Raw genomic sequence first — 57,671 nt, forward strand, 5'->3', positions numbered from 1 at the left:
CAGGTGAGGTTTATGAAGATCATTACGGGAAAATGTACGATGACTACATGCAAGGTAAAGCACCTCACTAGAATAATCGTAATGACATTCGCTTTATTCTCCTCATTTAATTCATTGGCAGAAGAAAATAATATGAAAGTGCAATCATTATGGCACTTTGCTACACAGCTTAAAAATACAGTAGGGCAAGATGTAGAGAAACTCGATGCAATTATCCCCGGCAGATTTGTGCGTGAAGATCCCAGTATTGCGGAGAGATTAAAAGCAGAACCCTTCACGATTGACGGCGGTATTGAAATCAGAAATATGAAAGTCCGTCTTGATCTGCACAATCCGGGAAAGGTTTATATCATTTCTTATGATGTTGCGAATGCAAATATTTTGTTAGAGGACGTCCGGAAAACCTACCCGCAATTAAAGTTAATTGATGTGCCGCGCGGGCATTCAGAGGATGAAACTTTCTCCTGGATCACCCCACTTGATGAACGGGGTAACGCCATCGGATTTGGTTTTCCTTATGCCCAACCCTCTTATTTAAAAAATATGACCCTCAGGAATTTTCAGGATTAACTTATGCAATACACCCTCCAGGAAGGTTCCTTTTCATTATTTCCTGCCGGTTGGCAGGACACCAGTATGACCATGCTTCGCGATGAAGAGAGTGGCTTATCGCTGATCGTCAGCCGCGGTGCGATCCCGGACGGCAGCGATTTTGAGAAAGAGTTTTATCGCCAGTGGGACGTACTGCGTACGCAAATGGGTGACATCGCACAGAGCGAATTCGCACGTATCCTTGTTGGCCGCGACAACAAAACCCGCGCGGTGGAAGTAGAAACGGTGTTTGCACGTAACGGTCAGCAAGTCTGGCAAAAACAGTTTGCTGTTCAGGCGCCGGGCGCGGCGGTAGTGATGATCTTTACCCTTTCGGCACTGCGCGCCTTTACCGGTGAAGACGGCGAGCGCTGGGATGCCATTAAACACAGTCTGACGCTGCACGAATAACGGAATCGGTAGCATGAGCGACAAACACGCGGCCCGTCAGGGCGATGAAATCATTCACTCGAGCGTTTTCGCCGATATCACCAGTATCGTTGCTGAAGGTGTTGCCTATGCGGCGATTGGTTCGGCGGTGGCGTTTGCGGCGGCGACTGCCGCGCCTTTACTGGGTGCCGGTGCGGCCGCTGCGAGTGTGGCGGCGATTGGTTCCAGTTGCCTGCTGAGTGGAATTGTTGGCGGTATTCTCGCTAACGTCGCCGGGATCACCGACGACATCAGCAATATGGCCAATAGCCTTGGCGACGCGCTTTTCCCGCCGTCGCCTGCGGGTAAAATCGTTACCGGTTCGTCCAACGTGTTGACCAATAACAAGCTGGCAGCGCGAGCCGCCGGAACGTTAACCCCTGCGGATACACCACCTGCCGAGCCGCAATCTCCCGCCAGTTTCGCCGATTACGCCGGAATGTTACTTGCCGGAGCAAAACATTTTGGCAGCGAAATGTGGCAGCCGACTGTCGGGTCAGCGGACGCTGGAACCTCGCCGCTGGAGCAGGACAAAGTGGCCTGCGAGAAGCATTCCGGGCCGCAATACCTGGCACAGGGTTCGAAAAGCGTGTTTATCAATGGTCAGCCTGCGGTACGCGCGAAAGATAAAACCACCTGTGAAGCGACAGTTTCGGATGATGTCTCGCCAAATGTGATCATTGGCGGCGAGACCCTGACGGTGCGCGATATCAAAAGTGGCAAATTACCCGGTTTAGCGGTGGCGATGATCGCGTTGTCGCTTATTCGCGGACGTCCCGGCAAAATTTTAAAAAATATGCCCTGTGCGCTGGCATCCGCAGGCGGCGGTATGCTAGCGGACATGGCGGTGAATGCGATCTTTGGCTCATCGCACCCGGTGCATGCTGCCACCGGTGTGAAAGTCCTCAATGACTCTCAGGAACTCGATTTCTCACTGCCGGGGCGCTTTCCGCTACGGTTGCAGCGCAGCTATAACAGCCTGACGTCACGCGCCGGGCTGTTTGGTCTGGGCTGGTCGACCGTTTTTGATAGCTATCTGACGCTGACGGGCGATGAAGCCTGTTGGTTTGACGAAACCGGGCGTGAATTGCGCTTCACTTTGCCGTCGGTTGATCACGCGATGTACAGCATCAGTGAAGGGGTGATCATCCGGCGTAATGATAATGGCGATGTGGCTATTGCTGATGATGACGGCGCGGTATGGCGTTTATTCAAACCCACGCGCGCCAACCCGGCGATCCTGCGCCTTGCGTCACTCAGCGATGAATATGGCAACGCGCTGGAAACCGGCTGGGATGAGCACGGGCGTCTGGTGCGCCTTCACGATGCGCCCTGCGCGATAGATGTGACGTTCGCTTATGACGACGCGCGTTTTGCGCAGCGTGTAACCTCCGCCAGTCATTTTGATGGCGAACACCACTGGCCGCTGATGCGCTGGCATTACGACGCGCGCGGTCAGTTGGCGACGGTGACGGATGCCAGCGGGATCGTGACGCGCGAGTATCGTTATAACGATGACGGGCTGATGGTCTGGCACCGCGCCGCGGGCGGGCTGGAAAGCGAATACCGCTGGGCGATGTTTGATCACTGGCGCGTGGTTGAAAACCGCACCAATACCGGAGACGGCTGCCGCTTTGCCTACGATCTTGATGCCGGGTTAACCACCGTTACGCACTATGACGGCCAGACGCGTCAGCACTTCTGGAATGCGCAGGGGTTGATTGTACGTTTCGTTGATGAGCGCGGTGAGAACTGGCGTTTCGAATGGGATGACAACGAACAATTAACCCGCCGTATCGATCCGCTCGGCAATGCCATGACCTTCGTTTATGACGAGATGGGCAACCGGGTTCAGGAGATTGACGCCGACGGCAATGAACGCGCCACCCGGTGGCTGGAAAACCGCGCGTTGCCAGCGGTGATAACTGAACCTGGCGGCAGTACAACACGCTTTTTTTACGAGCCACATTTTGGTCTGGCGCGCACTGTGGATGCGCTGGGGCAAACCACGCTCTGGCATCGCGACGAGTTTGGTCAGGTTATCGAAGAGGTGGATGCGGCAGGTAACAGCCGTCGCATGGAGTACAACGATGCCGGCCAGATTATCCGCGAAACGGATTGTTCCGGGCATCTCACTCGTTATCATTACCATCCTCTCGGCTGGCTGGTGGCGGTGCAGGCGGCGGACGGGGAAGAAACCCGCTATCACTATGATGCCGCAGGTCGCCCGGTGCAGCTTGAGCGGGCAGAAGGCTGGCTGGAAACGCTGCGCTGGAACGAACAAGGGCTGCCAACAGAACATGAAGCGGCGGATGGCAGTCGCAGCGCGTTTCGTTATGACAACACCGGGCGACTGGTGGCGACGCGTAACCATCTTGGGGAAGAGATCCGTCGCAGTTGGGATAGCCGTGGCCGCCTGGTCGCCCTGCATAACGAGAACGGGGAAGCCTACCAGTTCCGTTGGGGGGCGGATTCCCTGTTGCTGGAAGAGCAGGTGCTGGATGGCGTTGTCAGCCGCTATACCTACGATGCCTGCGGACGCACGTTGTCCCGCACTTTTGCCGCCGGGCACCCAGAGGCGATTACCCACCGTTTTAGCTGGAGCGCGGCTGGGCAGTTGCTCGCGCGATCCACACCGGAAGGACAGACACGCTGGCGCTGGTCTGCTGCGGGATTTCCTGAACGCATTAGCCTGCATCCCGCGCTTGATGAAAACAGCTGGAGCGCCGAAGCGGAGCAGGAGCTGAACTTTACTTTCGATGCGCTGGGACGCGTGACCAGTGAGCAGGGGGAAAACGGTACGCTCGGCTGGGGCTACGATGCGCTGGGTAATCGCACCTCGTTACAGTTGCCGGATGGCCGTGAGCTGAAACAGTTCTATTACGGCAGCGGGCATTTGTTGAGTATTGCGCTGGATAACCTGCCGATCAGTGATTTTGGCCGCGACACCTTGCACCGGGAAATTAGCCGCACGCAAGGGCTGCTCACCACCCGAAGTGATTACGATCGCCTTGGACGCCTGCATCGGCGCGACATCTTTAGCGGCAACGCGCAGCGTCCGGCACCACGGCGCTGGTCCCGCCGCTGGGATTATGATCACCGCAACAACCTGGTGCGCGAAGAGCGGGACGATAATCCGTTTAACTGGTATCGCTGGAAATACGACGATGCCGGGCGTTTGCTGACCCAGGACGGTACCCTGCCGGGGCAGGAGCAGTGGCGCTGGGATGCGGCGAGCAACCCTGTCGATACAACGGTGCAGCACGCCGTGCGTCACAACCGCGTCACGCAGTTGCATGGTATCCGCTGGCAATATGACATCCACGGTCGCACCGTGGAGAAAGATAACGGTCAGATACGCTGGCGCTATCGCTATGATGGCGAGCACCGGCTGACGGAGGTCATCAGCCAGCCGCGTGACCGCAATAAGCCGCAGGTACAGGTCAGTTTTCGTTATGACCCGCTGGGACGACGTATCAGCAAAACACGCCGCCAGATGCGCGCTGGCCAGCCGGTTGGGCAAAGCGTTACCACGCGTTTCGTCTGGGACGGTTTCAGGTTATTACAGGAAATTCAGGACGATGTGCCGCTGACTTATGTTTACAGCGATCAGGGCAGTTTCGACCCGCTGGCGCGCATCGACGGTATTACCAACCCGGACGTTTACTGGTTCCACAATCAGCCAAATGGCACGCCGGAGCGTCTCACCGACGCGGAAGGTGAGTTGCGTTGGGAAGGGCAGAATAGCGCGTGGGGTAAACTGCTGCATGAAACACCGCTGCATGCGCCGGAATATGCCCAGAACCTGCGTATGCAGGGACAGTACCTGGATCGCGAAACCGGCTTACACTACAATCTGTTCCGCTATTATGACCCCGACTGCGGGCGCTTTACCCAGCAGGACCCGATAGGGCTGGCGGGGGGGCTCAATCTTTACCAGTATGCGCCGAATGCGCAGGGATGGGTGGATCCGTGGGGGTTGAGAAGGTCTTGCAAACCGAGTAAGCCGACAAAAGCAAATGACCATAATCAGGCCGCATTTGGTCGACAATGGCAAGGGCATGGAGCGTATAAAGGTCGTGATTCATGGTCAAATACCATGCTGAAAGAAGGTGAGATAATTTATGGTGGTACACCGGGGCAGTCGGGGTTCTATTTCGATAAGGCAACTCTTGATGCTGCGGGTGGAAGCAGGAGTAAATTGTGGCAAAGTTTACAAGTTTTACCACATCGTGACTTTGGCTATCGTGGTCAGATCCAGGCCTACCGTGTTAAACGTGTTGCGATTGCTGGAACAGGAAAAGCTTTAGCTCAGGATAAGACTATCTTTGGTCAAGGAAACGGGACGCAATATTTTATATCAAACTATAAAACCGTGCTTGAACCAATTGGCCTTCCGTTTAAATTAGGAATGTGAAATGAACTTTGATAGTGATACTGGAATATTAGAAGTTAATGAAAATTTAACTCTTTCACCTCAGATGACAAAGAAAGACATTCTATCGCAAAATGTTTTATGGGATGAATGGTTTCCCAAAGTGGATGATATGATTTTTAACTATCGAACAACTATAGATATTAACCAGAAAAATAAAAAAGAAAAAGTTACTGTTATTATTTATTTCGATGGGTTTTCCGTTGAAACCGCTGCTCTGAAAGGTTGGTTACTAGCTCCAACTCAAAAATTTTATGGCGTACAAAAAAAAGTTGATGGGAAATTGACTAAAAATCTAAGAGCCTGGTTTCAGGAGCAAACAAATCATTTATTACCGCTCCAAAAAAAATGGGGTGATATAGATGTGTCATATGATCCACATAACCAGACTGCTGAGATTGTATGCCATTACCGTCGCTAATTAAGTAAAGGAACTATGCCAATGTGGATATTTTTTTCACTAATTGTGTAGTTGCATGAAGTTGACTATTTAGCAGAGCGAATGTTTGGTATCCTTACTCTACTGCTAAGTACATACCACGGACTCTATAATAGAGGGATGAAGTGAATAGCGACGAACTCACTTATCTTCAAGAATTAAAAAATGATGATTCTGCTTTTGAATTTGAAGATGAAACCTATGGTGTGATTCGCCTTAAAACAATTTATCGTGGTGAAGGGTTATACTTTCAGCTAAATGACAGAGCACTAATTTGCGCAATCTCAGCACGAGATGCAATGTTAAGTAAAAAAAGCATTAAACGCTGGGATAACGGAAAAGTAATTGAAGAGCAAGAGCGAGATACGATCCTGGAAATCATTAAATGTTATTATCCAAAAGCTTATTTAAGTGAGTTGACCGTTATTTGAACAGATTGCGATTTCAATAAGTTGCCAATTGCCGATCCCATGTTGTGCCACAATACTTTTTGAGTGTTCATGCCAGATTTTTTTTCCTGATCAATAAATGAATTGTATATTATTGATGCGTTTATCATGGGGTCGTCTACTGGGCTAAAAGTAAATTTTGGCTTTAGTATTTATCATTCAAATATCAATCAAATCATAATTAAATTATTTGAATCAAAAAGTGTCACTCGGAAGGTTTTGTAGTGGAAGTGTGCCAAAAATACAGTAGATTGGTAGACGGTTTTATTATGATTAATGAAGTCAAATTACATGTAAACGCTATTTGTTATTTGTTGCAAAATAATGGAGAGAATATCTTGGCTCAAAACCTGAACCTACTCATTTCGACTGCCGATGAGGATCCTGATAGGTTTATCGATAATATTAAAAGACTATTTGGCGGGATGGGAAGTTTAAATGATGTGGTTTTTAGTCTAAATGGTAAGCCACTGATAGAGGAAAATAATCAACTTGATGAATTGCGGCGGAAGTTATATGAAGCTTGCTTTTATTATAAATAGAAATCTTAAAAAAACCATGCAAACTTATCTAGCATGCCTCATATGCGTAAAGGATTATGTGGCATGACTTTGAATTCGCTAATATTGTTCGCAGGTTTTTAAGAAATGCAAAAATTAGAGGATTTTTATTCTGGTGATGACCGTTGGCAACGTTATGTTGCGTTTTACAATAAAGATTATCTCGATGATAATGCTAAGTTTTTAGCTAATAGACTTAATGGGTCTCTGGATTTAGCTGTAATTATTTACGGTAAAAGAGGAATTAAGGAAGGTCTCTGGTGGATTGAGCAGCACGTTCCGATGCTTAATAATCTTAGGCCTGTAGATTGTCTCGATGAGAAGCAAATGATTTATCGTTTGAGGGAATGCCTAATGAGAATGCCATAGCGTAAGTTTGATTTGGTGGTTGCCTGTAATTCTTGTAAATAAATTCTTTTTGTCCCATGTGTTTTTGAGAGCAAGGGCAGATAATATTTCACACGACCTGCTCTGACATTCGATTATGCAGCGATTTTAGGGCGTTCAGAGCTATATTTTGACCCTCTGCGTCAAATAATTAAGATTACATGGGGTGAGAGAATTAACTGGTCGAATCAATTTTTGCTGTCATGTATCTAATGTACGCTGGAGTGTGATTTTGACAGATTTACTGAGTCGCTTCCCGTCGTAATTTTCAATCCTTGCTTTCGGCTTATCGACATGCTTGTAACGAAAAAAATGATAATTAATACGTTATTTAGCGGGTGCAGCTTTGCTGTTTTATATAATAATCAGGGGTGTTTATGGCTGGAGTGAACGTTATTCATAAAGAAAAGGGCGATTTCTTTATTTTGCAAAGCGATGATAAATATCTTATCTGCATGATTTGGCCCTATAACAGTATGTGGGATGTGCAAAAATGTTTTATTCTCGAAAATGCCGAGTTAAGTCGATATAGAGATTTTCATGAGATGGTCGCATTAGCCAAAGATATGCGCGACAATTATGATAAATACAAGCATCGTGAAGTTCCGGTTCCTGAGTTTAAAGTGCGCTAAAACGGATGTGAATTAACTTTATGCGAATTTTTTTTACTGGCAACGTGCGTTTGTCGATCCTTTTCGTTTACTTGTTCTCTTTTTTCTCATTTGGCGCTGCTGCGGTTATTGATATTAACCATTTTGACACGCTCGAAACGGTCGAAAATATCACCGCAGATAAGCAGGTGCAGGCGTCGTTAAATAATGTCTTGGGGCCAGATTACGCTGCGTTTATGGGGAATTTCGATGTGTATGGCGAACCGCGACACACTGCGGATAGCGGGTTGTTCGTTGAAGGCTGGCTGAAAGATCTCTATCTGGAAAATGCCTCCGCATTTGTGATTTACCCGGATGGCAGGCTTTCTGCCGCATGGGTATTACCAACGGCATCGGTTGCACACTATAAAAGCAACACAGGCGAAAAACGCATTCCTGACGCGCTGCAACAATGGGTTAGCCGCTTTCAGGACGTGTCGTTTAACACGCCCGCGGTTAATCAAACGGCTGAGACCTTCGTTGATTTTTTTGAAACCCCGAAATTTAAGATAAAAGTGGTCACGGTGTGTGGTAACGGCGCGAATTGTGACGAAGCAACGTACTACGGCGTGCGTAAAAATGATCGGGCCGACGTCAATCTGCACGGCTTTGCGGTGCGGAAATCTTGTGAACAGTCAATCTGTCCTGTTATTACCTACACCTTTAAAAACGGCACCACCACTTATCTGCTGAGTAAAATTGATAACAGCTTAACCGTGATACAAAACAATAAAATTCTCCTTGATGAAAAAGGTATTTGGAAAGCACATGAGTAGATTCGCATTCCATGTCACCGTACGTTCCAGCGGAGCAGGTAATAGTGCTGCAAAACGGAGAAGCGTTGAGGGCGTTATTGAGGGGAATTATTTCAGCCATCACCTTTTCGCTGCTGAATTAACCGTATGAGAAAATGCGCATGGATCTGTTAACCCGTGAAGAGGGCGAAGCGTTACTGCTCAAATTTCTCACCAGAGCGCTCAAAAATCCGTCGGATATTGAAACATTAATAGCAATGGCCAGAGAACATCCATCGACTATTCCCATGAAAGGGATTATCTACCAGTACGATCGCATGGAAAAAAATGCGTTATCGAAAGCGGATCTTGACGACCTGTCGACCTTGATGTTTTTTTACGGGCCTTAAGAATCAACTCATTTTCTGTGATGCTGAAAAGGAACGGACGCACGTTATGCACGCTATTCATCCAACTCATCAGCGGCTTTATTTTGTCGTGGCGAGCTTTTTGCTCTCCTGTTGCGCCAGCGCCGCGTCGGCAGCTGATTTTTCCGGGCAGTGGCACGGCAGTGAAAACAACGAATCCACATTAACACTGAAATTATCCCAGCAGAATAACACGCTTACTGGCTCGTATTGCTTTATTACTCAGCGCGGTAACCGCATCGATTGCCCGGATGAACAGCAGGATAACCTGCGCGGCGAGGTTAAAAATAATACCGCCATCGTTACGTTTGATTCGAGCTTTGGCGGTAAAAACGGTAAAGCCAGGCTGGTTATTAATGATGACAAACTGGCGTGGCATCTGACGCAACCGCCTGAACACGGTGATTATTACGCCCCGGAAAATTACGCGCTGGTTAAAGAGACCGTTCACGCTGGCGCGACCACGAAAATTATCCGCACGGATAATTTTATGATTGCGATCCGCAATAATTGTGGCGCGTTTACCACGCCTTGCGATGATCTGCTTTATACCGGTGCGCGAAACCGCGATAGCCAGCAGATTAGTCTGCACGGTAAAACGCGGGTGGATGATGCAAACCGCGTAATTGGCGCAGAATTCCGCAATGGGAATGTGCTTTATCTTGTCGATTACAACCCGCCGAAACTGGTGGTGACTCAGGCGGGTAAAACGCTTGTCAACCAGGCGGGTAGCTGGCTTAAATAGCGCTTCTTCTGACTGGCTATGGAAAGGTTAATGCGTCGAATATTCCCTGTTTTTGCGCTACTGCTTGGTTTTGCTGCCCAGGCGGCGCAAACGTCGCTGACGGAAAACGACTTCAGCGTGGAAATCAATAACCAGGCTATCGCCCTGGGGCAGGACTGGGATCGCAATCTGATGGCGGCACTCGGGAAACAAACCAGCGAGGATTTCGTCGGTGAAGTGCCATTTGGCGAGGAAAACTATAAGTTTTACCGCCACATTTTTCCGGGCTTTGATATCTACAGCGCCAATATCGACTGGCAGCAACGCGGCAAAAGCGTCGACAGTTACGTCATTGGGCAGATAACGCTGCATTCTCCCACATTGCATACCGCGCGTGGTGTAGCGCCCGGCGATGCAAAACAGCGCGTGATTGAGCAGTATGGCGCGGGTGAAACCGATACCAGTGATGGCGAAGAATGGATTATGTATTCACTGGCGCACAAAAATATCGCTTTCGATGTCACCGGTGGCAAAGTGCAGGTCATTAATATCAGCACTGGAAATGACTGAACGGGCGACCTGAATAGTGAATTGCCAGGCCGGGTGACGACAATGAAAATCGACAAGCTCATTAAGAAACGCGTGATGCTGCACGATGGCCTGGAAACGCGCTTTTTCAATCAGCATGTCGAATTGATTTGCCCGCGTTGCCAGACGCCAATTGAGCCGGATCTCTACCAGAGCGGGGATTTTGCCCGGCTGCCAGAGCACATCCAGGCCGCGGTGGCAGCAAGAATCAAAGCCATTACCTTCAATCCTGAGGCTTATACGCGTTACTCTGCGCCAGAGGGGTCGCTTTTATGTTCTGTGCATAGCTGTGAAGACGGGCAGGGGAAAACGCTGGTTATCTTCAGTTATAAAGAGCAGCAGCCTGCCCGTTACATTGCCACGCTTTATGCGCTGCTGGTGGTTAGCGATTATGAATAACGCGCGGCGGAAAGCATTGCAGTATCTAAAACTCGTAACCACCCGCTGATATTCGCGCAATAAAAACCCCCGGTCGGACACTCCGCCGGGGGTTTTTCACATCTTACTTAACGCTGGTTACAGCCAGCGCACTGTTTGTTCTGGATCTGCTGGAAGAAGTCGTTACCTTTGTCGTCCACCAGAATGAACGCCGGGAAGTTCTCCACTTCAATTTTCCAGATCGCTTCCATACCCAGTTCCGGGTAAGCCACGCATTCAAGACTCTTAATGCTCTGCTGCGCCAGTACGGCAGCCGGGCCGCCAATACTTCCCAGATAGAAACCGCCGTGTTTGGCACAGGCATCGGTCACCTGCTGGCTGCGGTTGCCTTTTGCCAGCATGATCATGCTCGCGCCGTGCGATTGCAGCAGATCCACGTAGGAGTCCATACGCCCGGCGGTGGTTGGGCCAAGCGAACCGGAAGCATAACCTTCTGGCGTTTTTGCCGGGCCGGCGTAGTAGATCGGATGATCTTTCACGTACTGCGGCAGCTCTTCACCATTATCAATCAGCTCTTTCAGCTTCGCGTGGGCAATATCGCGCGCCACGATAATCGTGCCGTTCAGCGAAACGCGGGTTGATACCGGGAACGCAGAAAGCTGCGCGAGGATTGCTTTCATCGGCTGGTTGAGGTCGATTTTCGCCACATCGCCTTCACCCTGCTGGCGCAGCTCTTCCGGAATATACTGCCCCGGATTGTGCTCCATCTTCTCGATCCAGATGCCTTCGCGGTTGATCTTCGCTTTGATATTACGGTCGGCGGAGCAGGAGACGCCCATGCCGATAGGGCAGGAGGCACCGTGGCGCGGCAGGCGGATCACGCGGATATCGTGAGCGAAATATTTACCGCCGAACTGCGCACCAAGGCCAAGGTTCTGCGCTTCTTGCATTAATTCCTGTTCCAGTTGAACATCGCGGAACGCCTGACCATGCTCGTTACCTTCAGTCGGCAGACCATCGTAGTAGCGGGTGGAGGCCAGTTTCACCGTTTTCAGCGTTGATTCAGCCGACGTACCGCCAATCACAAACGCGATATGGTAAGGCGGGCAGGCTGCCGTGCCGAGGGTACGCATTTTCTCAACCAGGTAGTTTTTCAGCTTCGCCGGGGTAATCAGTGCTTTAGTTTCCTGGTAGAGATAGGTCTTGTTCGCTGAACCGCCGCCTTTGGCGATGCACAGGAATTTATACTCGTCACCGTCCACGCTGTAGAGATCGATCTGTGCCGGCAGGTTAGTGCCGGTGTTGACCTCTTTATACATATCCAGCGGCGCATTCTGCGAATAACGCAGGTTGTCTTCGGTGTAGGTGTTGTACACGCCACGCGCCAGTGCGGCTTCATCGCCGCCGCCGGTCCACACGCGCTGACCTTTTTTACCCATGATAATTGCCGTGCCGGTGTCCTGGCAGGTCGGCAACACGCCTTTGGCGGCGATTTCGGAGTTACGCAGGAATTGCAGAGCAACGTATTTGTCGTTTTCGCTCGCTTGCGGGTCATGCAGAATGGCGGCAACCTGCTGCTGGTGGGAAGGACGCAGCATAAAGGAGGCGTCATGGAACGCGCGTTGCGCCAGCAGCGTCAGCGCCTCCGGCTCGACTTTCAATACTTGCTGGCCGTCGAAGTCGGCAACAGAGACATATTCACGGCTCAGCAGATAATATTCCGTATCGTCTTTCGCCAGCGGGAACGGGTCCTGATAAACAAAGGGTTTGTTCGACATAGCTCTTTACTCCATAAAAATAAAACCGCCGGGAATGCCCGGCGGTTACGAATCAGAACATCATGGTGATCCACGGATAACCAATCAACAGCAGGGCGGCCAGGAAGATTGCACCGAAGATGGTGCCCAGACGCCAGTAATCTTTGGTCGGCAGGTAGCCGCTACCGTAGTAAATCGGGCTTGGGCCAGTACCGTACGGGGTGATGATGCCCATCACGCCGAGCGAAGTACACAGCACCAGAACCACCACTTCCATATTGATGCCAGGAATTGTCGCGGCGATGGTCAGCATTGCAGGCAGCAGCGCCGTGGTGTGCGCGGTGGTGCTGGCGAACAGATAGTGCAGCAGGTAGAACGCCAGTAGCAGAGCGATGGTCGCCATCCCCGGAGAGATACCGCTCATCAGCAGGCCACCTTCTTTACCCAACCAGGCGATAAAGCCGGTGGTGGAGAGGCCATCGGCCAGCGCAACCAACGTGGCGAACCAGACGAAGGTGTTCCATGCCGGTTTGTTGCTGGTAATGTCGTTCCAGGTTAACACGCCGGTCCACAGCATCAGCACGACCACCAGCAGAGCGGCAAGCGCAGGTTCGATAAAGTCGGCGGCGAAGATCCACATCAGCAGCGCACAGCAGACAAACACCAGCAACAGGATTTCATTGCGTGACATTCTGCCCAGTTTTTCCAGCTCCCGGCTGGCCCACAGCGGCACCTCGTCATTGATTTTCACTTCTGGCGGATAGAACCAGTAAGCCAGTAGCGGCATGGTCAGAATCAACAGCACGCCCAGCGGCAGGAAGGCGATAAACCAGCTGCCCCAGGAGATGTTAATGCCAACGGTGCTTTTCACCAGCGCCAGCGCCAGCAGGTTCGGTGCCAGTGCGGAAAGGAACATAGAACTGGTGATACAGGCTGCGGTAATCGCTACCCACATCAGATAAGAACCGATACGGCGCGCGCTTGGATCGTTCGGTTTGGAACCGTACAGCGGCGGCAGGTTGGCGATAATCGGGTAGATTGTCCCGCCGCTGCGCGCGGTGTTTGACGGTGTGAACGGGGCCAGCAGCAGGTCGGCGAACGTAATGGCGTAACCGAGCGTCAGGCTGCGGCGGCCAAGATACTTCACCAGAATCAGCGCCAGGCGGCGACCAAACTGGGTTTTATCGTAACCGGCGGCAAACATAAACGCGCCGAAGATAAGCCACACGGTGGAGTTACCGAAACCGCTCACCGCCCATTTAAAGGACTGTCCGGCAAGTTTGAATTTCGGGTCGGCCAGTTGTTCCGGGCTGAATAACAGCCACTGGCTACACAGCGCGATAACTACTACGCCGGTCATGCCGATAACCGCACCCGGCAGGGGTTCGAAAATCAGGCCGACAATCACGCCAACGAAGATAGCAAAGTAGTGCCAGGCAAACGGCGGTAAACCTTCCGGCACCGGGACAAACAGCAGAAGCACTGCCACGATAATCGGCAACGCCATCATTATCAGGCGGTTTTTATTTCCGGCTTTTGCACTGGCTGCAGGAGCAGACGGTGGGGTTGTTGTTTTCTCTGTCATAGTGAGCATCTACAAGTAGTTAAAAATTCGGTCATGCGCGGAAAGTGAATCTCTGATTATTTTAGTTTCAAAAGTTACTTTAATTTTTTATTGAGACTTTTCACATTCTGGCATGTGTTGTTTAACGCAAATTCAATCGCATTAAATAAAAATCTGAGCGTATTTATATATTGCTCTTCCATTGGTGAATACTCTTGATTGAGATCAAGAAAACGAAACGAACGGCACTTTTTTTAATAGAATGAATACCCACAGAGTATTATGTGGTTAATTTCACAAAATTGCCGCAAATGTTAAAAAATGGTGCTGATAATAACTCTCATTAACGAGGTTTTTTCTTTTAACTATATAATATTTATCTTTTTTATTATTCGAATAAAGCTGGAAAGGAAAAGTGTGAAGTAATCGCAATGTTACCGGTAATTAAAGCCATGTGAATGCGATATTTAAAAATGATAATACACTGGAGGTAGCTCTGTTATTAGGGTGGTTAAATAGTTTTATAACTAACGTAATTAATTTGGTAATTAAAATTCACGGTATATTAAATACACGACATCAGGATTAAAAAACAGAACGAAAAATAAATCCGTCACCGAATTCAAAGTTTTTAATTTTTAGATTTGGAGTTTAATTATGACCAGCAACGAACGCATCCTCAGCCCGTTTACCTTGCCGAATGGCGCAGAACTGAAAAACCGTTTGTTAATGGCGCCAATGACCACCTGCACAGGTTATTTTGACGGCACTGTCAGCAGTGAACTGGTGGAATATTATCGCGCCCGCGCCGGAAGTATCGGCACCATTATTGTTGAATGCTGTTTTGTCGATGATCTCGGCCTGGCATTTCCGGGTGCTATCGGTATTGATAACGACGAGAAAATCGCCGGTCTGGCAAAAATTGCCGCAGCGATTAAAGCCGAAGGTTCAAAAGCGATTTTGCAGATTTACCATGGCGGTCGCATGGTCGAACCGAAACTGATTGGTGGTCGTACGCCGGTTGGCCCGAGCGCTATTGCCGCACCGCGTGATGGCGCGGCCACCCCGGTTGCGCTGACTACCGCTGAAGTGGAAGGGATGATCGGTAAATTTGGTGAAGCCGTGCGTCGCGCCATTCAGGCCGGGTTCGACGGTGTCGAAATTCACGGTGCTAATACTTATCTGATTCAGCAATTCTTCTCGCCAAACTCCAACCAGCGTGACGATGAGTGGGGCGGCAGCCGCGACAACCGCGCGAAGTTCCCGCTGGCTGTACTGGACATCACCCATAAAATGGCGCGCCAGTATGCCGACGATGCCTTTATTATCGGCTACCGTTTCTCGCCGGAAGAGCTGGAAGTGCCTGGTATCCGTTTTGATGACACCCTGTTCCTGCTGGAAAAACTGGCGGCGCGGGGGCTTGATTACCTGCACTTCTCTCTCGGGGCGGCGCTGCGTCCTTCCATAAACGACACCAGCGATCCGACGCCACTGATTGATAAATATTGTGCCATGCGTTCTGCAACGCTGGCGCAGGTGCCGGTGATGGGTGTTGGCGGTATCGTTAATGCCGCCGACGCTGAACAGGGGCTGGATCACGGCTATGACCTGATTGCGGTAGGCCGCGCGTGCATTGCGTACCCGGACTGGACGGCGCGTATCGCCAACGGTGAAAACCTGGAGCTGTTCATTGATAGTACCCAGCGTGAAGCGCTGAATATCCCGGAACCGCTGTGGCGCTTCTCGCTGGTTGAAGCGATGATCCGCGACATGAGCATGGGCGCATCGAAGTTTAAGCCAGGTCTTTTTGCTGAAACGGTTCAGGACGATGCCAACGAGCTGGTTATCAATGTCAGCCTCGACACTGACCGCATCGTCGACATTGAACTCGCTTCAAGTACCATTGATAGCGTTGAATTCACCAGCAGCTTTGAAGAGATCCGTGGCCGCATCCTGACGGCGAACAGCCCGCACGTTGACGCGATTTCTGGCGCCACCAGCCAGAGCGAAGCGGTGAAAAAAGCGGTATCAAAAGCGATGGTGAAATCCAGCAAAGCGCTGGCGGCAGAAGAGGGCAGTGACACTCAGGAAGCCAAACGCTATGACGTTGTGGTTGTCGGTAGCGGCGGCGCGGGTCTGGCGGCGGCAATTCAGGCGCACGACGAAGGGGCGAGCGTGCTGATTGTCGAAAAAATGCCAACCATCGGCGGTAACACCATTAAAGCCTCTGCGGGGATGAACGCCGCGGAAACCCGCTTCCAGCGCGTGAAAGGCATTCAGGACAGCAAAGAGCTGTTCTACGCGGAAACGCTGAAAGGCGGCGGTAACAAAAACAACCCGGCGTTGCTGCGCCGCTTTGTGGAAAATGCGCCAGAAGCCATCGAATGGCTAGCCCGCCGCGGCATTATGCTTAACGACATTACCACCACTGGCGGGATGAGCATTGACCGTACGCACCGCCCACGCGACGGATCGGCAGTCGGTGGCTATCTGATTAGCGGCCTGGTGCGTAATGTCACCAAGCGCGGCATCGATGTGATGCTTGATACTTCAGTCGACGACATTCTGTTCGAGCACGGTGAAGTGCGTGGTGTGCGTCTGCTGACCGAAGAGCAGGAAAGCATGATCGTTGAAGCGAAAAGCGTGATTGTGGCGACCGGTGGTTTCAGCGCCAACAGCGCCATGGTAGTGAAATACCGCCCGGATCTGGACGGTTTTGTCACCACCAACCATAAAGGCGCGACCGGCGGCGGTATTGCACTGCTGGAACGTATTGGCGCGGGCACCGTGGATATGGGTGAAATTCAGATCCACCCGACCGTTGAGCAGAACACCTCATACCTGATTTCCGAATCGATTCGCGGCGGCGGTGCGATTCTCGTTAGCCAGCAGGGCAAGCGCTTCTTTAACGAAATGTCGACCCGCGATAAAGTCTCGGCGGCAATCATTGCTCTGCCGGAACATTACGCTTACATCGTGTTTGATGAGCATGTCAGAGCGAAAAACAAAGCGGCAGACGAGTATATCGCGCGTGGTCTGGTCACCAGCGCCAGCTCACCGCGCGAACTGGCGGAAAAACTGGGTATCGATTACCACACTTTCCTGGCGACGCTTGAGGGCTACAACGGCTTTGTGGAAAAACAGCACGATGAAGACTTCGGTCGCACCACCGCGCTGCGTGCACCGATCAACGAAGGCCCGTTCCACGCCATCCAGATTGCGCCGGGTGTGCACCACACCATGGGCGGCGTGACCATCAACACTGAAACCGAAGTGTTGAACACGCAAAACCAGGTTATCCCAGGCGCTTACGCCGCTGGTGAAGTGGTTGGTGGTCTGCATGGCGGCAACCGTATCGGCGGCAACGCGGTGGCCGATATTATTATCTTCGGCTCACTGGCGGGACACCAGGCTGCAATGCGCGCCAAACGCGCTTAACCACGTGCTACACTTCAGGCCTGCCACTGCGCAGGCCTGTTCAATTTAGCCCCTAAGGAGAGTGTGATGTCCGATAACCGTGTCTGGAGCTACTCTGCAACCCTTATGGGTTCTCCCATTCTGCTGAAACTCTTTGCCGATAACGAAGCGCTTGCTTCCCGTGTTTTCGGCCTCATCAAACGTTACGAAGATCTGCTGACGGTCAACCGCGCCCATTCGCAGGTGATGGATATCAATCACGCGGCGGGGCAGCATCCGGTGGTGGTCAGCCGCCCGGTGTATAAACTGATTAAATGTGCCAAAGCCGCGAGCATGGTGCAGGACAGCGCCTTTAATCTGGCGATTGGTCCGCTGGTGAAGCTGTGGCGTATCGGTTTTAAAGGCGACCGCGTACCGCCAGCCGACGAGATCACCGCGCGGCTGCACATTACCCATCCGCAGGATGTGGTGCTGAATGATGCCGACAGCAGCGTTTTTCTCACCCAACCGGGGATGGAGATCGATCTTGGCGCAATCGCTAAAGGTTTTATCGCCGATCGGGTGCGCGATTACCTGCATCAGCAGGATGTGCGCGACGGGCTGATTAACCTGGGGGGGAATGTTCAAACGCTGGGTACACCGCAAGGTAGCTGGACAATCGGGCTGAAAAAGCCTTTCTCGTCCAGCGATGCGCTGGTGGGTTCGATGGATGTGATGAATCAATCGGTGGTGACATCCGGCACGTACGAACGCTATTTCGAACAGGATGGCAAACGCTGGCACCATATTCTTGATCCGCGCAGTGGTTACCCGCTGGATAACGAACTCGACAGCGTGACGATCATTTCCCGCGATTCACTCGATGGCGATATCTGGACCACGCTTATCTTCGGTCTCGGTGTGGAAAAAGGCTGTGCGTTACTGAAGCAGCGCGAGGATATTGAAGCGATTTTCGTCACCAAAAACCGCGACATTATCCTCTCTTCACAGCGTCAGTTCCGCTTTACGCCGTGCGATGACAGTTACCGGGTCACTGACTGTACTGCTTAAGCAAGCTGTATTGATCGGCAATTAACTGGTAGCGATATACCGGGCGACCGGTCGCGCCGTAGTGAATGGTGGTGTAGAGAATATTGATTTGGGCAAGCCAAATCAGATATTTACGGCACGATACGCGCGATATGTTCACGGCATTCGCCAGTTCATCGGTGGAAAACTCAATGCCCGGATGGGCGTCAATCCACTGGCAAATGGTGCGCAATGTCTGCGCGGTTAACCCTTTTGGCAGACGGCGCGTGTCTGCGGCTTCCGGCGCGCCACCGTGTAAAAGGCGATCGACATCAGACTGCTCATAATAAGGGTGTGCGCTCATCAGCTTGCGCTTTTCGCGCCAGCCAGTCAGCGCCTCTTCAAAGCGCGGGAACTGGAAGGGCTTGATCAGATAATCCACCACGCCATAGTGCAGCGACGTCTGAATGGTTGCCGCATCGGCGGAGGAGGTGATCATAATGACATCAATCGCCCGCCCGCTGGCACGAATGGTCGGCAGCAGATCCAGCCCGCTGTCCTGCTGCATATAGACATCCAGCAGCACCAGATCGATATCCCGCTGCGGATCGTTAATCATCTCCTCGGCCTGGCGCAGCGTCGATGCCGTGCCGCAGCACTGAAAGCCGGCGATCTGCGCCACATACATGCGGTTCAGCTCGGCGACCATGGCATCATCGTCAACAATTAATACATTTATCACGCGTTCTTCCTTTCACTATCCCAAGGGAGATGGACAAAAAATTGGGTAAAGACACCGGGTTCAGACTCGACGGTGATCGTGCCGCCAAGTTCGGTGAGCTGCTGGCTGGCAAGAAACAGCCCAACGCCCCGGTTATCACCTTTGGTTGAGAATCCTTTTCGGAAAATGGCGTCGATATTACCTGGCGCAATGCCCGGACCATCGTCGCTCACTTCACCCGTCAGCCAGCCATCCTGATAATGCAGCAGGATACCCACTTCGCCTTCCGGCTGACTACTCATGGCATCAAGCGCGTTTTCGATGAGATTTCCCAGTACCGTCACCAGCACGGTCACTTGCTTCTCATTGGGGTTATCCGGCACCAGGCTCTCATCTGCCAGCGTCAGCGTAAAACCGCGCTCTTTCGCCCGGTTGATTTTACCTAACAGAAAACCCACCACCACCGGCGATTTAACCCGGTGCTGAATCGCGCCAATATCGGTTTGATAATTCTGCGCGGTTTGCAGCACATACTCTTCAAGCTTGTCATAACTTTTCATGTTTAACAGGCCGAGAATAACATGCAGCTTGTTCATAAATTCGTGAGACGTGGTGCGCAACGCATCAACATAATTCACCATCCCGTCCAGCCGCTGGAGCAGCTGGCTCACTTCGGTTTTATCGCGAAACGTGCTGATAGCGCCAATCACCACGCCCTGGCTGCGCACCGGCACGGTGTTGCTGAGCAGCAGCAGACCGTTACAACCGAGCTCGCGGTCATGGGTTGGCTCGCCGGTTTCCAGCACTTCCAGTAGGTCGGCGAGCAGAGGCCCGTGCCCGGCGGCACCGTCCGGCGCGTTGGTCAGCAGCATCTGCCGCGCGGCATGGTTAAGCAGCGTTACGCGCCCGTCAGCATCGACGGCAATCACCCCTTCTTTGAGCGACTGTAACATTGCCTGGCGCTGCTTGAATTGCGCCGAAATCTCATGCGGCTCAAGGCCAAGCAGAATACGTTTCAGCACACGCACCAGTTGCCAGGTGCCGAGTGAGCCGACCAGCGCGCTGAACAGCAGCGTCCACATCACCGCCCAGCGGCTGCGGCTGACTTGCTGATCAACTTTGCTCAACGAAATACCGACAACGACCACGCCAATTTGCTGGTTGGCGTCGTTGTAGACCGGCGTAAAAACGCGTAATGCGGGTGCCAGCACGCCGCGATTCACCGCGACATTCTCTTTGCCTTTCAGCGCCGGGTTAAGATCCTCGCCAATAAAGTGTTGCCCGATGATCCCGGCGTTCGGGTGTGAATAACGGATGCCGTGCATATTGGTGACGATGGCATACAGCAGATCGTTACGGGCAGCGACCGCTTCCGTCAGCGGCTGGATCACGTTGCTGTCAGGCGGCAACAATAATCCACGCTTGATTTCAGGCGAATCAGCCAGCGTGCGCGCAACGGCCAGCGCCGTCTCTTTGACACCATCACGCGTGGCATTGCTGATTTGCCAGAACCACAGGGCAAAGGCCAGCAGCAACACCGAACCAATAACGCTGCATATCATTAGCGTCACGGTGGTGCTGAGCTTCATGGGGCGTTTGCGTGGTTTTATCCGCTGCGCTAACTCTTTCATGCCAAACCCAATTATTCACATCAATATATTTATTATCACCGAAGGCGTAAAAATCTTAAAGCGGCGTGAGACGCACAAAATGCGCGGTGTAGCCGTGAAGCGTGACCCCATTCGCAGGTAAGGCAGATAAATAACCTTATAGTGAGTGTGGAACCATTCAGAAGGAGCAGGGTATGAGCAGTAAGCCAAACGGTTCACTAGTGGAACGTCGCAACCGCCGCACGACCGACATCGACCGGCTCGCCACGCTGGATATGCTGACGCTCATCAATGAGGAAGATAAACAAGTTACCGACGCGGTAAGCGCCTGTTTGCCGGCGATCGCCCGGCTGGTGGATAACGCCAGCGCGACACTGAACCGCGCTGGCCGGGTGGTGATTATCGGCGCGGGCGCGTCCGGGCAGGCGGCGATACAAACCGCACAAGGTTTTGCCCCGGATACGCGTCACGGCGTTATCGGCGTGGTGGCCGGTGGTATCAATGCTAACGCGCAAGCGCGTGACGCGGCGGCGGCAAATTATGAACGCGGTGTCGCCGATTTACAGGCCATCAACTTTAGCCATGACGACATGCTGGTGGCGCTGTCGGTCAGTGGTAAAACGCCGTGGACATGGGGCGCGTTGCGCCATGCCTGGTCGCTCGGCGCACGTATCGCGCTGGTTTGTCGCGGCCACGATAGCGAAGCCGCCCAGTTAGCGGATATTGTGCTGGCACCGGACAGCGGCGCGGAGGTAGTGAGTGGGTTTAGCGAACCGAAAGCGCGTCTTGCCCAGCAGCAGATCCTCAACATGCTGGCAACCGGTCTTGCTATCCGTACCGGGCGTGTTTATAGCAACCTGCGGGTGGATGTGCAGGCGACTAATGTGTACTGGTCAGAGCGGCAAATCACGCTGGTGATGGCGGCTACGCAGTGCTCGCGCGAGCAAGCGAAAAGCGCGCTGGAAAGCTGCGATCACCACTGTCGCACGGCGATTTTAATGTTGCTGACCGGCCTGGATGCCTGGCGCGCGCGCGATCTGCTAACGGAGAATAACGATCATTTGCGACTCGCCTTGCAGGAGGCGAAAACGCATCTTGCTAATGTCTGAATAACAAAAATGCCCGCAGGCACTCATCTTGCGGGCTTTTTTATTTAATTTTCCAGGAGCCGTTTGATATTTCTCTGCTTTAAAATAAATCCCGACGATATTAATTCCACACAAAAGATGCCACTGCTTTTTTTAATTTAAAAAAGCAGTGAAATAATATTTACCGATATGAGCTGATTTGTGAATGATATTTTAAATTAACGTAAAAGTGCGTTAATATCTGTTTTCACAAATCACACCTGCTATGTAACTTTATAATTATGCCTGCAATGAAAAAGACAATTATCTCGCTGAGCGCCGTCGCGTTACTCGTCAGTTCAGTGACCAGCGCGTACGCAGAAGAGACGCAAAAAACGGACTTCCTGCTGATTGGCGGCGGCATCATGAGCGCCTCTCTGGGCACCTGGCTGCAAGAGTTGCAGCCGGAGTGGAAACAAGTGATGGTGGAAAAACTCGATGGCGTAGCGCTCGAGTCTTCTAACGGCTGGAATAATGCCGGCACCGGTCACTCGGCAAATATGGAACTTAACTACACGCCGCAGCGTGCGGATGGTTCTATTGATGTCAGCAAAGCGCTGGAAATTAATGAGCAGTTTATGATTTCCCGCCAGTTCTGGTCGGCACAGGTGAAGCGCGGTATTTTGAATAACCCGCACGCTTTTATTAATTCCACGCCGCACATGAGTTTCGTCTGGGGCGATAATGTGGATTATCTGGCAAAACGTTATGCTGCGTTGCAGCAAACGACTTTATTCCAGGGCATGAAATTCTCCACCGACCATCAGCAAATTAAACAGTGGGCACCGCTGGTGATGGAAGGGCGCGACCCGAACCAGAAAGTCGCCGCCACCTGGACGCCGGTCGGCACCGATGTTAACTACGGTGAAATTACCCGTCAGTTGGTCGGTAGCCTGAAAAAAAGCAGCAACTTCTCGCTGCAAACCTCTTCCGAAGTGACCGATTTCAAACGCAATGCCGATAACTCCTGGCATGTCACCATCAAAGACGTGAACAGCGGCAACGAGCACGCCATCGACGCGAAATACGTCTTTATCGGTGCCGGTGGCGGGGCGCTGAAGCTGCTGCAAAAAACCGGCATCCCGGAAGCGGATAACTACGCGGGCTTCCCGGTTGGCGGTTCCTTCCTGATGACGGAAAACCCGGCGATCACCAGCCAGCACCAGCAAAAAGTCTACGGTCAGGCGTCCGTTGGCGCGCCGCCGATGTCGGTGCCGCATATCGATGCCCGCTTTATTGATGGCAAACGCGTGGTGCTGTTTGGGCCGTTCGCGACCTTCTCTACCAAGTTCCTGAAAAACGGCTCCTTCTTCGACCTGCTGAGCACCACCACCACCAGCAACTTTATGCCGATGACCCACGTAGGGCTCGACAACTTCGACCTGGTGAAATACCTGATTGGTCAGGTCATGCTGAGCGATGAAGACCGCTTTGAAGCGCTGAAAGAGTACTATCCGCAGGCGCGTAAAGAGGACTGGAAACTGATCCAGGCCGGTCAGCGTGTACAGATCATCAAGAAAGATGAAGACAAAGGTGGCGTGCTGAAGCTGGGTACCGAAGTGGTGGTCGATCAGCAGAAAACCATCTCTGCGCTGCTTGGCGCATCGCCGGGCGCATCGACGGCTGCGCCAATCACTCTGAATGTGCTGAAGAAGATGTTCCCGGAGCAGTTCAACTCGCCGCAGTGGCAGAGCAAAATCCGCGACATCGTTCCGAGCTACGGTCAGGAGATGAACGGTAATGTGGCGCTGACCCAGAAAGTGTGGGATGACACGGCCGCCACACTGCAACTGACGAAACCGCCGGTGATTCAGATGAACGATCAGAGCAACGCGCCTGCCGACAAACCGGCAGAAGCGAAAAGCGAAGCCTCCCCGCAGCACGATATGGCGCTGTAAAGAGAAAAGGGCGCACCGCGGTGCGCCCTTATTTTTTCCGGTGCTTACTGCGCTTTTTTCAGTTCGATACGTTTGATCGGACCAACAATCACCACAAAGCTGAAAATGGCAACCAGCGCGTGCACCGCGACAAACACCAGCGCCCACTCAAAATGACCGGTCGCTTTGACGATATAACCAATCACCACCGGTGAAATAATGCCGGCAACGTTGCCGCACAGATTAAAGAAGCCTCCGGCGACGCCCGCCATCTCTTTCGGCGCGGTATCGGACATCACCGCCCAGCCCAGCGCGCCAATCCCTTTACCCAGAAAGGCCAGTGACATAAAGAAAACCACCAGGTAAATCGAATCAACGTAGTTGCAGAACACCATCACCATCGACAGCAACATACCCAGCACGATCGGGGTTTTACGGGCAACCGACAGCGACTGACTGAGGCGCAAAATGCGATCGGAAATCACGCCGCCGAGTAACCCGCCGACAAATCCGCAAATTGCCGGAATAGCGGCAATAAAACCGACGGTTTTAATATCCAGCCCTTTTTCCATTGCCAGATACAGCGGAAACCAGGTAATGAAAAAGAAGGTTAAAACGTTGATGCAATACTGCCCGAGATAAACGCCGAGCAGCATACGGTTGGTGATTAACTGCTTAAAGGCGGCAAAATCAAATGCCGGGCCCGTGCGCACTTTACGCTGATCCATATCCACCAGCGCGCCACCGTTGCGAATATACTCAATTTCTTCGCTGTTAACGTGCGGATGATTTAACGGGTTATGTACAATTCTTGCCGCAACAAAGGTAATAATTACCCCCAGCGTTCCCATAAAAATAAAAATGGATTGCCAGCCATAATTAAGCGTTAACCAACCCATTATTGGCGCAAAAATAGCTGTGGCAAAATATTGCGCTGAATTAAAAATCGCGGCGGCGGTCGCCCGCTCTTTCGACGGAAACCAGGCGGCGACAAAACGGCTGTTGCCTGGCATCACCGGTGCTTCAAACAGACCCACCAGAAACAATAAAATGGTAAAGCAAATAATTGCGCCGAAGCCGTGGAAGATCTCCACGCAACCTTGCAGCAGCGTAAACACCGACCACATGCACAAACCGCACAGATAGACTTTTTTCGAGCCGAAACGATCAAGTAACCAGCCACCGGGAATTTGCGCCAGGCAGTAAGCCCAGGCAAAAGCAGAGAACACCCAACCCATTTGTCCCGGATTGATGCCGAGCGCAGCAGACATGTCTTTGCCGGCAATCGCCAGCGTAGAACGATCGCCGACGCTCACCGCCGTAATTACAAAGAGGATAATAACGATATGCCAGCGGACATTCGTTTTTTTCGCCTGTGCGACGCCCTCAAGATTATTCACCTGACTCATGCGAAACCACCTTAAATTTGCCATAAATACGAAATGTTAATAATCAATACATTCCGGCTCGGTGCTTTCGGAGTGAATGGATTATTAACATGAGCGCAGCGGATTTATTTAGATTAAGTATCTTTATGCGGATGCATTAATTTCCCTGATCATTATTCACTTTGCCAAAGATAGGATTATCCCCATCCGCAGACAATGTGCATTTGCATAACAAAACGTACTTATTTTTCCGTGCATTAGGCTTTAGCTGATTTTGTTTGAAGCCGATCACAAAATTTGATTGCGTAAAAATAATGTCTCTGCGAAAACAGTTTTTATTTTGTCAGGGAGAGGCGTAACGAGGCGTGAACGTGACGGGTCAGGCAACCCGTCACGGATATCGATTAAAGGTAGGTAGTAAACCAGGCTATTTCAGCATGGCTGACGCGCGCAAAATGCTCACCAGCGTAAACATCATAGTGTCGCGCATCGCTCTCTTCGTATAACGCTTTTTTCTCGGCCGCGACGGCGGCGAACAGCGCCCGGCCATATTCCGGCGGGTTAACGTTGTCCTGCCCGGCGACGACCACCAGCGAAGGGCAGGTGACATCGCGCGCGAAGTGCGCCGGTTTGTAATTGATCGTTTCCCGCACGGTAAGGAACGGAATTTTAATATCCATTTCCGGGAACCGGGCGCGGTTTTCCTCAAAAAAGGCTTTCGACTCGCTGTCGCTGACCACGCGAGTAATAGCGACAAACATCTCTTTCCCGGTGGTGCGCTGTTTTTCCGCCATTTTGTCCAGCGTGGCGATAAACGCACTTTTCTCATCCGCGTTCATCTTGCCGGTAACCATCTCTTCTCCGTCGGCAAACGCCAGCTGGCTGACGAGACATTTAATGCCGCGATCCTGCGCCGCGGCGGCAAAAACATGACAGCCGCCGAATGAGGTGCCCCAAAGTCCGACTCTGTCAGGATCAAGCCCCGGTTGCTGGCGCGCCCAGTCAACGACCGAGAGAATATCGGCAATTTGCATCGCCGGAACCAGCCGACCGCGTTCGCCGTCGCTGTCGCCAAAGCCCCGATAATCGAAGGCGATCGTCGCAAAGCCTGCCTGGTTAAACGCCCCGACAAATTCAGGTAGCAGGATTTTTTGAATGCCGCAGAAGCCGTGACACAGGATGATCACCGGCTGGTCTTTATCCGTGGCCTGCATATGCAGCGTTACGGCGATACCGTTGGCGAGTTTATGGGTCGAAATATCCATATTATGTATATATCCCTTTTGTATCATTTATATTTAAAATCAAACGGTTAAAAACAACGTGTTATCTTACTCGCTGGTTTGTCGTTTCTCCAGCCGCCGATAAAGCGTGCTGCGCGAGATACCCAGTTTTTTCGCGGCCAGGCTCATATTGCCCTGCGCTTCATCAATCGCGCTCTGCTCATCCTTCGGCGTGACCGCAGCCACGGGCTGACGAGGAGTTGTTATCTCGGCCGGTAAATCCGCAAGCGTAATGCAATCACCGTCTTCCGCCAGCGCCATCAATACCCGCAACTGGCTGAGTAACTGGCGCACATTGCCCGGCCACGGGCGACTTGCCAGCGTGGCGACCACCTCGGCGCTAAGGGTGAGTCCACGGCTGGCTGCACCCAGCTCCTGCCACAGTTTTTGGATAAAACCATCAACATTCTGCCACTCGCGCAACGGGGGAATGCGCAGATGAAACTCCTGAATGCGGTACAGCAGATCTTCGCGGAATGTTCCGGTCTGCACCCGAGCACCGAGATCCTGATGAGTAGCGCAAATCAGCGTGAAATTGACGTCATACACACTGTTTGCGCCAAGCGGCGTCACTTTTTTCTCCTGCAACACGCGCAGCAGGCGGGTTTGCAGCGCCAGCGGCATATCGCCGATTTCATCAAGGAATAGCACACCGCCGTGGGCTTCCCGGCACTTACCGATATAGCCTTTCGGGCTTGCGCCGGTAAACGCGCCGGGGACATAGCCAAACAGTTCGGACTCAATTAAATGCTCCGGGAGCGCCGCACAGTTAATGGCGACGAAATTTCCTGTACGCCACTGGCTGCGGGCATATAACTCGCGTGCCAGATACTCTTTCCCGCTGCCGGTTTCACCGGTCACGCACAAGGCAATCCCGGCATTAACGATGCGCAGCGCTTTCTCTTTTTCCTTCGTCAGCTGATCCTGCGCAAATGCCGTGCCGCGCCCAATATAGCGCCGTGCAGGAAGCGTCTGACGTGCGTAGTAGCGCCGGGTATTGCTGGCGTCGAGGGTGGTTTCGCCAACCTGCAAACTGGCCTCCGGGAAGAGCGTTTGCAAAGCGAGTTCACCAAAATGCTGGGGGGTCAGCGAAAATTCATCCATCGCCAGCTTGTTTGCGCCGAGCAGGGTTTGATCGGCGAAAATCAGCAGCAACTCTTGCGCACTGCCGAGCACAGACGGGTCATGATGCAGACTCAGCAGCCAGCGGTCGGCACCGAGCGCGCTGGTGGCCCATTCATGCTCTATTTGGCACACCGCGCGGCGGATCAGCGCAGCGGCATCGCGGCGCGGTGCCTGGGCGGGTGTCGAGACATCTAATACGCCAGCAATTTGCCCGTCCGGTCGGAAAACGGGGGACGCCGAGCAAAACAAGCCTGCGTTGCGGCTGAGATAATGTTCGCCACCGGAGACTTCACAATGGCGCTGCAAGGCCAGCGCGGTGCCTATCGCGTTGGTGCCGCGCGCGTGTTCACCCCACAGGTTGCCGGGTGCCAGCGCATAGCGCTGCGCTTTTTGCAGAAAGTCGCGGTTGCCGTGGGTCTCCAGCACCAGACCGGTTGCGTCGGAAAGCACCATTATCGACGGATGACTGGCAAGCTCCGGGCGCAGCCGCGCCAGTAGCGGGGCGGCCAGATGGTTGACCCAACCATTTTCCGCACGGGCGTCTTTCAGCATGGATGTCGCCACCCAGGGCTGGGCGTCATCATCGCGGGTCAACCCGTAGCTGAGACTACGCTGCCAGGAGTTTTCAAGCAGGCAGGGCAACCCGGCAGGAGCGAGGGACAAGGCGCGTGGCGGCATGTGACTCTCCGTTAAATGAGATGTTACAGTTGTGTAGCATAACAGTGTCCCGTATGTAGCGACGTGCGACACACTTCCCACACCCTGTTCCGCGCTTTTTTGTGTCATTTCATTCCGGCAAAAGCCTGACTTTCAGTTATTCCCTTGTTTTATCAACATAAACATACCTGCAACGGATCGTTTTTTACGACCTGGCATAAGAACTGCTTATGTCTCTGTGTCCGCCACGATGCGTGACGCCTCACCTGTACCGATAATAAAAGAGGAACATCTTATGAAATATGTCCACCCTGGCCTTGATGGCGCGAAAGTCTCTTTTAAACAGCGTTATGGCAACTATATTGGCGGTGAATTTGTTGACCCGGTGGAAGGGCGTTGGTTTACCAATACCTCGCCGGTTACCGGACAGGTGATTGCCGAATTCCCGCGCTCAGACGCGGCGGATATTGAGAAGGCTCTCGACGCAGCGCATGCTGCCGCCGACGCCTGGGGAAAAACCAGCGTGCAGGATCGCGCCAATGTGCTGCTGGCTATTGCCGATCGCATTGAAGCCAACCTGGAAATGCTGGCATTAACAGAAACCTGGGATAACGGAAAACCGATCCGCGAAACCATGGGCGCGGACTTACCACTGGCCGTGGATCACTTCCGTTATTTCGCCGGCTGTATCCGCGCGCAGGAAGGGACAGCGGCAGAGATCGACAGCAATACGGTTGCCTACCACATCTATGAACCGCTGGGCGTGGTCGGGCAGATCATTCCGTGGAACTTCCCGCTGCTGATGGCGGCATGGAAACTGGCACCGGCGCTGGCGGCGGGCAACTGCGTGGTGCTGAAACCGGCTGAACAGACGCCGCTTGGCATCTGCGTGTTGATGGAACTGATTGGCGATTTACTGCCAAAAGGCGTGCTGAATGTGGTGCACGGCTTCGGCACTGAAGCCGGTGAACCGCTGGCGCGCAGCAAACGCATCGAAAAAATCGCCTTTACCGGCTCCACGCCGATTGGCCGCCACATCCTTTCGTGCGCAGCGGAAAACATCATCCCCAGCACCGTCGAGCTCGGCGGGAAATCACCGAATATCTACTTTGAAGATGTGATGAACGGTGATGAAGGCTTTATTGATAAAGCGGTGGAAGGCGTGGTGCTCGGATTCTTCAACCAGGGCGAAGTTTGTACCTGCCCGTCGCGCGTGCTGGTGCAGGAGTCGATCTACCCGCAGTTTGTCGAAAAAGTCATCGCCCGCATGGAAAATATCCGCAAAGGCGACCCGTTTGACACCGACACCATGATTGGCGCGCAGGCGTCACAAGAGCAGTACGACAAGATCCTCTCTTACATCTCGATTGCCCGCGACGAGGGCGGCGAAATCATTACCGGCGGCGCTCACGTGGAACACGGCGACGGGCTGCAAAACGGTTTCTATATCCAGCCGACATTGATTAAAGGCCATAACGGGATGCGCTGCTTCCAGGAAGAGATTTTTGGGCCGGTGCTGGGCATCACCACGTTTAAAGATGAAGCTGAAGCGCTGCGTATCGCCAATGACACCGAGTTTGGCCTCGGCGCCGGGGTGTGGACGCTGGATATCAATCGCGCATGGCGCATGGGGCGCGGCATTAAAGCGGGTCGCGTGTGGACAAACTGTTACCACCTCTACCCGGCACATGCGGCGTTTGGCGGTTACAAAAACTCGGGCGTCGGGCGTGAAACCCACAAACTGGCGCTGAGCCACTATCAGCAGATCAAAAACCTGCTGGTGAGTTACAGCGGTTCGCCGCTGGGGCTGTATTAATTATCTACATCAGGATGAGGCGATAAGATGCAACTGAAAACCATGAAAGCCGCAGTGGTGAAAGCCTTTGGTCAGCCGCTGGTAATTGAAGAGGTGATGGTGCCGGCTGTTGAACCGGGCAAGATCCTCGTCAAAATTGAAGCGACCGGCGTGTGTCACACGGATTTACACGCCGCCGATGGCGACTGGCCAATCAAACCGAACCCGCCGTTTATACCCGGCCACGAAGGTGTCGGTCATGTGGTGGCAGTCGGGCCGGGCGTGAAGCATGTGAAAGAAGGCGATCGTGTCGGTGTACCGTGGCTCTACTCGACGTGTGGTCACTGTGAACACTGCCTTGGCGGCTGGGAAACCCTGTGCCATTCGCAGCAAAACTCCGGCTATTCGGTAAACGGTACGTTTGCCGAATATTGCCTGGCCGATGCCAGCTACGTCGGGATTTTGCCGGATAACGTCGATTTTCAGAGTATCGCGCCGATCCTCTGCGCCGGGGTGACGGTCTATAAAGGGCTGAAAATGACCGAAGCGCGCGCCGGAGAGTGGGTGGTGGTGTCGGGTATTGGCGGTCTGGGACACCTGGCGATCCAGTACGCGGTGGCGATGGGCATGAACGTGGCGGCGGTCGATATTGATGATGACAAACTGGCGTTTGCCCGCCGTCTCGGTGCCTCGGTGGTGGTCAATGCGCGCCAGGAAGATCCGGGAACGCGTTTCCATAGCGAATTTGGCGGTGCGCACGGCGTACTGGTGACAGCGGTATCGCCAAAAGCCTTTGAGCAGGCAACCACCATGATGCGCCGTGGCGGCACCATGGTACTCAACGGCTTGCCACCGGGGAAATTCGACCTGTCGATTTTTGACATGGTGCTCGACGGCACCACGGTGCGCGGTTCGATTGTCGGCACGCGTAAAGATCTGCAGGAAGCGCTGGATTTCGCCGGGCGCAACAAAGTGCATGCGGAAATTGCCGTGGAGCCGCTGGAGAATATCAACAGTATCTTTGAGCGGATGCGCGCCGGGAAAATCACTGGCAGGATCGTGGTTGATATGTCGAAGTAACCCAGTAAAACGGGGCAGTGATGCCCCGTTTTGTATTTCAGTGCAGAGAATCCGCGAAATCTGCCAGCTGCTGGTTAAAACGGGTTGGCTCTTCAAGGAACGGGGCGTGCCCCGAATGGTCAAACCACACCGCGCTAATCCGGGGATTCACGCTTCTGGCCCGCGCCAGCGATGTCTGCGGATTTACCAGCCGATCGTGTTTGCCGTAGATAAAGCGTACCGGGATTGTCGCTTTTCCCAGCCCTTGCTCAAGCGCAACTTTCATCGACGGCACGGCGCGTTGCATCTCCCAGGAGGCCATCGCCGCATTGGCTTGCAGGCGCGCAAAGGTGATCGCGTCAGGCTGCTGATAAAAGCAGAGCTGCAGAAACTCGCGCTCACCATCCAGGTGGGTGGCTAAATCCGCCGAGGTCATCGCCTGATAGACTTGCGGGTGCGCCGGGATCTGATCGGGCGTTAACTCTACCACCGCATCGACATATAGCGCGCCGGAAAGAGCTTTATCACCGACGTTTGCCAGATAATGGCTGATCACCGCGCCACCCAGCGACCAGCCGACCAGCAGCGGTTTTTTTGCATGGCTTGCGGCAATCACGGCGGCGACATCCTCCGCCCAGCGGCTTCCCTCGCGGTAGGACTCTGCCTGCGTCGGTTTTGACGACAGACCATGGCCGCGCATATCAAAACTGATTAACCGAAAACGTTGCAACGCCGGATCCTGACGCTGTTTTTCCCAGTTCAGGTGGCTGCCTAATAAGCCGTGAATAAAAATAATCGGTTTGCCTTGCGGCGAGCCGGACTCTTGTACCGCCAGTTCAACACCGTCCGCCGAGGTCACGGTGTACTGCTTGTCGCTGGCAAACAGCGAGGCGGAAAAGCTGAATAACAAAATAGCGAGATAACGGCCAGGGGATAACAGCATAAAATGTTCCTCCAGATGAATGTTCGCGGCTATCCTCAACCCTGACACTGGTGTCAGAGTCAAGCCATTTACCGGGAGAAAGAGAATGTTTTCAATTGGCGAACTCGCCCGCCAAACGGGCATCAGCGTGCGATCAATCCGCCATTATGATCGCCACGGTCTGCTGTGCAGCACGCGTGCCTGCAACGGTTATCGCTACTTTCCACCGCAGGCGCTCGGGCAGGTGAGGCAAATCCAGCAGCTAATCGCCACGGGTTTTAGCATTGCTGAAATTGCCGCTTTTCCTGCCTGCATGCGCAATGAAGAGGGGGCGACGATGTGCCCGCAAACGCGCGCGTTGCAGCGTGAACGGCTGGCGACGATTGAGGCGCAAATCGCCACCCTTGAGCGCCGCCGCGCGCAACTGGCTGCCGCGTTGGCCGAGACAGAACAAAAAACGACGCCCTGAGGCGTCGTCATAGTGTGAAAGGCGGAAGTATCGCCGTTACAAACCGCGTTTGGCTATCAGGCTTGCCAGTTCAACCAGGCGATTAGAGAAGCCCCACTCGTTATCATACCAGGCGAGGATTTTTACCAGATTGCCGCCAATCACCAGCGTTGATAATCCATCAATGATTGACGAGCGCGGGTCGCCCTGGTAATCGCTGGAAACCAGCGGTTCGTCACTGTAACCGAGAATACCTTTCAGCGGACCGGCCTCTGCGGCTTCGCGGAACGCGGCATTCACCTCTTCAACCGTGACATCACGCTTCAGCGTAACCGTCAGGTCAACAATCGACACCACCGGAACCGGTACGCGCAGTGAGTAACCTGTCAGTCGGCCGTCGAGTTCCGGGATCACTTTGCCGAGCGCTTTTGCCGCACCGCTGGAGTAAGGCACAATCGACAGCGCCGCGGCACGCGCGCCGCGCAGATCTTTTTCCGGCTGGTCGTGCAGCGCCTGGCTGTTGGTATAGGCATGGGTGGTGTTCATCAGGCCATGTTCGATACCAAAACGTTGGTGCAACACCTGCGCGGCAGGCGCCAGACCGTTGGTGGTGCAACTGCCGTTGCTGACCACAAAATGGCGTTTGGGATCGTACTGGCTGTCGTTCACGCCCAGCACGATGGTTAAATCATCATTTTTACCGGGCGCGGAGATAATCACCCGTTTCGCGCCGCCGCGGCTGATATGCACTTCGGCTTTGTCGCGTTCGGTGAAGAAACCGGTGGCTTCAATCACCACTTCCACACCCACATCGCGCCACGGAATGTTGCCCGGATCGCGTTCGCTGAACACACGCACCGCGTTGCCATCGACGAACAACTGGCTTTCACCCGCTTCTACCGGAACGGGCAGGGTGCCGAGCAGAGAATCATGTTTCAGCAGATGAGCGAGGGTTTTGCTGTCTGTCAGATCGTTAATCGCCACGATCTGAATCTCCGGGTTGCCCAGCGCCGCGCGTAACACGTTGCGTCCAATTCTGCCAAAACCATTAATGCCGACCTTAACCATAATTGACTCCTTCCTGTGCGGTAACTAACTGCAGTTACTGTAGGCCGGTCATGGTTTGGCGTAAACGACAAAAAAGGATCACTTTACGCCAATTTACGGCAGTGGAAGCGCTGGCGATAATCGCCCGGCGTGAGGTGTAACTGGCGTTCGAAAATGCGCCGCAGATTGATGCTGCTGCCAAAACCGGTGGCGGCGGCGATCTGCTCCAGTGTTTCACTGGTTTGCTCCAGCCGGCTACGTGCGGCGGCGAGCCGCGCTTCGGCCACATAGCGCGCGGGAGAAACACCGCTTTCACGGGTAAAGACGCGGGTGAAGTTGCGTGGGCTCATCGCAACCTGCTCCGCCAGCCGCTCAACGGATAAATCCTCAGCCAGGTTGGCAAGGATCCAGTTTTGCAGTTCGCTGATTGGCCCGACGCCGCTGGCCTGTTGTAATTGATAGCGGCTGAACTGCAACTGCCCGCCGGGACGGCGCAGGTACATCACCATGTTCTGCGCGATATCCAGCGCCAGCGAGAAGCCGTAATCATCTTCGACCAGTGCCAGCGTGAGATCGAAGCCCGAACTGACGCCGCCGGAAGTCCAGACTGGCCCGTCCTGAATATAGAGCGGGCCGCCTTCAACGGTGACAGCGGGGTACGCTTTCTGCATGGTTTCCAGTAGCCGCCAGTGGGTGGTTGCGCGTCGTCCGTTGAGCAACCCACTTTGCGCCAGCAGCATCGCGCCACCGCAAATAGAAACGACCCGGCGCGCGTGCGGCGCGGCAAGGCGCAGCCAGTCCACCACGGCTGTACCTTCTTCTGCATCAGTACCGCGACCGGTTATCATGATGGTGTCCCACGGCTGGCGCGGATCGATTTCCGGCAGGCGGTGATCTGCCAGCAGGTTCAGCCCGGACTGGCCGTGGATCACCTGGTGTGGCTGGGTGGTGGCAACAGCAACGCGATAGCGCGGCTGGGCGGTATCATCCGGGTGCAGCTGGTTGGCCTGCATCAGAATGTCGGCTATCCCGGCGGCTTCGAACAACATGCCGCCATCAGGAACAATAATCAGGAATGTTTTCATGTCCTGAAACGTACGCTAATTACATTTTAAGTCAAGCAGGCGCGGAAAAGGGCGGATGAAAGGCAATAAAAAACCCGGAGCCTCCGCTCCGGGCAAATCTAACAAGACACAAAGGGTTATGAAATAACGCGGTCGGTGGGCGTTACTCGCTGGCCTGTTTGCGGTTAGCCATCGTCGTGACCAGATATTCCTGTACGGGATCGAGACAAAGATCGGGTTGTGGCAGTTCAGCCTCATCATGGTTGCTGGCGGGTTGCCCGGCAACAAAGGGCTTTTGCTCCCGGGCGCGTTCGAACTCACTCAACACCTGCCAGCCGAGATCGTCACTGGCACGGTTGTTCATTAACACATTCCTTACGCGTTTCAGCTTTGGCAGCATCGTCGTCTCTCCATTAACAATAAACGCAGGTTATTTTTTCGCTTCAACGCCGGGTGCGCTGGAGCGGTCAAGAAACTGAGTGGTCACTTCCGGAACGTGCTGGAGCATCCACTCCGCCATTTCAATCTCTTGCGCCACAATTTTTTGCAGCACCTGCACGCCGTTAACGTCACCCAATTCTTCAGCCGTTCTAATCAATGAGGTGTAGCAAGCAATTTCAAATTGCTCAAAGACATAGCCACCTATTGCGCCTTTAACCACCTCGTCGGAATTAAAGACACCGCCAACGGCCTGACCCATCGCCGCCATTTTACCCATGGTATCTTTAAGGACCGATCGCGATATTCCGCATTGATCAATAAGCCCTTCAAGTAACACTATTTGTTCACGGGTTTCGGCTAAATGACTTTCAATTTTACTTTTCAACACAGGATAATTGTCGATGCGTTTAGCCATTGCTTCCAGCATCGACTCTGCCTGTTTTTCCATCCCATGTGCGTCACGTAGCCAGTCGTGATAATTCTCTTCGCGTGTCATACGTTTACCTCAGGTGGAATTAACTCAATGACGTTTATTCTACTTCCGCTTTGGAATTAATTTTGCTGGTCGCAATTTTAGTCAGCAGATTGTCGGTGGTTTTTTCCTCTTCCAGCGTTTGCGCCAGAAGTGTTTTCGCTTTTTTATAGCCTAATTGATCGGCAAGGGTGCAAAGCGTACCGTAAGAGGCAATTTCATAATGTTCAACTTTTTGCGCAGCGGCAATTAAAGCGGCGTCACGAATGGTGCCTTTTTCGGTGCTTTCAATAACTTCGTCTGCTTCTTCTACCAGACCTTCCATTGCATGGCATTTCATGCGTTTTAACTTCAGGCCGCTTTCGGCTTCAAGCAGCTGATCGATGCGCTCTATCTGGCCTTGCGTCTCTTCCATGTGTTGTTTGAACGCTTGCACCAGCTCGGTGGTAGAGGCTTCGCGTGCCAGTTTGGCTAACGCGCGGGCAAGTTGTTTTTCTGCGCTGTAAATGTCCGACAAGCCATGAATAAATAAATCGTTCAGCGTATTAATCTGCATAATTAATGACCTTTAATTCCAGGGTTAAAAATAGCGAGCCGTTGCCGGCTCGCCAGTAAGATAATAAATATATTGATGCGGTAAAAAATTAAATCAGAAATTAATCCCCTGATTTACGGCCGCCGCTGTGGCTATTCTGGCCGCCTTTTTTACCTGCTTCTGAAGCGCGCTGTGGATCATTTTTGAAATTACCACCGCTGTGTTGACCGCCTTTGCGGCCCGCTTCTGACGCTTTTTCACGATCTTCGGCGAAATTACCTGAGCCGCCACGATGTTCAGCCATAATATTTCTCCTGTTTCGTTGTTAAATATATGAACATGAATATTCGAAACCATGTTCACTGCGTTCAGGGATTAAAGTTAGTCGCTGTGGTGAAATAGTCAAACGTGAAAATTCCTACGTAAAAAATACTCCTTTAGGTGTAGCTGCTGGTTATTTAAACAAAGCGGCATAGTATATGTATCTTTAAAATAAGTCACTTAGCAAAAAGTCGATAGAAAAGTAATATTACCGTCTGTTATTACCTACCTTTTTTCATCTAATCATTGGCATGAAAATGGCATTTATTGACATAAATTTACATTTGGCTTTGGGTAATCATCATTATTGCTTATGGTTTTAAGAGAAGTCTTAAACAGGGATGCAGAATGTATCTTGCCGTTTGGCTCGTAGCTCACGCGGCAACTACTTTTAAACCTCATAACCGATACGTCACCCTGAACAGGAACGACTTTTGCACGTTCACTGAACTGTCGAACCGGGAGTGCGCGTACAGCGTTTTTTGGTGAGGAAGCAAGATGAGCCTGCAAAAATGTACCGTCCTGTATGACGGTAGGGCGCTGGTTGGCCCGGAAAATGTCCCGCTGATCGATTTTCTGGAAACCTGCAATATCACACTACCCCATGTTTGCTATCACCCGGCGCTCGATCCGTTACAGACCTGCGATGTTTGCTGGGTCGAACAGGAGGGGAAACTGGTTCGCGGCTGTACGCTGCGAAGCCATGACGGGCTGGTGATTAACTCGCTGGACAGCCAGGCGCGGGCGGCGCGCGAAGAGGGCATGGATCGTCTGCTGGCGAAACATGAACTTTATTGTACCGTGTGCGAACACAACACCGGCGACTGTACATTGCATAACACCATGGTGGATATGCATATTCCCATTCAGCGCTACCCGTATACGCGCAAGCCTTATGTTAAAGATCACTCCAACCCGTTTTATACCTACGATCCGGATCAATGCATTTTGTGCGGGCGCTGCGTGGACGCCTGTCAGAACGTGGAAGTCAACGAAACGCTGAGCATTGATTACACCATGGAGCACCCGCGCGTGCTGTGGGACGGGGGAAATCAGATTGCTGGTTCGAGCTGCGTTAGCTGTGGGCATTGCGTGACGGTCTGCCCGTGCAATGCGCTGCTGGAAAAAAGCATGCAGCCGGATGCCGGGCCCTTTACCTCGATGCGCCAGTCGCTCAAACGTCCGCTGATTGATGTGATTAAAGTGTTGGAAAATTCCACCGGCGCCGAAATTATCTCCGGCATTTCGGTGATAGATACCGCGTTACGCCAGCAGGAGATCAAACGTACCAAAACCGTCTGCACCTATTGCGGCGTGGGATGCAGCTTTGAAATGTGGACCCGCGACCGTCAGCTTCTGAAAGTGCAGCCAGTGGTTGATGCGCCAGTGAACGGCATCTCCACCTGTGTTAAGGGCAAATTCGCATGGGATTTTATTAACAGCCCGCAGCGCCTGACCACGCCGCTGATCCGCGAAAACGATCGTTTTCGCCCGGCAAGCTGGGAGGAAGCGTTAACCCTTGTCGCCAGCCGCTTATTACAGACCCGTGACCAGTACGGCCCGGACAGTATTGGTTTTATCGGCTCCAGCAAAGGCAGCAACGAAGAAGCGTATCTGACGCAGAAAATTGCCCGCGCCATTATTGGCACCAACAGCGTGGATAACTCATCGCGCTATTGCCAGAACCCGGCTACGGAAGGGCTGTTTCGCACGGTGGGCTATGGCGGCGATGCCGGGACGATTGACGATCTGCAACAGGCCGAACTGGTGATTATCGTCGGCAGCAACACGGCGGAAAACCATCCGGTGATCGCTTCACGCCTGAAAGCGGCAAAAAAACATCATGGGCAAAAATGGCTGGTGGTCGACCCCAGACGGCATGAAATGGCGGAGCGCGCCGACCTGCATTTACGCATTCATCCCGGCAGCGATCTGGTATGGGCGTCGGCGATGGCGCGTTATATGTTTGACCACGGTTATGAAGATGCAGGCTTTCTTGCTGAACGCGTTAACCAGGTTGACGCCTATCGCCAGTCGCTTACCCCGTTTACGCTGGATTACGCCGCGCAAATCACCGGTATACGGGAAGAGACACTGCGCGAAGCGGCTGAGTTGATCGGCAAGGCGGGCCGTGTCTGCATTATGTGGGCGATGGGCATCACGCAGCACAGCCACGGCGCGGACACCAGTACCGCGTTATCCAATCTGTTGCTGGTGACCGGCAACTATGGCCGACCCGGTACCGGTGGCTATCCGATGCGTGGGCATAACAATGTGCAGGGCGCCAGTGACTTCGGCTGCCTGAAAAACTTCTACCCCGGTTATGAATCGGTCAGCGATCCGCAGATCCGCGAAAAATGGGCCAAAGCCTGGGGCGTACCGGCTGAGCGCCTGTCGCTCAAGGTCGGTCAGGACAACTTTATGATGGTCGAACTGGCGCGCAAGGAGGTGATCCGCGCCATGTACGTCATTGGCGAGGAAACGGCCTTTTCCGATGCGGATGCGGAAAATGTCCATCAGGGTTTTACCAACCTCGATTTTCTGGTGGTGCAGGATCTGTTTCTTAGCCGCACGGCGCAGTTTGCCGATGTGGTGTTGCCCGGCTGCCCGAGCGTGGAAAAAGAGGGCTCGTTTGTAAATACTGAGCGGCGAATTCAGCGTTTCTACCCGGTTATGGAGCCGCTTGGCGACAGCCGCCCGGACTGGTGGATCCTCACGCAACTGGCGGCCCGCATGGGCCATGACTGGGGCTATCAACATCCGCAGGAGATCATGGCGGAAGTGGCGGGGATTGCCGAAAGCTTTGCCGGTGTCAGCTATTCACGTCTTGAGGGCTGGAAATCGCAAATCTGGCCGGTCAATGCCGATGGCAGCAGCACGCCACTGCTCTATACCGAACGCTTTAAATCCCCGGACGGGCGCGCCACGCTTTATCCGTTGAGCTGGCAACCGCCTGCCGAAGAGGCGGATGCCGAATATGATTTGTTGCTCAACAATGGCCGGATGCTGGAGCATTTCCAGTCCACCAACCAGACCGGGCAGGGCGGGCGCACAACCAGCCTTTCGCCCGACTGGTTTGTGGAAATCAGCCCGCAACTGGCGAGCGCGCGCAGCTTGCAGGAAGGCGACTGGGTAAAACTTATCTCCCGACGCGGAGAAGTTGAGGTGCCGGTGGTGGTGACCGATCGCGTTCAGGGGAAAGTACTGTTTATCTCCATTCATCAGGGCAAAGAGGGCATTAACAAACTCACTGGCGAACACCACGATCCGTCGGTCAATACACCCGCCTACAAAGAGCTGGCTGTACGTCTGGAAACACTGGATCGTCCGCCGTTGCCCGACCCGCTACCGAAACACAATTTCCGCCACGGTAAACGCACCCCGATTGACAAGGTGGCAGTGGAAGAGAAATGGCAGCGCGCAGATTACCGCGAACCGCCAGCAACCGAACCCCACCCGGAGAAATTCTGATGGCAAAAGCGATTGATTATCAGCCGGAACCGGCAAAAATTGGCCCCGATGCCCATGAAGAACTGGCGCGGCTGCTGGAGTCGTTGCATCAGCATGGCGTGCTGCGTCTTGTGAATGATTTGGTGGGTGCCAATCAGGACATCGCCCAGGTTTTAGTAAAGGGTTTACAGCGCGAAGGCACGCTCAATGCGATACAGAATATCTCGGTGCTGCTGCTCGCACTCTCCAGCATTCCACCGGAGAAAATGTACAAACTGGCCTTTGGCCTGCGCGATATGGCTGATGCGCTAAGTCAGCCTGCCGGGGCGGGCGAGCATAATGCGCCTGGTCTGCAGGGTGCGTGGAAGATGCTGCAGGACGAGGATCTGTGGCATGCCCTGCAACCCCTGCTCAATGGGATGAAAGCCTTCGCGCGGCGTATGGAGCAACCGGTTGATAAGCCGATCTCCGCGTGGAGCGGTAAACCCAGCGACGCATAATGAACGGGGAAACCGCACTGTTGCTGGCGCGCGGCCAGTTTGCTTTTACCATCGGCTTCCACATTGTGCTGGCGGCCTTTTCCATTGGTCTGGCGTATTTTTTGATGTTTCTTGAGGCGATGTGGCTCTGGCGCAAGCAGAGGCTCTGGCTGTCGCTGTGGCGCTACTGGAGCAAAATTTTTGCCCTTAACGTGGCGGTGGGCGTGGTCACCGGCGTGGTGATGGAGTTCGCTTTCGGGACGAACTGGAGCGGGCTGGCCAGCCGCGCGGGGGCAGTGCTCGGCCCGATGATGTACATGGAAGTGCTGGTCGCATTCTTTCTTGAAGCGGGATTTATGGGCGTGGTGCTTTTCGGCATGGGCAAAGTCAGGCCGTGGGTACATTTTATGGCGACCTGCATTGTGGCGCTGGGTTCGCTTTTCAGCGCGTTCTGGATCCTTGCGGCCAACTCATGGATGCAGACGCCAGATGGCTTCGCCGTGGTGGCCGATGGGCGCTTTGTGCCGGTCGACTGGTGGGCGGTGATCATTAACCCGTCATTTCCCTGGCGCATGGCGCATATGGTGGTGGCGGCAATGTTAGGCACGGCGTGCCTGGTGGCGGCGTGCGGGGCGTGGCATCTGCTGCGCGAGGCGCGACATCCGGCGGCGCGCCAGATGTTCTCGTTAGGCCTGTGGATGCTGGTGGTGATGGCACCGGTACAGATCGTGCTTGGCGATCTGCATGGCGAAAACACGCGCGACCATCAGCCGATAAAACTGGCGGCGATGGAAGGGGCGTGGGATCCACCGCCGCCGGGCGAAGGCGAGCCGCTGCGATTATTTGCGCTACCGGACATGCAACAGCGCCGCAACTTATATGAAGTCGCCATTCCCAATATCGGTTCGCTCTACTTGCGCCACAATCTTGAAGGGCGCATTCACACGCTCAACCAATACCCGGCGGAAGCGTTGCCGTGGGTGCCGGTGGTGTTCTGGTCGTTTCGCGTGATGGTCGGATTAGGCATCGCCATGGCGGCCGCAGGCATTGCCGGGCTGGTGGTGCGCCTGCGGGGGCGTTTGTGGCGCGCGCGCTGGTTACAACGCGTGATGGTGCTGCTGGCTCCCGCCGGATTTATCGCCATGCTGGCGGGCTGGCTGGTGACGGAAGCGGGGCGTCAGCCCTGGACAATCTACGGTTTGCTGCGCACCTCACACAGCGTGGCGCCGGTATCACCGGAACTGGTGCTGGGCTCGTTGCTGGTGACGGTGGTGGTTTATATCGCGCTCTTTACGCTGGGGCTGTGGTTTTTGCTTAAGCTGATGTCGCGCTTGCCTGCCAGGCATGAAGAGAGTGCCATGCCCGAGGTCGCCGAACGTACCGGGAAGGGGACATGATATGCCGGATATTTTAGGTTTGCCCTGGCTTGATGCACTTTCTGCCGCTGCGCTGGCGCTCAGTTTGCTGGTCTATGTTCTGCTCGATGGCACGGATTTGGGCACCGGTATCCTGTGCGCCTTTCAGCGCAGCCCGGAGTCGCGCCATGTTATCAATCTCTCTTTGCTGCCGGTCTGGGATGGCAACGAAACCTGGCTGGTGCTCACGGCGGGCGGCTTGCTGGGGCTGTTCCCGCTGGCGTACGGCATTATCCTCAGCGCGCTCTATATCCCGGTGTTTATGATGTTGCTGGCGCTGGTGATGCGCGGCATGGCGATTGAGTATCGTCACTATGCGCCACAGCTGTTTGACCTGATGCTGGTCGCCGGTTCGCTGCTGGCGGCGCTGGCGCAGGGGATTATTGTGGGGGCGCTGCTACAGGGGATTGCCACCGATGGGCGCCAGTTTACCGGCAACGGCTTTGAGTGGCTGCGTCCTTTTCCGCTCTATTGCGGCCTTGCGCTGGTGTGTGGATATAGCCTGATGGGGGCCGGGTGGATAATCTGGCGCTGCACCGGCGAGCTGGAAACGTGGGGGCGGCGGGTGATACCGTGGCTCGCCATCGTCACCGGATTACTGCTGGCGGGTTTGTTGGCGTGGACTACGCAACTATATGAAACCTGGCGTCAGCATCTGTTTAATATCTGGCTTTGGTTGCCGCTGTTACTGGTGGGTGTACTGGCAGTGGCGTTGTTTGGGGTTGGTCTGATTTTGCGTCGGCCTTTTTTACCGCTTGCCGGCGTGTTAGTGATGGTCTGTTGTGTTTTTTGTGCGCTGGTGTTTACGCTTTTTCCGTGGATAGTGCCGCCTGTCCTCAGCATTACGCAGACCGCCGCGCCACCGGCCACGCAACGATTTCTGCTGCTGACGTTTGCGTTGCTGGTGCCAGTCACGTTGTTTTATAACAGCTGGGTTTTTCGCATCTTCAGTGGAAAAATTGCGGGGTAATTCGACAAAACAGGCTATAAAGTAAAGGCGAGATTTACAGTAAGCAACAGCATGCGCGGAGACTTATCCATGGCTATAGCAAAAGCTTATAATTTAAAGCAGGCGTATCAAATGATTAGCTCAGGAAAGCACCAGCAAGTCGAGCTGGCCTTTGATGTTGATGCGGATACTTTTTTTATGCTCTCGGCAAATTACGGCAACAGCGGGGCGAAGATTGCCCGTCACGATAACCATTTTGTGCTCAGGCTGGAGAAAGAAGCCGCTTCAGGTTGAACCTACTCGGGTAGCATGTTTCACCAGTGGCACAGAAGCGCACGCGACGGGTCTATTATTCGCAACCGACGCCGTGTCATCTCTGCGTTATATTTATCCCTTTTAATAGCCGCGAGCCCTGCCACTGACTCTGTTTTCTCCGGCTTGCGGCTTCATTTGTTGTTACCCTGATTTCGCGGCGGCGCACTTTGCCGCCACGCTCAAACTCGTTATCTACCAAATTATTCCCGGCATTACGCCGGGTTTTTTTTCTCTGCGCGCAGCCCATTCGCCAGCAAGATAAACGCGTCAATCACTTTAGGTAACGTCTGTTGCGGGTTATCACTGGCGGCAACCCATAACGCGGCATTCAACGCTGCGCCATTGAGCAAGCGCGCGGCGGATTCCACATCCACCTCTTTCATCTCGCCGTTTGCCACCATGTCAGCCACGGCGATACGGGTGGCTTGCAGGCAGGCATTCTGGCTTGGCCAGCGCGAAGGATCGCCAAGAAACGCCGGGCCATCAAGCAACACAATGCGCTGGATTTCCGCATCGAGCGCCATCTCGATATAGGCGACACCTTCAGCCAGCAGCGCATCCCAGGCAGTGCTGGTGGCTTGCGCCTGCATTTTCGCGCGCTGTGCCATTTCGCCATCGACCTGTGCCACCACGGCGGCAAGTAAGCCCTGTTTGTCGCCAAAGTTGTGGTACAGCGCCCCGCGCGTTAAGCCCACGCTGGCGGTCAGTTCATCCATTGATGCCGCCGCAAACCCTTTTTCGGCAAACGCCTTACGTGCTGCGGCGATAAGTTTGGCGCGGTTCTCTTCCATGGTTTGCGCGCGACGTTTTACGGCCATAGTGGCTCCATTTGAAATACATCGCGTATGTGAATTGACATACGCAGTGTATGTGGATTAACTTCATATACGAAGTGTATCTTAAACTAACCGACAAAAGGTAACCCTATGATCCCTCGCCAACCCGTTTTTCCCGCTCATCGCCATGCATTGTATGAACAGCATGGTTACTCCGCTGCGATACGCTCCGGCGATCTGCTGTTTGTTTCCGGTCAGGTTGGCAGCCGCGCCGATGGCAGCCCGGAGCCCGATTTCGCCGCCCAGGTGCGCCTTGCGTTCGACAATCTGCAGGCCACGCTGGCGGCAGCGGGGTGTACTTTTGATGATCTGGTTGATGTCACCACCTTTCATACGGACCCGGAAAACCAGTTCGCCACCATCATGGAGGTCAAACAGGCGCTTTTCCCGCAACCGCCGTATCCCAACTGGACAGCCGTGGGTGTGAACTGGCTGGCGGGTTTTGATTTCGAAATAAAAGTGATTGCGCGCATTCCTGAACGCGCGGCATAAAAAAGCCTGCGACAGGTCGCAGGCTTGAGGATAAAGCGTGAGATTACAGCAGGTCGAAGCGATCGAGGTTCATCACTTTTGTCCAGGCGGCAACAAAGTCGGTGACGAATTTCTGTTTGCCGTCGGCGCTGGCATAAACTTCGGCCAGCGCGCGCAGTACCGAGTTAGAGCCAAACACCAGGTCGGCGCGCGTGGCGGTGTATTTCACTTCACCGCTTTTACGATCGCGGCCTTCAAACAGCTCTGATTTCTCGTCGGCGGCTTTCCATGCGGTGCGCATATCCAGCAGGTTAACGAAGAAATCGGTGCTCAGCACGCCAGGCTGGTCGGTAAAGACGCCGTGCTTGCTGCCGTCATAGTTCGCACCCAGCACGCGCAGGCCGCCAACCAGCGCGGTCATTTCCGGGGCGGTGAGCGTCAGTTGCTGCGCTTTATCAATCAGCAGCGTTTCGGTGCTGATACCATCCCACACGCGGCGATAGTTGCGGAAACCATCGGCCAGCGGTTCCATCAGTGCAAAGGAGTCCACATCGGTTTGATCCTGACGCGCATCAACACGTCCCGGCGTAAACGGCACATTAACCTGCACACCGGCCGCTGCCGCTGCTTTCTCAACGCCAACCACGCCCGCCAGCACAATCACATCCGCCAGCGAGGCTTTCGCCAGCGTTTTCTGAATGCTTTGCAACGCGGGCAGGGCCTTCGCGGCGATGGCGTTCACTTCCCAGCCGTTTTGCGGTGCCAGCGCAAGACGCGCGCCGTTCGCACCACCGCGTTTATCACCGCCACGGAAGGTGGAGGCAGACGCCCAGGCGACCGAAATCAGTTCGCTCACCGACAAGCCGGATTCGGCAATCGCCGCTTTCAGGTTAGCGATATCCGCACCGTTCGGCTGATGTACCGCCGCTGGCAGCGGATCCTGCCAAATCAGATCTTCGTTTGGCACTTCCGGGCCAATGTAGCGTGATTTTGGCCCCATATCGCGGTGGGTCAGTTTGAACCATGCGCGGGCAAAGGCCTCATTAAACGCTTGCGGATCGTTGAGGAAACGGCGCGAAATTTTTTCGAATTCCGGGTCGAAACGCAGCGTCAAATCGGTCACCAGCATGGTGGGTTTGCGTTTTTTCTCCGGGTTGAACGGATCCGGGATAACTTCCGGCGCGTCTTTCGCTTCAAACTGGATAGCACCCGCCGGGCTGCGGGTTTGCACCCACTCGTATTTGAACAGGTTTTCGAAGAAGTAGTTACTCCACTGGGTCGGCGTTTGCGTCCAGGCCACTTCCAGACCGGAAGTGATGGCATCTGCGCCTGCACCGCTACCGTAGCTGCTCATCCAGCCCAAACCCTGCGCTTCCAGCGGCGCGGCTTCCGGCTCTGGCCCGACATGATTATCCGGCGTGGAGGCACCGTGGGTTTTGCCCAGCGTATGACCACCGGCGATCAGCGCGACGGTCTCTTCATCGTTCATGCCCATATTGCCGAAGGTGGCACGAATGGCAGAGGCGGCAGAAACCGGCTCGCCACTGGCGTTCGGGCCTTCCGGGTTTACGTAAATCAGCCCCATCTCGGTGGCGCCAATGGCGGCCTGCGCCAGGCTTTCCGGGTGGCGGTGGCTTAACCACTCTTTTTCATTACCCCAGTCGACATCCATATCCGGTTCCCAGACATCTTCACGCCCGGCACCAAAACCGAAAGTGCGGAAGCCGGCATTTTCCAGCGCTACGTTGCCCGCCAGAATAATCAGATCGGCCCAGGAGATTTGTTGACCATATTTCTGTTTCACCGGCCACAGCAGACGACGCGCTTTATCAAGGCTGACGTTATCCGGCCACGAGTTGAGCGGCGCGAAGCGTTGCTGGCCACGGCCAGAACCGCCGCGTCCATCAACGGTGCGATAGGTGCCCGCGCTGTGCCAGGCCATGCGAATGAACAAGCCGATATAGCTGCCCCAGTCTGCTGGCCACCACTCCTGGGAGTCGGTCAGCACACCGCGGATGTCGGCTTTCAGGGCGGAGTAATCGAGCTTTTTGAACTCTTCACGGTAGTTAAAGTTTTCACCCAGCGGGTTAGAACGGTTGGAGTGTTGGTTTAGCAAATCGACGCGCAACTGGTTAGGCCACCAGTCGCGATTACCGGTTACCGGGCCTGCACTTTTTTCGCTGCTTTTGTTATGAAAGGGGCATTTCTCGACGGATGACGAGAGGGATTGATCGTCTGACGTGCTCATATCGGGCTCCATTTGCTTGTGTTCTGTCGTTACGATATACACTGCTTCCTGATAAAGGTATTTGAATGAATCTACAGATTTGATAGCTAATACCTTTCTATAAAATGGTAAAAACTTGACGCAAATCGCTTAACTGCGCTACCCACTCCTAAACCTTAGCAATTCCATTACTACCGTTACGGTTTTTTTCAGGGCGCAGCGCATTTTTTGTGACGATGTAACCCCGGTACAGCAGGCGCTACCTGGAAATGCCTCAAAAAGGTGTGAATTTGTTGCGCTGAACTTAAACGCCGAGGTTTTATTAAAATATATCCATAACTTCACCCGGAATAATTCGCTGATGTTTTTCTGCACAGTGTTAATTTAATCGACCGAAACGGCATGGCTAATAAACACGAGAGGTCGAAAATGCCTTTCGTTGCGTTTACTCAATAAGCAATACAGTAAGGCAACGCTTTTATTTGCCGTTGTCGAGGCGGAGTTGCGGATAATCTTAACCGCAGTATGATATTTTTTACCGTTTAGCTAATAACGATGTAGCCAGACATAATTGCAATATAACTGGCCGAATACGCAGCATACGCTAACCTGATTATTCCACCTGATTTTAAGGAAAAAGATCAATGCGTCTGGCTTTACATCTTATTATTCCTCTGATGCTTGTTGGCTGTGGCGCCAATAATAGCGCACCGCAAACGGCTATACCTGGCGAGAAAACCTCCGGAAAAATGAAAACCCTCGAAACAGGCGCAGCGCTAATACAATCTCGCCCGCCGATTGAGGCAATAAGTGCTTACCTTGATGGCTTTCATTTTTATAACGGCGATCGGCAAGGACAAATGGAAGCCCATCACTATGTCACCGTGTTAAATAACGATGTTATGCAGGCGGTGATTTACGACGGTAATACCGCGAATGCACGACTGATGGGCGTGGAATACATCATCAGTGAACGGCTTTTTAAAACACTGCCGCCCGAGGAGAAAAAACTCTGGCATAGCCACCGCTATGAAGTGAAATCCGGCTCGCTTATTGCGCCGGGTTTACCCGCTGTCGCGGAAAAAGCCCTGATGAGCAATATCGTTAATACCTACGGCAAGACCTGGCATACCTGGCACACTGAACGTGACCAGACGTTGCCGCTGGGCGTGCCGGCGTTAATGATGGGATTTACCCAGGATGGGCAACTTAATCCGGCGCTGCTTACCGACCGCGATCGCCGTTTTGATGTGAACACGTCGGCTATCAGGCAGCAGCGCAAAGACCTGCCAGCGCATCCGGTGGCGCAGGGCGCGGATGCCTGGGAACAAGGGCAGGTGATTCAAATCAAGCCCGTTAATCTCTCTGAAGGTACGCATGCACATGAATAACGCTCGCGGAGGGCAAACGTGATTATTCATCATCTTAATTGCGGCTGTATGTGCCCAATCGGCGGCGCGTTGTATGACGGTTTCAGCAAAGGTGTGCATGCGCATCTGGCGTGTCACTGCCTGCTGCTGGAAACGCAAAGCCACGGTCTGGTGCTGGTGGATACCGGGTTCGGCACCACCGATACGCGCCAGCCCCGGCGAAATATCCCGGCTTTTTTTCGCCTGTTGAACAACATCCAGCACCGGGAAAGCTTAACGGCGCTGGCACAGGTTAAAGCGTTGGGGTTTCAGGCTGAAGATGTGCGGCATATTGTGTTAACCCATCTGGATTTTGATCACGCAGGCGGCCTGACCGATTTTCCGCAGGCGCAAATCCATCTTTTACAGCGCGAAATCGACACTGCGCAGCAGCGGCACAGCTGGCTAACTCGCGAGCGCTATCGGCCTGGCCAGTGGCAGGGTGTTTCTGGCTGGCAGGGTTATGCCGCCGAAGGGGAAAAATGGTTCGGCTTTGATGCCGTGACGGCGCTGCGTGGGTTGCCGCCGGAGATTTTGCTCATTCCGCTCGCAGGTCACACGTTGGGTCATGCCGGGGTCGCCATTCAGCATTCCGATGGCTGGTTACTGCACGGCGGCGATGCATGGTTTTACCGGGGTGAAATCGGGCAGCCGGAACGCCACTGCACGCCGGGTCTGCGTTTTTACCAATGGATGATGGCGATGGATAACGGTGCCAGGAGGGTCAACCAGCAACGTCTGCGTGAACTGGCGCTAACGCATGGAGAAGATGTGCGGCTGTTTTGCAGCCACGATGCGCAGGAGTTGCGTGCCTTACAAAATAGATAAAAAAAAGCATCTGCAGGGCAGATGCTTTCGGGGAGCTTATTTCGGCTGCGGTTCACCGTAGCCGAGTTCGGCACCGGTGAGCGGATCAACATTCGGATCGGATTTGGTGCGTTCTGCCATCGCTTTTACCAGCGCCAGTTGTTCCGGGCTGAGCGTGGTGGTAGCGGAACCGTCACCGCCATCGACAGCCGGTTGTGGATCGGCGACATACTCAAAGTTCTCATCGCTGTTCCAGCTACCGCGCGGATCGTCACCTTCCGACATGTTGTAGTAGACGTTGGTGTACTGTTCGATTGGCGGTAATTTTCCTGGCGGGAAATTATTGCGAATCGAGTAGAGCGCTTTTTCAAAAGAGAGCATATGCGCGGCTTCACGCGTCATCAGGAAACCTAACGCATCTTTGACCCCCGGATCGTCGGTGACATTGATTAAGCGCTCATAAATGATTTTCGCGCGCGCTTCGGCGGCGATATTCGAACGCAAATCGGCGGTCACTTCACCGATGGTATCAACATAAGCCGCTGTCCATGGGACGCCGGCGGAATTGGTTAGCGCGGGGCCACCGCCGTAAAGCAGCGACGTAATATGGCTGTCATTACCGTTTTCGGTTAACGAACGGTACAGCTCCGCTTCACTTTCGGTGCCTTCTGCCAGCTCACCTTTCGCCCCTTTATTGAGCATACCTACCAGTGAACCGATAATTTCCAGATGGCTCAATTCTTCTGTCGCGATGTCCATCAACATCTCTTTGCGACCGGCGTCTTCATCACCCAGCCCCTGAGTGAAATAGCGGCATGCCGCCGCCAGTTCCCCTTGCGGGCCGCCAAACTGTTCAAGCAGCAGGTTGGCCAGCCCTGGGTTCGGTTCACTGACGCGCACGGTATATTGCAGTTGTTTTACATGACGAAACATTGCTTGCCTCCTGAAAAGTCAAAATTATTATTTTTTAGCTTCCACGCCTTCCGCTGCGCTACGCAGCAAAAATTGTTCTGTCACATCCGGAATATGATTGATTGCCCATTCGGCCATCGCTTTTTCCTGGGCCAGGATCTGTTTGAATATATCGATGCTGGCGCTGTCACCGGCTTTTTCAGCCGCAGCAATAAGCGAGGTATAACAGGCAATTTCAAATTGCTCGAAGACGTAGCTACTGATTGCGCCTTTAACGATTTCATCCGGTGCAAACATGCCGCCAAATGATTGACCCATCGCTGCCATTTTGCTGGTGGCATCTTTCATTAGCGAACGGTTAATATCATTACGATCCATCACCGTTTCCAGCAATTTTATTTGCCCTTGTGTTTCCGTTAAATGCTGCTCGATTCTTGCGCGTAAATCGGGGTAATTATCGATACGGCTACTCATGGCATTAAGCATTGACTCAGCTTGTTTTTCCATTGCATGTGCATCGCGTAACCAGTCGTGATAATTTTCTTGAGGCGCCATATCTAATCCTTTCAGGGTTGAGTGGATAAGAAAAAGGGGACACTGCCGCTGTAATCAGCAGGTATACGATTAATAAGTAATATCAGGGGAAGTTGTGCGGCGTTTATTAACGCGAGGTAAATAAAATAGATAAATAGTAATCCTGATATCCTTACTGCTTTATATTTTCATGCTAACGTGTATCGCTTGATATTAAATTTAGACACTGACCTTATTTAGTCAAACCGAGGCGTAAACAGATTTAATTGAATATATTTTCGGCACACCGCTTCGCTTGTGATTATTGTTTTAAAAATAAATCTTCCTAAATATTAAGGAGTTAACGGAATGCACTTTCGTTTTCATTAATCACACGCGTCACTATCACTCATTTTTGGCAGGTATTGCTGACTTTTTAGTGGCTTTTTTTGACATTTCTTTACGTTCAGCAGGCGGCTAATATCGGTAGAACCAGTGTGTTTAAGAACTATCTCAACGCGATAGGGTGCCCAAAAAGGGAAAGAGGCGAAAACAGGCCGTTAAACCCGTAATAGAACGCGCCATCAAAAGCGAACGTTGGGAGGTTTTTATCCCGTTGCGCTTGCGGCAAGGGAGAATGGGTAAGGCAGCTAAGCGCAGCAGTGAGAACTGACAAAACGTGCGCTTATCTTGACAATTCATTGACAGTTAACTGCCTGGTCAGTAATTTCATTTGTAATTATTGACCAGGCAAATATCATGACCAACGCTGCGGATATTCCCAACCCTAAACTTCATCTCGGTTTGTTGATTCATCTGGCAAACCAGTTCAAAGACCAGCTTATTAGCCAGTACTTTTCTGCTACGGATATCACCGCCGCGCAGTTCAAGGTATTGATAAGTATCTATAAAGGCTTTAATAGCCCGGTTGAAGTAAGCAAAAATCTGCTGATGGACGCCGGAGCGATGAGCCGGATGCTTGAACGCATGGTCAAGCGCGATCTGATTGTGCGCACCACCAACCCGGAAGATAAACGTCAGGTCATTCTCGAACTGACCGACAAAGGGCGAGTGATTTGTGATCGTTTTCAAAATGAGGCGCTGGCCTCGATTCTCAGTACGCTGACCAGCCGCCTGACCGCCGATGAGTCACGGCTGCTGGTTGAACTCCTGATAAAAATGTTGCCGGACGAGGCAACCCGCCCACATCGCTAAGCTGTCCTGAAAAGGTATCAAGATGCAAACTTCATCTGCACAACCCGAACGTGCGCCGAGCAAACGCAAGCGCAACTTCGCTATCCTGTTCGTTGTTTTGCTGCTTATCGCCGCAGGCTGTCTGGCCTGGTATCTGTTATATGCCCGTTATTACGAAAGCACCGACGATGCGTATGTCAACGCCAATCTGGTGACCTTAACGCCGCAAATCGGCGGGACGGTGACGCAGGTTTCCGTTGATGAAGGCGATTACGTCGAAAAAGGGCAGCCGTTGGTGTTGCTGGATCCGAGTGACACCGAAATCGCCCTGCAACAGGCAGAAGCGAACCTGGCCAGCACCGTGCGCCAGGTGCGTGGCTTGTACAGCACGGTCGATAACTACCGTGCGCAGGTCGCGGCGAAACAAACCGCACTGCAAACTGCGCAGAACGACTATGCGCGTCGGCAAAAAATCGCCACCAGCGGCGCGATTTCCGTTGAGGATTTAGCGCATTACCGCGATGCAGTCGCCACGGCGAAAAGCGATCTGGCGGCGGCGCAACAGGCGTTAAGCACCAACCTGGCGATGACCGATGACACGGTTATCGACAGCCACCCGGAAATCAAAAGCGCAATTGCCACGTTGCGCCAGCGTTACCTTGATAACGCGCGCAGCACCATTGTTGCGCCGGTCAGCGGCTTTGTCGCGAAACGCGCGGTGCAACTGGGGATGCGCGTCGATTCCGGCACCACGCTGATGTCGATTGTGCCGCTGGATCAGGTCTGGGTGGATGCCAACTTTAAAGAGAGCCAGATGAACACCATGCGTCTGGGGCAGAAAGTGACGCTGACTGCCGATCTCTATGGTGATGATGTGGAATACCACGGCACCATTGAGAGCCTGGGCATCGGCACCGGCAGTGCGTTTTCGCTGCTGCCGGCGCAAAATGCCAGCGGGAACTGGATCAAGATCATCCAGCGTTTGCCGGTGCGCATCACGCTTGACCCGCATGATATGCAAAAACACCCGCTGCGCGTGGGGCTGTCAATGTTTGCCCGCGTGGATATTCGTAACCCCGATGGCGATCTGCTGCCGCCCAAAACGGTTGCGGCGCCGCGCTTCACCACCGACGTTTACCAGAACGCACTGGACAACGCCGATCAGCTGGTGGCGAAAATTCTTCATGACAACAGCCAGGCGGTAGCGTCAAACGCCCGCTAAGAGAGACGTTATGCAAGATAAGTCGGCGTTTACGCCACCCAGCCTGCTGCTGGCGACGATTGCGCTGTCGCTGGCGACCTTTATGCAGGTGCTGGATACCACCATCGCGAACGTTGCGCTGCCGACCATCGCCGGTAACCTTGGCGTCAGTTCGGATCAGGGCACCTGGGTTATTACCTCGTTCGCGGTGTGCAACGCCATTGCGCTGCCGCTGACCGGCTGGTTTACCCGCCGGTTTGGTCAGCTCAAGCTGTTTGTCGGTTCGGTAGCGCTGTTTACCCTGACCTCGTTCCTGTGCGGGTTTGCCCACAGCATGACCGAGCTGATTATCTTCCGCGCGCTGCAGGGCTTCTTCGCCGGGCCGATGTTCCCGATGTGCCAGACGCTGTTGCTGGTGATTTTTCCGACCAGCAAACGCAGCATGGCGCTGGCGTTGTTGTCGATGGTGACCGTGGTTGCACCGATTGTCGGGCCGATTACCGGCGGCTGGATCACCGACAATTACTCGTGGCCGTGGATCTTCTATATCAACGTGCCGATTGGGATTTTCGCCGCCATTGTGGTCTGGACGCAGCTGCGCGAGCGCGAAGAGACCACTTCCCACTCGCCGATTGATTACATCGGCATTGCTCTGCTGGTGCTCGGCGTGGGCTTGTTGCAGGTAGTGCTGGACAAAGGCAACGACATGGACTGGTTCAACGCCACGGAAATCATTGTCATGTCGGTGCTTTCCGCCATTGCGCTGGTGTCGTTTGTCATCTGGGAACTGGGGGAGCAGCACCCGATTGTGAACCTGCGGCTGTTTAAAGATCGCAACTTCGCCATCGGCACCGCGACGCTGACGCTTGGCTACGCGGCTTTTTTCGCCATTAACATTATTCTGCCGCAGTGGCTGCAAACCCAGATGGGTTATACCGCCATCTGGGCCGGGCTTGCCGCCGCGCCGATGGGCTTTTTACCGCTGCTGTTAACACCGTTTATTGGCCGCTATGCCCATAAAGTGGATCTGCGCCTGCTGGCGTCGTTGTCATTTCTGACGATGGGCGCATCCTGCCTTATTCGTGCGCAGTTTAATACCAGCGTCGATTTTCGCACCGTGGCGGAAGTGCAGATGTTTATGGGGATCGGCGTGGCGTTTTTCTTTATGCCGATCACCACCATTGTGCTGTCGAATCTGCACGGTGCCGAAGTGGCGGAAGGATCCGGGCTGGCGACCTTTTTCCGTGTATTGGGCGGCTCGTTTGCTTCGTCGCTCACCACCTGGATCTGGTCGCGGCGTGAGGTTTACCATCATGCCAACCTGACGGAAAGCGTCTCCGTGTATAACCCGGCCGCCACTGATTATCTGCATAAAATGGGCGGCGTGACGCAGCAACATCTGGCGGCGGTGGATAAAACCATTGAGCAACAGGCGTATATGCTGTCGACTATCGACTATTTCTGGCTGTTGGGCTGGGGTTTCATGGCGCTGGTTGTGGTGATTTGGTTTGCCCGCCCGCCGTTTGTGCGTTCCGGTGCGCCGGGCGCGCCGTCGGCAGGACACTAATAACAGAGATGGAATAACGTATGGCTCCGGTGTTACCAGGTAGTGATGGTCGTTTATTGCAGCATCGTTCGTTTGTCGCCTTCTGGCTGGCGCGAACCAGCTCCAGCTTCGGTTTTCAGATGTTATCTATCATCGTCGGCTGGCAAATTTACTCCCAGACTCAGAGCGCGTTCTGGCTGGGGATGATTGGTCTGGTGCAGTTTATTCCTTCGTTGACGCTGGCGCTGCCTGCCGGGCATATCGCTGACCAGTTTGATCGCCGTCGCGTGGTGCTGCTGGCGCAGGTTTTCGAGTGGCTGGCTATTGCCGCGCTGGCGTGGTTAACGTGGCAGGGCGATGCCAGCGTGTGGGTGATTTTGTCGCTTATCTTTGTTATCTCTTGCGCCAAAACCATTGAGTCGCCATCGATGGTTTCGATGTTGCCGGCGCTGGTGCCGCTCTCTATTTTGCCGCGCGCAACGGCAGCGAATGCGGTTTCCGGCCAGGCGGCGCAGATTGTCGGCCCGGCGCTGGGCGGTTTTCTCTACGCGGCGGGAGCCGATGTGGTGTACAGCGTTACCGCCGGGCTTTATCTGGTGTCGCTGCTGCTGGTGATGACCCTGCGTTATGAACAGGCGCAGCCGCCGCGCACGCCGGCGACGTTATCTTCGCTGTTCGCTGGCGTTGGGTTTATCCGTAATCGCCCGGATGTGCTGGGGGTGATTTCGCTCGACCTGTTTGCCGTATTGCTCGGCGGTGCGACCGCGCTGCTGCCTATTTTCGCCCATGATGTGCTGCATACCGGGCCGCTCGGTCTGGGATTGCTGCGCAGTGCGCCAGCCGTTGGTGCACTGCTGGTGGGTTTCTGGTTAAGCCATCGCGCGCTGACGCGCAATGTCGGCATGATCATGTTTATGTGCGTGGCGGGGTTTGGCGTGGCGACGCTGGTGTTCGCCTTCTCAAGCTGGATGTGGCTGTCGCTGCTGGCGCTGTTCGCGCTCGGCGGTTTCGACATGGTGAGTATGGTGATCCGCGGTTCGCTGGTGCAACTTGATACGCCAGACGATATGCGCGGGCGGGTTAACGCGGTTAACTCCATTTTTATCAACACCTCTAACCAGCTCGGCGAGTTTGAATCCGGCATGCTGGCGGCATGGCTTGGTGCGGTGCCTGCGGCGGCGATTGGCGGTATCGGCACGTTGATTGTGGTAGCCCTCTGGATGAAGTGGTTCCCCGGTTTGCGCCACCGCCAGCGGCTGGAAAGTGATATGGGGTAGCGTAATTAGCCCGGTTTACACCGGGCTCTGTTCAGGGGAAATAATGCCTGCAGGATGGTTAACCCTGAGCAGTAGCGGGTTCGTTCTCTACGTCAGTGGCGGTGGGAAGATTCAAAAACGCCATTATCTTAGCGATTTCATCTTCAGCCAGCGGGTGTGTTGTGCGTGACAATGCCTCTATAAATTCTGCGGAACCATTCGAAATATAGATTCTCTCCGCCAGCGCACGCGCTGAGTTATATTCTTCAAAATCGAAAAATTTATGAATGGTGTTCAGAATCTTATCAGGGTCATTTAATTCTGCCAGGTTAGTGCTTATATTCCCGGAAATGACAACCAGCCGCGCGGCAAGCGAAATAATTTCCTGGCGAACAGAGGAGGAGAGTTGTCGGGTATTGCTGAGTGATTTTTGGGCGTTATCAAGTTGAAATTGGGCTTTTGCAAGATCAGCTTCAAGCGCCTGAGTTTTTCTCAATGTCTTTGTTCTGCCTGCGTTTATACGTTGCAGAATCCATTGCCATACGGCATTTGCGACGCGATCTGACCAGTTAACACCAATGCGTACAAACGAGGAGAAGAAATTAACAGTAAAATCCAGTACCGGCATGGCTAACGACATGCCAAAACCCACCACCAGCGGCCAGTAAAAATAATTGTGCGAGAAATGGTAAGTGCTGGTGATGTTTTTAAGAAGGGTTTCTATTTTCTCATCCGACATGGCGATAAGTAATATATGCTTCCAGTTAAACGCGACCAGTGAGCACAATAAATAGATATACAACGGCCCTTTTAATCGGCTGGAAATAACGTGACTGGCAAAATCTGTTATCTGTTCCTTCAACCCTGAATCTGGTGCTTTATCTGCCACAACGCTCCCCCTCATTAACATTATTTTCCTGATTTCACTGGCGAGGAGATTATAACCAGTGCTGATGATCCGCGCGATCATCAGGAGTAGTGGGGGCAAAACACGTTCTGCAAAGCGTCAGCGGCAGAGAAGCAAGGCTCAATTGAACGCCAGTCTCAGACGCTTTCTGCTTTGCCGCTATGGTGAGCGATAGCAAAACCCTGTTCGCGCCAATGGGTAAGCTGCTGCGCCTGGCTGCGCGTGAGCGGTTTGCCGGTCCAGACAAACAGATGCTGGCCGGGAAAAAATTCCGGGTGAGGGGAGTCGAGCGGTTCGGCGAGAACATCGATACGCCAGCCCTGCTGTGACAAGCGCCATGCTTCGAGCCATAAATGGGTGCGGTCGTCATTTCCCCAGGCGATCAGCAGTGCCGTTTTTGCTGCCTGTTCACGCGCGGTGGCGATGCCTGACGCGGCGAACTCCACTAACACGCCGTCCAGCAGGCTTAACACCACGCGCGCGGTATTTTTATCACGACTGAGCCGCTGGCGTACCGGCACCAGAATATCGTCGATAAGTACATCCGCCGCGTGTGTCTGACTCAACGCGTGAAGAGTTGCGCGTAGCCGGGAGGGATTCACTTGTCGCAACATGGACATCAACTCTTCCTGCAGTGATGCCCAGCTTGTTTCCCCGGCGAATTTGTTGTCGTCGAGCAAGGCCTTAACTTTGCTTACGGAAATGCCGTTATCGATCCAGCGCTTGATCTCCACAATGCGCTGAATATCCGACTCATCGAACTGACGATGACCGCCTTCACTGCGCTGCGGTTTTAACAGCCCATAGCGACGCTGCCATGCGCGTAGTGTGACCGGGTTTATCCCGCAGCGTTCGGCAACCTCGCCGATACTATAAAAAGCCATAGCTCCCTCGTACTCTTTAACGCCAGTGTGCTCTTTTCACAGACTAAGTTAACTTTGCAAAGTTGTACAAATCCTTTTTTGTACAACTTCGCTGCACAGCTTATATCATCTCATCTCTTTTTTCTGGCCAGGCTACAGCCGGAATACCGTTTAAATCCGGGCGCGCGAAAAGATGCCCCTGGAACTGAGAAATACCCGCCGATTCAAGCCACATCCACTCTTCCGCTTTCTCGACGCCGACGGCGGAAATGGCGATTTCCAGCGAGGTACAGCATTTGATAATCGCCTGAACAATGGCCTGACGGGAGCCACTTTTATGCACATCCGCAATCAGGGCACGGTTGATTTTGATTCGGTCCGGCTGGAATTGCGTCAGCAATACCAGCCCGCCAAACCCGGCACCGAAGTGATCGATTGCCACGCGAATACCGGCGCCTTTTAGCATTTTCACCGCCTGGGTAAACGCATCA

53 protein-coding genes (1 of these 53 only partly in view) are annotated in these 57,671 nt (G+C 53.5%); 32 read left to right on the forward strand and 21 right to left on the reverse strand.

The features are described 5' to 3' along the window. The first annotated feature begins 12 nt into the window (after nt 1-12). The 13 genes from JKP81_RS04380 (at nt 13) to JKP81_RS04440 (ending at nt 10,813) form a co-directional block, all read left to right on the forward strand. A complete protein-coding gene (locus tag JKP81_RS04380; protein ID WP_234455472.1) occupies nt 13-570 on the forward strand; it encodes a hypothetical protein in 558 nt (185 codons plus the stop codon). 3 nt (nt 571-573) lie between these two features. After that, a complete protein-coding gene (locus tag JKP81_RS04385; RefSeq protein ID WP_200550719.1) occupies nt 574-1,002 on the forward strand; it encodes a DcrB-related protein in 429 nt (142 codons plus the stop codon). Between the two features lie 13 nt (nt 1,003-1,015). Then, the gene (locus JKP81_RS04390; RefSeq protein WP_200550720.1) at nt 1,016-5,437 is read left to right on the forward strand and encodes an RHS repeat-associated core domain-containing protein; all 4,422 of its coding nucleotides are present in this window, start codon (nt 1,016-1,018) and stop codon (nt 5,435-5,437) included. A 1-nt stretch (nt 5,438) separates the two neighbouring features. Then, a complete protein-coding gene (locus tag JKP81_RS04395) occupies nt 5,439-5,876 on the forward strand; it encodes a hypothetical protein (protein WP_200550721.1) in 438 nt (145 codons plus the stop codon). Between the two features lie 143 nt (nt 5,877-6,019). Continuing rightward, on the forward strand, nt 6,020-6,325 hold the full coding sequence (locus tag JKP81_RS04400) for a hypothetical protein (RefSeq protein ID WP_200550722.1): 306 nt from the start codon (nt 6,020-6,022) through the stop codon (nt 6,323-6,325). A 287-nt stretch (nt 6,326-6,612) separates the two neighbouring features. Beyond that, complete coding sequence (locus JKP81_RS04405; RefSeq protein ID WP_200550723.1) at nt 6,613-6,885, forward strand: hypothetical protein; 273 nt, start codon at nt 6,613-6,615, stop codon at nt 6,883-6,885. 105 nt (nt 6,886-6,990) lie between these two features. Further along, the gene (locus JKP81_RS04410) at nt 6,991-7,272 is read left to right on the forward strand and encodes a hypothetical protein (RefSeq protein ID WP_200550724.1); all 282 of its coding nucleotides are present in this window, start codon (nt 6,991-6,993) and stop codon (nt 7,270-7,272) included. Between the two features lie 395 nt (nt 7,273-7,667). Then, nucleotides 7,668-7,922, forward strand: a complete 255-nt coding sequence (locus JKP81_RS04415; protein ID WP_200550725.1) for a hypothetical protein — start codon at nt 7,668-7,670, stop codon at nt 7,920-7,922. 20 nt (nt 7,923-7,942) lie between these two features. Continuing rightward, nucleotides 7,943-8,716, forward strand: a complete 774-nt coding sequence (locus JKP81_RS04420; protein WP_200550726.1) for a hypothetical protein — start codon at nt 7,943-7,945, stop codon at nt 8,714-8,716. A gap of 140 nt (nt 8,717-8,856) precedes the next feature. Then, nucleotides 8,857-9,084 (forward strand): hypothetical protein, encoded by a 228-nt coding sequence (locus JKP81_RS04425; RefSeq protein ID WP_200550727.1) that lies wholly within the window; start codon nt 8,857-8,859, stop codon nt 9,082-9,084. Nucleotides 9,085-9,130: 46 nt separating this feature from the next. Then, nucleotides 9,131-9,847 (forward strand): hypothetical protein, encoded by a 717-nt coding sequence (locus JKP81_RS04430; protein WP_200550728.1) that lies wholly within the window; start codon nt 9,131-9,133, stop codon nt 9,845-9,847. Between the two features lie 30 nt (nt 9,848-9,877). Then, the gene (locus JKP81_RS04435; protein ID WP_200550729.1) at nt 9,878-10,396 is read left to right on the forward strand and encodes a hypothetical protein; all 519 of its coding nucleotides are present in this window, start codon (nt 9,878-9,880) and stop codon (nt 10,394-10,396) included. 42 nt (nt 10,397-10,438) lie between these two features. Next, a complete protein-coding gene (locus JKP81_RS04440; RefSeq protein WP_200550730.1) occupies nt 10,439-10,813 on the forward strand; it encodes a hypothetical protein in 375 nt (124 codons plus the stop codon). A gap of 107 nt (nt 10,814-10,920) precedes the next feature. Here JKP81_RS04440 and fumA read toward each other — a convergent pair whose 3' ends face one another. Further along, a complete protein-coding gene (gene fumA / locus JKP81_RS04445; protein WP_017457049.1) occupies nt 10,921-12,570 on the reverse strand; it encodes a class I fumarate hydratase FumA in 1,650 nt (549 codons plus the stop codon). Between the two features lie 52 nt (nt 12,571-12,622). Next, the gene (locus JKP81_RS04450; protein ID WP_017457050.1) at nt 12,623-14,134 is read right to left on the reverse strand and encodes an anion permease; all 1,512 of its coding nucleotides are present in this window, start codon (nt 14,132-14,134) and stop codon (nt 12,623-12,625) included. A gap of 636 nt (nt 14,135-14,770) precedes the next feature. On the opposite strand from JKP81_RS04450, the gene JKP81_RS04455 reads away from it, so the two are divergent. Together JKP81_RS04455 and JKP81_RS04460 are read left to right on the forward strand one after the other, a co-directional pair. Next, nucleotides 14,771-17,551: a flavocytochrome c gene (locus JKP81_RS04455; RefSeq protein WP_200550731.1), complete on the forward strand. Its 2,781-nt coding sequence runs from the start codon at nt 14,771-14,773 to the stop codon at nt 17,549-17,551. 66 nt (nt 17,552-17,617) lie between these two features. Continuing rightward, complete coding sequence (locus JKP81_RS04460) at nt 17,618-18,580, forward strand: FAD:protein FMN transferase (protein WP_017457053.1); 963 nt, start codon at nt 17,618-17,620, stop codon at nt 18,578-18,580. Here JKP81_RS04460 and dcuR read toward each other — a convergent pair. Both dcuR and JKP81_RS04470 read right to left on the reverse strand, forming a co-directional pair. Then, nucleotides 18,561-19,280 carry a two-component system response regulator DcuR gene (gene dcuR, locus JKP81_RS04465; protein WP_017457054.1) on the reverse strand — a complete coding sequence of 240 codons (720 nt, stop codon included), beginning with the start codon at nt 19,278-19,280 and terminating at the stop codon, nt 18,561-18,563. The genes JKP81_RS04460 and dcuR overlap by 20 nt on opposite strands. Further along, on the reverse strand, nt 19,277-20,890 hold the full coding sequence (locus tag JKP81_RS04470) for a sensor histidine kinase (RefSeq protein WP_200550732.1): 1,614 nt from the start codon (nt 20,888-20,890) through the stop codon (nt 19,277-19,279). Before JKP81_RS04470 ends, dcuR begins: the two co-directional genes overlap by 4 nt. 173 nt (nt 20,891-21,063) lie before the next feature. On the opposite strand from JKP81_RS04470, the gene JKP81_RS04475 reads away from it, so the two are divergent. Beyond that, complete coding sequence (locus tag JKP81_RS04475; RefSeq protein WP_200550733.1) at nt 21,064-21,978, forward strand: N-acetylmuramic acid 6-phosphate etherase; 915 nt, start codon at nt 21,064-21,066, stop codon at nt 21,976-21,978. A gap of 260 nt (nt 21,979-22,238) precedes the next feature. Beyond that, entirely contained in the window at nt 22,239-23,894 is a 1,656-nt protein-coding gene (gene mqo / locus JKP81_RS04480) for a malate dehydrogenase (quinone) (protein WP_200550734.1), read from the forward strand. A 44-nt stretch (nt 23,895-23,938) separates the two neighbouring features. On the opposite strand, the gene JKP81_RS04485 is transcribed toward mqo, so the two are convergent. The 3 genes from JKP81_RS04485 to JKP81_RS04495 form a co-directional block, all read right to left on the reverse strand. Next, a complete protein-coding gene (locus JKP81_RS04485) occupies nt 23,939-25,282 on the reverse strand; it encodes an MFS transporter (protein WP_200550735.1) in 1,344 nt (447 codons plus the stop codon). Nucleotides 25,283-25,665: 383 nt separating this feature from the next. Then, the gene (locus JKP81_RS04490) at nt 25,666-26,526 is read right to left on the reverse strand and encodes an alpha/beta hydrolase (RefSeq protein WP_200550736.1); all 861 of its coding nucleotides are present in this window, start codon (nt 26,524-26,526) and stop codon (nt 25,666-25,668) included. A 66-nt stretch (nt 26,527-26,592) separates the two neighbouring features. Next, on the reverse strand, nt 26,593-28,347 hold the full coding sequence (locus JKP81_RS04495) for a sigma-54-dependent Fis family transcriptional regulator (RefSeq protein WP_200550737.1): 1,755 nt from the start codon (nt 28,345-28,347) through the stop codon (nt 26,593-26,595). 274 nt (nt 28,348-28,621) lie between these two features. On the opposite strand from JKP81_RS04495, the gene JKP81_RS04500 reads away from it, so the two are divergent. Both JKP81_RS04500 and adhP read left to right on the forward strand, forming a co-directional pair. Continuing rightward, entirely contained in the window at nt 28,622-30,142 is a 1,521-nt protein-coding gene (locus JKP81_RS04500; RefSeq protein ID WP_016495703.1) for an aldehyde dehydrogenase family protein, read from the forward strand. A 27-nt stretch (nt 30,143-30,169) separates the two neighbouring features. Next, the gene (adhP, locus tag JKP81_RS04505; RefSeq protein ID WP_017457060.1) at nt 30,170-31,201 is read left to right on the forward strand and encodes an alcohol dehydrogenase AdhP; all 1,032 of its coding nucleotides are present in this window, start codon (nt 30,170-30,172) and stop codon (nt 31,199-31,201) included. 37 nt (nt 31,202-31,238) lie between these two features. On the opposite strand, the gene JKP81_RS04510 is transcribed toward adhP, so the two are convergent. Further along, complete coding sequence (locus JKP81_RS04510; RefSeq protein ID WP_200550738.1) at nt 31,239-32,123, reverse strand: alpha/beta fold hydrolase; 885 nt, start codon at nt 32,121-32,123, stop codon at nt 31,239-31,241. Between the two features lie 85 nt (nt 32,124-32,208). Between JKP81_RS04510 and JKP81_RS04515 the strand changes: the two genes are divergently transcribed. Beyond that, the gene (locus JKP81_RS04515) at nt 32,209-32,571 is read left to right on the forward strand and encodes a MerR family transcriptional regulator (RefSeq protein ID WP_017457062.1); all 363 of its coding nucleotides are present in this window, start codon (nt 32,209-32,211) and stop codon (nt 32,569-32,571) included. Nucleotides 32,572-32,607: 36 nt separating this feature from the next. On the opposite strand, the gene gap is transcribed toward JKP81_RS04515, so the two are convergent. The 6 genes from gap to JKP81_RS04545 all read right to left on the reverse strand — a co-directional run bounded on the left by gap (nt 32,608) and on the right by JKP81_RS04545 (nt 36,413). After that, nucleotides 32,608-33,618 (reverse strand): type I glyceraldehyde-3-phosphate dehydrogenase, encoded by a 1,011-nt coding sequence (gene gap / locus JKP81_RS04520; protein WP_200550739.1) that lies wholly within the window; start codon nt 33,616-33,618, stop codon nt 32,608-32,610. 83 nt (nt 33,619-33,701) lie between these two features. After that, on the reverse strand, nt 33,702-34,682 hold the full coding sequence (locus tag JKP81_RS04525; RefSeq protein WP_200550740.1) for a GlxA family transcriptional regulator: 981 nt from the start codon (nt 34,680-34,682) through the stop codon (nt 33,702-33,704). A gap of 142 nt (nt 34,683-34,824) precedes the next feature. After that, nucleotides 34,825-35,025 (reverse strand): hypothetical protein, encoded by a 201-nt coding sequence (locus JKP81_RS04530; protein ID WP_200550741.1) that lies wholly within the window; start codon nt 35,023-35,025, stop codon nt 34,825-34,827. Between the two features lie 66 nt (nt 35,026-35,091). Further along, entirely contained in the window at nt 35,092-35,598 is a 507-nt protein-coding gene (locus JKP81_RS04535) for a ferritin-like domain-containing protein (protein ID WP_016495710.1), read from the reverse strand. A 34-nt stretch (nt 35,599-35,632) separates the two neighbouring features. After that, nucleotides 35,633-36,130, reverse strand: coding sequence for a ferritin-like domain-containing protein (locus JKP81_RS04540; protein WP_017457067.1), 498 nt, complete (start codon nt 36,128-36,130; stop codon nt 35,633-35,635). 100 nt (nt 36,131-36,230) lie between these two features. Next, nucleotides 36,231-36,413: a general stress protein gene (locus JKP81_RS04545; protein ID WP_016495712.1), complete on the reverse strand. Its 183-nt coding sequence runs from the start codon at nt 36,411-36,413 to the stop codon at nt 36,231-36,233. 515 nt (nt 36,414-36,928) lie between these two features. Here JKP81_RS04545 and fdhF point away from each other — a divergent pair. The 5 genes from fdhF to JKP81_RS04570 all read left to right on the forward strand — a co-directional run bounded on the left by fdhF (nt 36,929) and on the right by JKP81_RS04570 (nt 43,017). After that, a complete protein-coding gene (gene fdhF / locus JKP81_RS04550; RefSeq protein ID WP_200550742.1) occupies nt 36,929-39,901 on the forward strand; it encodes a formate dehydrogenase subunit alpha in 2,973 nt (990 codons plus the stop codon). Continuing rightward, nucleotides 39,901-40,380, forward strand: coding sequence for a DUF1641 domain-containing protein (locus JKP81_RS04555; protein WP_200550743.1), 480 nt, complete (start codon nt 39,901-39,903; stop codon nt 40,378-40,380). The genes fdhF and JKP81_RS04555 overlap by 1 nt, the downstream gene beginning before the upstream one ends. Then, complete coding sequence (locus tag JKP81_RS04560) at nt 40,380-41,756, forward strand: cytochrome ubiquinol oxidase subunit I (RefSeq protein WP_200550744.1); 1,377 nt, start codon at nt 40,380-40,382, stop codon at nt 41,754-41,756. The genes JKP81_RS04555 and JKP81_RS04560 overlap by 1 nt, the downstream gene beginning before the upstream one ends. A gap of 1 nt (nt 41,757) precedes the next feature. Then, a complete protein-coding gene (locus JKP81_RS04565; protein WP_200550745.1) occupies nt 41,758-42,744 on the forward strand; it encodes a cytochrome d ubiquinol oxidase subunit II in 987 nt (328 codons plus the stop codon). Between the two features lie 69 nt (nt 42,745-42,813). Then, nucleotides 42,814-43,017 (forward strand): hypothetical protein, encoded by a 204-nt coding sequence (locus tag JKP81_RS04570; RefSeq protein ID WP_200551081.1) that lies wholly within the window; start codon nt 42,814-42,816, stop codon nt 43,015-43,017. 233 nt (nt 43,018-43,250) lie between these two features. Here JKP81_RS04570 and JKP81_RS04575 read toward each other — a convergent pair whose 3' ends face one another. Next, nucleotides 43,251-43,856, reverse strand: a complete 606-nt coding sequence (locus JKP81_RS04575) for a TetR/AcrR family transcriptional regulator (protein WP_200550746.1) — start codon at nt 43,854-43,856, stop codon at nt 43,251-43,253. A gap of 108 nt (nt 43,857-43,964) precedes the next feature. Here JKP81_RS04575 and JKP81_RS04580 point away from each other — a divergent pair, with 108 nt between their 5' ends. Beyond that, a complete protein-coding gene (locus JKP81_RS04580) occupies nt 43,965-44,366 on the forward strand; it encodes a RidA family protein (RefSeq protein WP_200550747.1) in 402 nt (133 codons plus the stop codon). Between the two features lie 43 nt (nt 44,367-44,409). Here JKP81_RS04580 and katG read toward each other — a convergent pair whose 3' ends face one another. Next, complete coding sequence (gene katG, locus JKP81_RS04585; protein WP_200550748.1) at nt 44,410-46,593, reverse strand: catalase/peroxidase HPI; 2,184 nt, start codon at nt 46,591-46,593, stop codon at nt 44,410-44,412. Nucleotides 46,594-47,216: 623 nt separating this feature from the next. Here katG and JKP81_RS04590 point away from each other — a divergent pair. Together JKP81_RS04590 and JKP81_RS04595 are read left to right on the forward strand one after the other, a co-directional pair. Beyond that, nucleotides 47,217-47,963, forward strand: a complete 747-nt coding sequence (locus tag JKP81_RS04590) for an OBAP family protein (protein ID WP_200550749.1) — start codon at nt 47,217-47,219, stop codon at nt 47,961-47,963. An 18-nt stretch (nt 47,964-47,981) separates the two neighbouring features. Then, nucleotides 47,982-48,809 carry an MBL fold metallo-hydrolase gene (locus tag JKP81_RS04595; RefSeq protein ID WP_200550750.1) on the forward strand — a complete coding sequence of 276 codons (828 nt, stop codon included), beginning with the start codon at nt 47,982-47,984 and terminating at the stop codon, nt 48,807-48,809. Between the two features lie 36 nt (nt 48,810-48,845). Here the strand turns inward: JKP81_RS04595 and JKP81_RS04600 are convergent, their stop codons facing one another. Together JKP81_RS04600 and JKP81_RS04605 are read right to left on the reverse strand one after the other, a co-directional pair. Next, nucleotides 48,846-49,721 carry a manganese catalase family protein gene (locus JKP81_RS04600; RefSeq protein WP_200550751.1) on the reverse strand — a complete coding sequence of 292 codons (876 nt, stop codon included), beginning with the start codon at nt 49,719-49,721 and terminating at the stop codon, nt 48,846-48,848. A gap of 27 nt (nt 49,722-49,748) precedes the next feature. Beyond that, nucleotides 49,749-50,255, reverse strand: a complete 507-nt coding sequence (locus JKP81_RS04605) for a ferritin-like domain-containing protein (protein ID WP_200550752.1) — start codon at nt 50,253-50,255, stop codon at nt 49,749-49,751. Nucleotides 50,256-50,972: 717 nt separating this feature from the next. On the opposite strand from JKP81_RS04605, the gene JKP81_RS04610 reads away from it, so the two are divergent. From JKP81_RS04610 to JKP81_RS04625, 4 genes are read left to right on the forward strand one after another with little or no spacing between them, the layout of a single operon-like run. Next, nucleotides 50,973-51,428: a MarR family transcriptional regulator gene (locus JKP81_RS04610; protein ID WP_200550753.1), complete on the forward strand. Its 456-nt coding sequence runs from the start codon at nt 50,973-50,975 to the stop codon at nt 51,426-51,428. A gap of 22 nt (nt 51,429-51,450) precedes the next feature. After that, a complete protein-coding gene (locus JKP81_RS04615) occupies nt 51,451-52,629 on the forward strand; it encodes an efflux RND transporter periplasmic adaptor subunit (RefSeq protein WP_017457082.1) in 1,179 nt (392 codons plus the stop codon). Nucleotides 52,630-52,639: 10 nt separating this feature from the next. Further along, a complete protein-coding gene (locus tag JKP81_RS04620; protein ID WP_200550754.1) occupies nt 52,640-54,175 on the forward strand; it encodes a DHA2 family efflux MFS transporter permease subunit in 1,536 nt (511 codons plus the stop codon). A gap of 20 nt (nt 54,176-54,195) precedes the next feature. Continuing rightward, nucleotides 54,196-55,431 carry an MFS transporter gene (locus tag JKP81_RS04625; RefSeq protein WP_200550755.1) on the forward strand — a complete coding sequence of 412 codons (1,236 nt, stop codon included), beginning with the start codon at nt 54,196-54,198 and terminating at the stop codon, nt 55,429-55,431. A 58-nt stretch (nt 55,432-55,489) separates the two neighbouring features. Here the strand turns inward: JKP81_RS04625 and JKP81_RS04630 are convergent, their stop codons facing one another. The 3 genes from JKP81_RS04630 to JKP81_RS04640 form a co-directional block, all read right to left on the reverse strand. Beyond that, a complete protein-coding gene (locus JKP81_RS04630) occupies nt 55,490-56,299 on the reverse strand; it encodes a hypothetical protein (RefSeq protein WP_200550756.1) in 810 nt (269 codons plus the stop codon). 155 nt (nt 56,300-56,454) lie between these two features. Beyond that, nucleotides 56,455-57,201 (reverse strand): MerR family transcriptional regulator, encoded by a 747-nt coding sequence (locus JKP81_RS04635; protein WP_200550757.1) that lies wholly within the window; start codon nt 57,199-57,201, stop codon nt 56,455-56,457. Between the two features lie 100 nt (nt 57,202-57,301). Further along, nucleotides 57,302-57,671, reverse strand: the 3' portion of a protein-coding gene (locus tag JKP81_RS04640) for a diguanylate phosphodiesterase (protein WP_200550758.1). It continues 854 nt past the right edge of the window; only the last 370 of its 1,224 coding nucleotides appear in the window; its start codon lies beyond the right edge, outside the window — the gene reads right to left on this strand; its stop codon occupies nt 57,302-57,304.

Source organism: Kosakonia sp. LAM2021 (genome assembly GCF_016620385.1).
GTDB classification, from domain to species: Bacteria; Pseudomonadota; Gammaproteobacteria; order Enterobacterales; family Enterobacteriaceae; genus Kosakonia; species Kosakonia sacchari.

What these genes read in the sequence shown, in the direction of transcription:
- JKP81_RS04380 (WP_234455472.1), top strand. Translation starts at nt 13, where the DNA reads ATGAAGATCATTACGGGAAAATGTACGATGACTACATGCAAGGTAAAG.
- JKP81_RS04385 (WP_200550719.1), top strand. Translation starts at nt 574, where the DNA reads ATGCAATACACCCTCCAGGAAGGTTCCTTTTCATTATTTCCTGCCGGT.
- JKP81_RS04390 (WP_200550720.1), top strand. Translation starts at nt 1,016, where the DNA reads ATGAGCGACAAACACGCGGCCCGTCAGGGCGATGAAATCATTCACTCG.
- JKP81_RS04395 (WP_200550721.1), top strand. Translation starts at nt 5,439, where the DNA reads ATGAACTTTGATAGTGATACTGGAATATTAGAAGTTAATGAAAATTTA.
- JKP81_RS04405 (WP_200550723.1), top strand. Translation starts at nt 6,613, where the DNA reads ATGATTAATGAAGTCAAATTACATGTAAACGCTATTTGTTATTTGTTG.
- JKP81_RS04410 (WP_200550724.1), top strand. Translation starts at nt 6,991, where the DNA reads ATGCAAAAATTAGAGGATTTTTATTCTGGTGATGACCGTTGGCAACGT.
- JKP81_RS04415 (WP_200550725.1), top strand. Translation starts at nt 7,668, where the DNA reads ATGGCTGGAGTGAACGTTATTCATAAAGAAAAGGGCGATTTCTTTATT.
- JKP81_RS04420 (WP_200550726.1), top strand. Translation starts at nt 7,943, where the DNA reads ATGCGAATTTTTTTTACTGGCAACGTGCGTTTGTCGATCCTTTTCGTT.
- JKP81_RS04425 (WP_200550727.1), top strand. Translation starts at nt 8,857, where the DNA reads ATGGATCTGTTAACCCGTGAAGAGGGCGAAGCGTTACTGCTCAAATTT.
- JKP81_RS04430 (WP_200550728.1), top strand. Translation starts at nt 9,131, where the DNA reads ATGCACGCTATTCATCCAACTCATCAGCGGCTTTATTTTGTCGTGGCG.
- JKP81_RS04435 (WP_200550729.1), top strand. Translation starts at nt 9,878, where the DNA reads ATGCGTCGAATATTCCCTGTTTTTGCGCTACTGCTTGGTTTTGCTGCC.
- JKP81_RS04440 (WP_200550730.1), top strand. Translation starts at nt 10,439, where the DNA reads ATGAAAATCGACAAGCTCATTAAGAAACGCGTGATGCTGCACGATGGC.
- fumA (WP_017457049.1), bottom strand. Translation starts at nt 12,570, where the DNA reads ATGTCGAACAAACCCTTTGTTTATCAGGACCCGTTCCCGCTGGCGAAA.
- JKP81_RS04450 (WP_017457050.1), bottom strand. Translation starts at nt 14,134, where the DNA reads ATGACAGAGAAAACAACAACCCCACCGTCTGCTCCTGCAGCCAGTGCA.
- JKP81_RS04455 (WP_200550731.1), top strand. Translation starts at nt 14,771, where the DNA reads ATGACCAGCAACGAACGCATCCTCAGCCCGTTTACCTTGCCGAATGGC.
- JKP81_RS04460 (WP_017457053.1), top strand. Translation starts at nt 17,618, where the DNA reads ATGTCCGATAACCGTGTCTGGAGCTACTCTGCAACCCTTATGGGTTCT.
- JKP81_RS04470 (WP_200550732.1), bottom strand. Translation starts at nt 20,890, where the DNA reads ATGAAAGAGTTAGCGCAGCGGATAAAACCACGCAAACGCCCCATGAAG.
- JKP81_RS04475 (WP_200550733.1), top strand. Translation starts at nt 21,064, where the DNA reads ATGAGCAGTAAGCCAAACGGTTCACTAGTGGAACGTCGCAACCGCCGC.
- mqo (WP_200550734.1), top strand. Translation starts at nt 22,239, where the DNA reads ATGCCTGCAATGAAAAAGACAATTATCTCGCTGAGCGCCGTCGCGTTA.
- JKP81_RS04485 (WP_200550735.1), bottom strand. Translation starts at nt 25,282, where the DNA reads ATGAGTCAGGTGAATAATCTTGAGGGCGTCGCACAGGCGAAAAAAACG.
- JKP81_RS04490 (WP_200550736.1), bottom strand. Translation starts at nt 26,526, where the DNA reads ATGGATATTTCGACCCATAAACTCGCCAACGGTATCGCCGTAACGCTG.
- JKP81_RS04495 (WP_200550737.1), bottom strand. Translation starts at nt 28,347, where the DNA reads ATGCCGCCACGCGCCTTGTCCCTCGCTCCTGCCGGGTTGCCCTGCCTG.
- JKP81_RS04500 (WP_016495703.1), top strand. Translation starts at nt 28,622, where the DNA reads ATGAAATATGTCCACCCTGGCCTTGATGGCGCGAAAGTCTCTTTTAAA.
- adhP (WP_017457060.1), top strand. Translation starts at nt 30,170, where the DNA reads ATGCAACTGAAAACCATGAAAGCCGCAGTGGTGAAAGCCTTTGGTCAG.
- JKP81_RS04510 (WP_200550738.1), bottom strand. Translation starts at nt 32,123, where the DNA reads ATGCTGTTATCCCCTGGCCGTTATCTCGCTATTTTGTTATTCAGCTTT.
- JKP81_RS04515 (WP_017457062.1), top strand. Translation starts at nt 32,209, where the DNA reads ATGTTTTCAATTGGCGAACTCGCCCGCCAAACGGGCATCAGCGTGCGA.
- gap (WP_200550739.1), bottom strand. Translation starts at nt 33,618, where the DNA reads ATGGTTAAGGTCGGCATTAATGGTTTTGGCAGAATTGGACGCAACGTG.
- JKP81_RS04525 (WP_200550740.1), bottom strand. Translation starts at nt 34,682, where the DNA reads ATGAAAACATTCCTGATTATTGTTCCTGATGGCGGCATGTTGTTCGAA.
- JKP81_RS04530 (WP_200550741.1), bottom strand. Translation starts at nt 35,025, where the DNA reads ATGAACAACCGTGCCAGTGACGATCTCGGCTGGCAGGTGTTGAGTGAG.
- JKP81_RS04535 (WP_016495710.1), bottom strand. Translation starts at nt 35,598, where the DNA reads ATGACACGCGAAGAGAATTATCACGACTGGCTACGTGACGCACATGGG.
- JKP81_RS04540 (WP_017457067.1), bottom strand. Translation starts at nt 36,130, where the DNA reads ATGCAGATTAATACGCTGAACGATTTATTTATTCATGGCTTGTCGGAC.
- JKP81_RS04545 (WP_016495712.1), bottom strand. Translation starts at nt 36,413, where the DNA reads ATGGCTGAACATCGTGGCGGCTCAGGTAATTTCGCCGAAGATCGTGAA.
- fdhF (WP_200550742.1), top strand. Translation starts at nt 36,929, where the DNA reads ATGAGCCTGCAAAAATGTACCGTCCTGTATGACGGTAGGGCGCTGGTT.
- JKP81_RS04555 (WP_200550743.1), top strand. Translation starts at nt 39,901, where the DNA reads ATGGCAAAAGCGATTGATTATCAGCCGGAACCGGCAAAAATTGGCCCC.
- JKP81_RS04560 (WP_200550744.1), top strand. Translation starts at nt 40,380, where the DNA reads ATGAACGGGGAAACCGCACTGTTGCTGGCGCGCGGCCAGTTTGCTTTT.
- JKP81_RS04565 (WP_200550745.1), top strand. Translation starts at nt 41,758, where the DNA reads ATGCCGGATATTTTAGGTTTGCCCTGGCTTGATGCACTTTCTGCCGCT.
- JKP81_RS04570 (WP_200551081.1), top strand. Translation starts at nt 42,814, where the DNA reads ATGGCTATAGCAAAAGCTTATAATTTAAAGCAGGCGTATCAAATGATT.
- JKP81_RS04575 (WP_200550746.1), bottom strand. Translation starts at nt 43,856, where the DNA reads ATGGCCGTAAAACGTCGCGCGCAAACCATGGAAGAGAACCGCGCCAAA.
- JKP81_RS04580 (WP_200550747.1), top strand. Translation starts at nt 43,965, where the DNA reads ATGATCCCTCGCCAACCCGTTTTTCCCGCTCATCGCCATGCATTGTAT.
- katG (WP_200550748.1), bottom strand. Translation starts at nt 46,593, where the DNA reads ATGAGCACGTCAGACGATCAATCCCTCTCGTCATCCGTCGAGAAATGC.
- JKP81_RS04590 (WP_200550749.1), top strand. Translation starts at nt 47,217, where the DNA reads ATGCGTCTGGCTTTACATCTTATTATTCCTCTGATGCTTGTTGGCTGT.
- JKP81_RS04600 (WP_200550751.1), bottom strand. Translation starts at nt 49,721, where the DNA reads ATGTTTCGTCATGTAAAACAACTGCAATATACCGTGCGCGTCAGTGAA.
- JKP81_RS04605 (WP_200550752.1), bottom strand. Translation starts at nt 50,255, where the DNA reads ATGGCGCCTCAAGAAAATTATCACGACTGGTTACGCGATGCACATGCA.
- JKP81_RS04610 (WP_200550753.1), top strand. Translation starts at nt 50,973, where the DNA reads ATGACCAACGCTGCGGATATTCCCAACCCTAAACTTCATCTCGGTTTG.
- JKP81_RS04615 (WP_017457082.1), top strand. Translation starts at nt 51,451, where the DNA reads ATGCAAACTTCATCTGCACAACCCGAACGTGCGCCGAGCAAACGCAAG.
- JKP81_RS04620 (WP_200550754.1), top strand. Translation starts at nt 52,640, where the DNA reads ATGCAAGATAAGTCGGCGTTTACGCCACCCAGCCTGCTGCTGGCGACG.
- JKP81_RS04625 (WP_200550755.1), top strand. Translation starts at nt 54,196, where the DNA reads ATGGCTCCGGTGTTACCAGGTAGTGATGGTCGTTTATTGCAGCATCGT.
- JKP81_RS04635 (WP_200550757.1), bottom strand. Translation starts at nt 57,201, where the DNA reads ATGGCTTTTTATAGTATCGGCGAGGTTGCCGAACGCTGCGGGATAAAC.